The 50,650-nt window shown below is 65.2% G+C and carries 61 protein-coding genes and 1 rRNA gene (2 of these 62 only partly in view); 30 read left to right on the top strand and 32 right to left on the bottom strand.

The window, feature by feature from the left end; all coding sequences use genetic code 11:
• From GH660_RS06920 to rsxA, 22 genes are all read right to left on the bottom strand, one after another.
• Positions 1–1,430: ribosomal RNA gene (locus GH660_RS06920) — 16S ribosomal RNA — on the bottom strand (it extends 106 nt beyond the left edge of the window).
• Between the two features lie 416 nt (positions 1,431–1,846).
• Positions 1,847–3,055 carry a cysteine desulfurase NifS gene (gene nifS / locus GH660_RS06915; RefSeq protein ID WP_153145913.1) on the bottom strand — a complete coding sequence of 403 codons (1,209 nt, stop codon included), beginning with the start codon at positions 3,053–3,055 and terminating at the stop codon, positions 1,847–1,849.
• A gap of 43 nt (positions 3,056–3,098) precedes the next feature.
• Complete coding sequence (gene nifU / locus GH660_RS06910) at positions 3,099–3,995, bottom strand: Fe-S cluster assembly protein NifU (protein ID WP_153145912.1); 897 nt, start codon at positions 3,993–3,995, stop codon at positions 3,099–3,101.
• A 12-nt stretch (positions 3,996–4,007) separates the two neighbouring features.
• On the bottom strand, positions 4,008–4,331 hold the full coding sequence (locus tag GH660_RS06905) for an iron-sulfur cluster assembly accessory protein (RefSeq protein ID WP_153145911.1): 324 nt from the start codon (positions 4,329–4,331) through the stop codon (positions 4,008–4,010).
• 121 nt (positions 4,332–4,452) lie between these two features.
• The gene (locus GH660_RS06900; RefSeq protein ID WP_153145910.1) at positions 4,453–4,869 is read right to left on the bottom strand and encodes a hypothetical protein; all 417 of its coding nucleotides are present in this window, start codon (positions 4,867–4,869) and stop codon (positions 4,453–4,455) included.
• A 3-nt stretch (positions 4,870–4,872) separates the two neighbouring features.
• Positions 4,873–5,229 carry a hypothetical protein gene (locus GH660_RS06895; RefSeq protein WP_153145909.1) on the bottom strand — a complete coding sequence of 119 codons (357 nt, stop codon included), beginning with the start codon at positions 5,227–5,229 and terminating at the stop codon, positions 4,873–4,875.
• Between the two features lie 3 nt (positions 5,230–5,232).
• Complete coding sequence (gene fdxB, locus GH660_RS06890; protein ID WP_153145908.1) at positions 5,233–5,502, bottom strand: ferredoxin III, nif-specific; 270 nt, start codon at positions 5,500–5,502, stop codon at positions 5,233–5,235.
• Positions 5,499–5,717: a CCE_0567 family metalloprotein gene (locus GH660_RS06885; protein WP_153145907.1), complete on the bottom strand. Its 219-nt coding sequence runs from the start codon at positions 5,715–5,717 to the stop codon at positions 5,499–5,501. The genes fdxB and GH660_RS06885 overlap by 4 nt, the downstream gene beginning before the upstream one ends.
• A 12-nt stretch (positions 5,718–5,729) precedes the next feature.
• A complete protein-coding gene (locus GH660_RS06880) occupies positions 5,730–6,194 on the bottom strand; it encodes a NifX-associated nitrogen fixation protein (protein WP_153145906.1) in 465 nt (154 codons plus the stop codon).
• A gap of 4 nt (positions 6,195–6,198) precedes the next feature.
• Positions 6,199–6,654: a SoxR reducing system RseC family protein gene (locus GH660_RS06875; protein ID WP_153145905.1), complete on the bottom strand. Its 456-nt coding sequence runs from the start codon at positions 6,652–6,654 to the stop codon at positions 6,199–6,201.
• The gene (locus GH660_RS06870) at positions 6,651–7,130 is read right to left on the bottom strand and encodes a NifB/NifX family molybdenum-iron cluster-binding protein (protein WP_153145904.1); all 480 of its coding nucleotides are present in this window, start codon (positions 7,128–7,130) and stop codon (positions 6,651–6,653) included. Before GH660_RS06870 ends, GH660_RS06875 begins: the two co-directional genes overlap by 4 nt.
• A complete protein-coding gene (gene nifN, locus GH660_RS06865; protein ID WP_153145903.1) occupies positions 7,093–8,490 on the bottom strand; it encodes a nitrogenase iron-molybdenum cofactor biosynthesis protein NifN in 1,398 nt (465 codons plus the stop codon). The genes GH660_RS06870 and nifN overlap by 38 nt, the downstream gene beginning before the upstream one ends.
• Before the next feature lie 10 nt (positions 8,491–8,500).
• On the bottom strand, positions 8,501–9,901 hold the full coding sequence (gene nifE / locus GH660_RS06860) for a nitrogenase iron-molybdenum cofactor biosynthesis protein NifE (protein WP_153145902.1): 1,401 nt from the start codon (positions 9,899–9,901) through the stop codon (positions 8,501–8,503).
• A gap of 130 nt (positions 9,902–10,031) precedes the next feature.
• A complete protein-coding gene (locus GH660_RS18145; RefSeq protein WP_194266245.1) occupies positions 10,032–11,156 on the bottom strand; it encodes a helix-hairpin-helix domain-containing protein in 1,125 nt (374 codons plus the stop codon).
• Positions 11,157–11,343: 187 nt separating this feature from the next.
• Positions 11,344–12,669, bottom strand: coding sequence for a citrate transporter (locus tag GH660_RS06850; protein WP_228276392.1), 1,326 nt, complete (start codon positions 12,667–12,669; stop codon positions 11,344–11,346).
• 25 nt (positions 12,670–12,694) lie between these two features.
• Complete coding sequence (locus GH660_RS06845) at positions 12,695–12,967, bottom strand: RnfH family protein (protein ID WP_153145901.1); 273 nt, start codon at positions 12,965–12,967, stop codon at positions 12,695–12,697.
• 11 nt (positions 12,968–12,978) lie between these two features.
• Entirely contained in the window at positions 12,979–13,650 is a 672-nt protein-coding gene (locus GH660_RS06840) for an electron transport complex subunit E (protein ID WP_153145900.1), read from the bottom strand.
• A complete protein-coding gene (locus GH660_RS06835) occupies positions 13,647–14,261 on the bottom strand; it encodes an RnfABCDGE type electron transport complex subunit G (protein WP_153145899.1) in 615 nt (204 codons plus the stop codon). The genes GH660_RS06840 and GH660_RS06835 overlap by 4 nt, the downstream gene beginning before the upstream one ends.
• A gap of 1 nt (position 14,262) precedes the next feature.
• Positions 14,263–15,360 carry an RnfABCDGE type electron transport complex subunit D gene (locus tag GH660_RS06830; RefSeq protein ID WP_153145898.1) on the bottom strand — a complete coding sequence of 366 codons (1,098 nt, stop codon included), beginning with the start codon at positions 15,358–15,360 and terminating at the stop codon, positions 14,263–14,265.
• Between the two features lie 643 nt (positions 15,361–16,003).
• The gene (rsxC, locus tag GH660_RS06825; protein ID WP_153145897.1) at positions 16,004–17,527 is read right to left on the bottom strand and encodes an electron transport complex subunit RsxC; all 1,524 of its coding nucleotides are present in this window, start codon (positions 17,525–17,527) and stop codon (positions 16,004–16,006) included.
• Between the two features lie 23 nt (positions 17,528–17,550).
• Entirely contained in the window at positions 17,551–18,078 is a 528-nt protein-coding gene (locus tag GH660_RS06820) for an RnfABCDGE type electron transport complex subunit B (protein ID WP_153145896.1), read from the bottom strand.
• Positions 18,079–18,093: 15 nt separating this feature from the next.
• Positions 18,094–18,672, bottom strand: coding sequence for an electron transport complex subunit RsxA (gene rsxA, locus GH660_RS06815; protein ID WP_153145895.1), 579 nt, complete (start codon positions 18,670–18,672; stop codon positions 18,094–18,096).
• A gap of 290 nt (positions 18,673–18,962) precedes the next feature.
• On the opposite strand from rsxA, the gene nifL reads away from it, so the two are divergent.
• The gene (gene nifL, locus GH660_RS06810; protein WP_153145894.1) at positions 18,963–20,492 is read left to right on the top strand and encodes a nitrogen fixation negative regulator NifL; all 1,530 of its coding nucleotides are present in this window, start codon (positions 18,963–18,965) and stop codon (positions 20,490–20,492) included.
• A 23-nt stretch (positions 20,493–20,515) separates the two neighbouring features.
• Positions 20,516–22,138, top strand: coding sequence for a nif-specific transcriptional activator NifA (nifA, locus tag GH660_RS06805; RefSeq protein WP_153145893.1), 1,623 nt, complete (start codon positions 20,516–20,518; stop codon positions 22,136–22,138).
• A gap of 236 nt (positions 22,139–22,374) precedes the next feature.
• On the opposite strand, the gene GH660_RS06800 is transcribed toward nifA, so the two are convergent.
• From GH660_RS06800 to GH660_RS06785, 4 genes are all read right to left on the bottom strand, one after another.
• Positions 22,375–23,664, bottom strand: coding sequence for an AarF/ABC1/UbiB kinase family protein (locus tag GH660_RS06800; protein ID WP_228276391.1), 1,290 nt, complete (start codon positions 23,662–23,664; stop codon positions 22,375–22,377).
• Between the two features lie 88 nt (positions 23,665–23,752).
• Entirely contained in the window at positions 23,753–24,115 is a 363-nt protein-coding gene (locus tag GH660_RS06795; RefSeq protein ID WP_153145892.1) for a hypothetical protein, read from the bottom strand.
• 27 nt (positions 24,116–24,142) lie between these two features.
• Positions 24,143–24,601, bottom strand: a complete 459-nt coding sequence (locus tag GH660_RS06790) for a DUF3429 domain-containing protein (RefSeq protein WP_153145891.1) — start codon at positions 24,599–24,601, stop codon at positions 24,143–24,145.
• 8 nt (positions 24,602–24,609) lie between these two features.
• Positions 24,610–25,350, bottom strand: coding sequence for an SDR family NAD(P)-dependent oxidoreductase (locus GH660_RS06785; protein WP_153145890.1), 741 nt, complete (start codon positions 25,348–25,350; stop codon positions 24,610–24,612).
• Between the two features lie 166 nt (positions 25,351–25,516).
• On the opposite strand from GH660_RS06785, the gene GH660_RS06780 reads away from it, so the two are divergent.
• The 3 genes from GH660_RS06780 to GH660_RS06770 are packed head-to-tail and all read left to right on the top strand — an operon-like array spanning position 25,517 to position 27,756.
• Complete coding sequence (locus tag GH660_RS06780; RefSeq protein WP_153145889.1) at positions 25,517–26,062, top strand: lipocalin family protein; 546 nt, start codon at positions 25,517–25,519, stop codon at positions 26,060–26,062.
• An 18-nt stretch (positions 26,063–26,080) separates the two neighbouring features.
• Positions 26,081–26,230, top strand: coding sequence for a DUF2256 domain-containing protein (locus GH660_RS06775; protein WP_153145888.1), 150 nt, complete (start codon positions 26,081–26,083; stop codon positions 26,228–26,230).
• Entirely contained in the window at positions 26,227–27,756 is a 1,530-nt protein-coding gene (locus GH660_RS06770) for a cryptochrome/photolyase family protein (RefSeq protein WP_153145887.1), read from the top strand. Before GH660_RS06775 ends, GH660_RS06770 begins: the two co-directional genes overlap by 4 nt.
• A gap of 13 nt (positions 27,757–27,769) precedes the next feature.
• Here GH660_RS06770 and GH660_RS06765 read toward each other — a convergent pair whose 3' ends face one another.
• Entirely contained in the window at positions 27,770–29,014 is a 1,245-nt protein-coding gene (locus tag GH660_RS06765) for a polyhydroxyalkanoate depolymerase (RefSeq protein ID WP_153145886.1), read from the bottom strand.
• A 145-nt stretch (positions 29,015–29,159) separates the two neighbouring features.
• Here GH660_RS06765 and GH660_RS06760 point away from each other — a divergent pair, with 145 nt between their 5' ends.
• From GH660_RS06760 to GH660_RS06740, 6 genes are all read left to right on the top strand, one after another.
• Positions 29,160–29,816, top strand: coding sequence for a glutathione S-transferase family protein (locus tag GH660_RS06760; protein WP_153145885.1), 657 nt, complete (start codon positions 29,160–29,162; stop codon positions 29,814–29,816).
• 228 nt (positions 29,817–30,044) lie between these two features.
• The gene (locus GH660_RS06755; protein ID WP_153145884.1) at positions 30,045–30,374 is read left to right on the top strand and encodes a ferredoxin; all 330 of its coding nucleotides are present in this window, start codon (positions 30,045–30,047) and stop codon (positions 30,372–30,374) included.
• Between the two features lie 4 nt (positions 30,375–30,378).
• Complete coding sequence (locus tag GH660_RS06750) at positions 30,379–30,648, top strand: nitrogen fixation protein NifZ (RefSeq protein WP_153145883.1); 270 nt, start codon at positions 30,379–30,381, stop codon at positions 30,646–30,648.
• Positions 30,649–30,651: 3 nt separating this feature from the next.
• On the top strand, positions 30,652–31,185 hold the full coding sequence (locus GH660_RS06745; RefSeq protein WP_153145882.1) for a flavodoxin: 534 nt from the start codon (positions 30,652–30,654) through the stop codon (positions 31,183–31,185).
• Positions 31,182–31,487 (top strand): hypothetical protein, encoded by a 306-nt coding sequence (locus GH660_RS17860; RefSeq protein ID WP_194266244.1) that lies wholly within the window; start codon positions 31,182–31,184, stop codon positions 31,485–31,487. The genes GH660_RS06745 and GH660_RS17860 overlap by 4 nt, the downstream gene beginning before the upstream one ends.
• A 124-nt stretch (positions 31,488–31,611) precedes the next feature.
• The gene (locus tag GH660_RS06740; RefSeq protein ID WP_194266243.1) at positions 31,612–32,157 is read left to right on the top strand and encodes a DUF2478 domain-containing protein; all 546 of its coding nucleotides are present in this window, start codon (positions 31,612–31,614) and stop codon (positions 32,155–32,157) included.
• 13 nt (positions 32,158–32,170) lie between these two features.
• On the opposite strand, the gene GH660_RS06735 is transcribed toward GH660_RS06740, so the two are convergent.
• Positions 32,171–32,599: a molybdopterin-binding protein gene (locus GH660_RS06735; RefSeq protein WP_153145880.1), complete on the bottom strand. Its 429-nt coding sequence runs from the start codon at positions 32,597–32,599 to the stop codon at positions 32,171–32,173.
• A gap of 202 nt (positions 32,600–32,801) precedes the next feature.
• On the opposite strand from GH660_RS06735, the gene GH660_RS06730 reads away from it, so the two are divergent.
• The 8 genes from GH660_RS06730 to GH660_RS06695 all read left to right on the top strand — a co-directional run bounded on the left by GH660_RS06730 (position 32,802) and on the right by GH660_RS06695 (position 38,940).
• Entirely contained in the window at positions 32,802–33,620 is an 819-nt protein-coding gene (locus tag GH660_RS06730) for a TOBE domain-containing protein (RefSeq protein ID WP_153145879.1), read from the top strand.
• Positions 33,621–33,634: 14 nt separating this feature from the next.
• Positions 33,635–34,387 (top strand): molybdate ABC transporter substrate-binding protein, encoded by a 753-nt coding sequence (gene modA, locus GH660_RS06725; RefSeq protein WP_153145878.1) that lies wholly within the window; start codon positions 33,635–33,637, stop codon positions 34,385–34,387.
• Positions 34,384–34,776, top strand: coding sequence for a hypothetical protein (locus tag GH660_RS06720; RefSeq protein ID WP_153145877.1), 393 nt, complete (start codon positions 34,384–34,386; stop codon positions 34,774–34,776). The genes modA and GH660_RS06720 overlap by 4 nt, the downstream gene beginning before the upstream one ends.
• 5 nt (positions 34,777–34,781) lie before the next feature.
• On the top strand, positions 34,782–35,651 hold the full coding sequence (gene modD / locus GH660_RS06715) for a ModD protein (protein ID WP_153145876.1): 870 nt from the start codon (positions 34,782–34,784) through the stop codon (positions 35,649–35,651).
• On the top strand, positions 35,648–36,040 hold the full coding sequence (locus GH660_RS06710; RefSeq protein WP_153145875.1) for a hypothetical protein: 393 nt from the start codon (positions 35,648–35,650) through the stop codon (positions 36,038–36,040). The genes modD and GH660_RS06710 overlap by 4 nt, the downstream gene beginning before the upstream one ends.
• A 6-nt stretch (positions 36,041–36,046) precedes the next feature.
• The gene (modB, locus tag GH660_RS06705) at positions 36,047–36,721 is read left to right on the top strand and encodes a molybdate ABC transporter permease subunit (RefSeq protein WP_153145874.1); all 675 of its coding nucleotides are present in this window, start codon (positions 36,047–36,049) and stop codon (positions 36,719–36,721) included.
• On the top strand, positions 36,718–37,797 hold the full coding sequence (gene modC / locus GH660_RS06700) for a molybdenum ABC transporter ATP-binding protein (RefSeq protein WP_153145873.1): 1,080 nt from the start codon (positions 36,718–36,720) through the stop codon (positions 37,795–37,797). The genes modB and modC overlap by 4 nt, the downstream gene beginning before the upstream one ends.
• A 168-nt stretch (positions 37,798–37,965) precedes the next feature.
• Complete coding sequence (locus tag GH660_RS06695; RefSeq protein ID WP_153145872.1) at positions 37,966–38,940, top strand: hypothetical protein; 975 nt, start codon at positions 37,966–37,968, stop codon at positions 38,938–38,940.
• A 3-nt stretch (positions 38,941–38,943) separates the two neighbouring features.
• On the opposite strand, the gene GH660_RS06690 is transcribed toward GH660_RS06695, so the two are convergent.
• Positions 38,944–40,284 carry a (Fe-S)-binding protein gene (locus GH660_RS06690; protein WP_153145871.1) on the bottom strand — a complete coding sequence of 447 codons (1,341 nt, stop codon included), beginning with the start codon at positions 40,282–40,284 and terminating at the stop codon, positions 38,944–38,946.
• Between the two features lie 198 nt (positions 40,285–40,482).
• On the opposite strand from GH660_RS06690, the gene GH660_RS06685 reads away from it, so the two are divergent.
• Complete coding sequence (locus GH660_RS06685) at positions 40,483–41,169, top strand: 2-phosphosulfolactate phosphatase (protein ID WP_153145870.1); 687 nt, start codon at positions 40,483–40,485, stop codon at positions 41,167–41,169.
• A gap of 280 nt (positions 41,170–41,449) precedes the next feature.
• On the opposite strand, the gene GH660_RS06680 is transcribed toward GH660_RS06685, so the two are convergent.
• Positions 41,450–42,352 carry a LysR family transcriptional regulator ArgP gene (locus tag GH660_RS06680; protein ID WP_153145869.1) on the bottom strand — a complete coding sequence of 301 codons (903 nt, stop codon included), beginning with the start codon at positions 42,350–42,352 and terminating at the stop codon, positions 41,450–41,452.
• A gap of 97 nt (positions 42,353–42,449) precedes the next feature.
• Between GH660_RS06680 and GH660_RS06675 the strand changes: the two genes are divergently transcribed.
• Positions 42,450–43,073, top strand: coding sequence for a LysE/ArgO family amino acid transporter (locus GH660_RS06675; protein ID WP_153145868.1), 624 nt, complete (start codon positions 42,450–42,452; stop codon positions 43,071–43,073).
• Positions 43,074–43,083: 10 nt separating this feature from the next.
• Complete coding sequence (locus GH660_RS06670; RefSeq protein ID WP_153145867.1) at positions 43,084–43,734, top strand: FMN-binding negative transcriptional regulator; 651 nt, start codon at positions 43,084–43,086, stop codon at positions 43,732–43,734.
• A 177-nt stretch (positions 43,735–43,911) separates the two neighbouring features.
• Here GH660_RS06670 and sugE read toward each other — a convergent pair whose 3' ends face one another.
• Positions 43,912–44,229, bottom strand: a complete 318-nt coding sequence (gene sugE, locus GH660_RS06665; RefSeq protein ID WP_153145866.1) for a quaternary ammonium compound efflux SMR transporter SugE — start codon at positions 44,227–44,229, stop codon at positions 43,912–43,914.
• A 453-nt stretch (positions 44,230–44,682) separates the two neighbouring features.
• Here sugE and nifB point away from each other — a divergent pair, with 453 nt between their 5' ends.
• The 8 genes from nifB to draG all read left to right on the top strand — a co-directional run bounded on the left by nifB (position 44,683) and on the right by draG (position 50,461).
• The gene (nifB, locus tag GH660_RS06660; RefSeq protein ID WP_153145865.1) at positions 44,683–46,185 is read left to right on the top strand and encodes a nitrogenase cofactor biosynthesis protein NifB; all 1,503 of its coding nucleotides are present in this window, start codon (positions 44,683–44,685) and stop codon (positions 46,183–46,185) included.
• Positions 46,186–46,464 carry a 4Fe-4S binding protein gene (locus GH660_RS06655; RefSeq protein WP_153145864.1) on the top strand — a complete coding sequence of 93 codons (279 nt, stop codon included), beginning with the start codon at positions 46,186–46,188 and terminating at the stop codon, positions 46,462–46,464.
• Position 46,465: 1 nt separating this feature from the next.
• Positions 46,466–46,945: an ArsC/Spx/MgsR family protein gene (locus GH660_RS06650; RefSeq protein ID WP_153145863.1), complete on the top strand. Its 480-nt coding sequence runs from the start codon at positions 46,466–46,468 to the stop codon at positions 46,943–46,945.
• Positions 46,923–48,194, top strand: coding sequence for an FprA family A-type flavoprotein (locus tag GH660_RS06645; protein ID WP_153145862.1), 1,272 nt, complete (start codon positions 46,923–46,925; stop codon positions 48,192–48,194). Before GH660_RS06650 ends, GH660_RS06645 begins: the two co-directional genes overlap by 23 nt.
• Positions 48,195–48,210: 16 nt before the next feature.
• Entirely contained in the window at positions 48,211–48,498 is a 288-nt protein-coding gene (locus GH660_RS06640) for a 2Fe-2S iron-sulfur cluster-binding protein (RefSeq protein WP_153145861.1), read from the top strand.
• A gap of 88 nt (positions 48,499–48,586) precedes the next feature.
• A complete protein-coding gene (locus tag GH660_RS06635) occupies positions 48,587–48,949 on the top strand; it encodes a 2Fe-2S iron-sulfur cluster-binding protein (protein ID WP_153145860.1) in 363 nt (120 codons plus the stop codon).
• 7 nt (positions 48,950–48,956) lie between these two features.
• The gene (locus GH660_RS06630; protein WP_153145859.1) at positions 48,957–49,529 is read left to right on the top strand and encodes a nitrogen fixation protein NifQ; all 573 of its coding nucleotides are present in this window, start codon (positions 48,957–48,959) and stop codon (positions 49,527–49,529) included.
• Positions 49,508–50,461: an ADP-ribosyl-[dinitrogen reductase] hydrolase gene (gene draG / locus GH660_RS06625; protein ID WP_153145858.1), complete on the top strand. Its 954-nt coding sequence runs from the start codon at positions 49,508–49,510 to the stop codon at positions 50,459–50,461. Before GH660_RS06630 ends, draG begins: the two co-directional genes overlap by 22 nt.
• Positions 50,462–50,467: 6 nt before the next feature.
• On the opposite strand, the gene GH660_RS06620 is transcribed toward draG, so the two are convergent.
• Positions 50,468–50,650: the final stretch of a Rieske 2Fe-2S domain-containing protein gene (locus tag GH660_RS06620; RefSeq protein WP_153145857.1), read on the bottom strand. It continues 192 nt past the right edge of the window; only the last 183 of its 375 coding nucleotides appear in the window; its start codon lies beyond the right edge, outside the window — the gene reads right to left on this strand; the stop codon is at positions 50,468–50,470.

The following is a 50,650-nucleotide window of genomic DNA, read 5'->3' as shown; positions in this document are numbered from 1 at the left end:
ACTTCTGGCGGAACCCGCTCCCATGGTGTGACGGGCGGTGTGTACAAGACCCGGGAACGTATTCACCGCGACATGCTGATCCGCGATTACTAGCGATTCCGACTTCATGCAGGCGAGTTGCAGCCTGCAATCCGGACTACGATCGGCTTTCTGGGATTGGCTCCACCTCGCGGCTTGGCAACCCTCTGTACCGACCATTGTATGACGTGTGAAGCCCTACCCATAAGGGCCATGAGGACTTGACGTCATCCCCACCTTCCTCCGGTTTGTCACCGGCAGTCTCGTTAAAGTGCCCAACTAAATGATGGCAATTAACGACAAGGGTTGCGCTCGTTGCGGGACTTAACCCAACATCTCACGACACGAGCTGACGACAGCCATGCAGCACCTGTGTTCCGGCTCCCTTTCGGGCACTCCCAAATCTCTTCGGGATTCCAGACATGTCAAGGGTAGGTAAGGTTTTTCGCGTTGCATCGAATTAATCCACATCATCCACCGCTTGTGCGGGTCCCCGTCAATTCCTTTGAGTTTTAACCTTGCGGCCGTACTCCCCAGGCGGTCAACTTCACGCGTTAGCTACGGTACTAAATGGTTTTACCCACCCAACACCTAGTTGACATCGTTTAGGGCGTGGACTACCAGGGTATCTAATCCTGTTTGCTACCCACGCTTTCGTGCATGAGCGTCAGTATCGACCCAGGGGGCTGCCTTCGCCATTGGTGTTCCTCCACATCTCTACGCATTTCACTGCTACACGTGGAATTCCACCCCCCTCTGCCGTACTCTAGCCTTGCAGTCACAAGCGCAGTTCCCAGGTTGAGCCCGGGGATTTCACGCCTGTCTTACAAAACCGCCTGCGCACGCTTTACGCCCAGTAATTCCGATTAACGCTCGCACCCTACGTATTACCGCGGCTGCTGGCACGTAGTTAGCCGGTGCTTCTTATGCCGGTACCGTCATCCGCACAGGGTATTAGCCCATGCGATTTCTTCCCGGCCGAAAGAGCTTTACAACCCGAAGGCCTTCTTCACTCACGCGGCATGGCTGGATCAGGGTTGCCCCCATTGTCCAAAATTCCCCACTGCTGCCTCCCGTAGGAGTCTGGACCGTGTCTCAGTTCCAGTGTGGCGGATCATCCTCTCAGACCCGCTACAGATCGTCGCCTTGGTAGGCCTTTACCCCACCAACTAGCTAATCTGATATCGGCCGCTCAATCAGCGCAAGGTCTTGCGATCCCCTGCTTTCCTGCGCACAGAATATGCGGTATTAGCGCAACTTTCGCTACGTTATCCCCCACTGAAAGGTACGTTCCGATACATTACTCACCCGTTCGCCACTCGCCGGCACCCGAAGGTCCGCTGCCGTTCGACTTGCATGTGTAAGGCATGCCGCCAGCGTTCAATCTGAGCCAGGATCAAACTCTTCAGTTCAATCCAACTTAACTCGCAATTCACTGACGGTAGATTTCTCTACCTCGATGGATCTCTCCATCCGTGTGATTGCCTTAATACTTTGTTGCGACCGAAGTCGCTTCACATCAAGGCACCCACACCTATCGGTTGTTCAAGTTTTTAAAGATCGTTTGCCGCGCCGTTTCGTTTGATTCGTCAGCAGCAGAGAAGCGAAATTATGAAGCACTCTCTACATCTCGTCAAGCACTTCGTACAACATTTTTTCCGCCCCCCTCTCCGCCGCACCCGCCAAAAACCCCGGCACCGCAGAGAGGTGCGCATTATATACACATCAAAAAAGACGTCAACAGACTTATCGGATTTTCGACAAAAAATGACCCCGGAATTTCTTCCGGGGTCCAACCGAGGTTGCTACAGAGAGAGACGGATTGCCGTCAGGCGTAAGTCGGGGCGAAGGCGGCTTCGGGATTGGCGACCGGCCCCTTCTCGCTCCAATAGGGAGAAAGCTTGCGCAACTGGGCGACGATGGGCGGCACTGCCGCGATCACCCGGTCCACTTCCGCTTCGGTGTTATAGCGGGACAGCGAGAAGCGGATGGTGCCGTGAGCGGCCGTATAGGGAATGCCCATCGCGCGCATCACATGCGAAGGTTCGAGCGACCCCGAGGTACAGGCCGAGCCCGAGCTGCCGGCGATGCCCATCTTGTTCAACAGCAACAGGATGGCTTCGCCTTCTATATATTCGAAGGCAATGTTGCTGGTGTTGGGCAAGCGGTTGCCAGTGTCGCCGGTCGGGAAGCAATGGGTGATCTGGCTGAGGATGCCTTTTTCCAGCTTGTCGCGCAGACGCCGGACCGTGGTGTTCTCCTCTTCCATGTGCTGCATGGCCAGTTCGCAGGCAACGCCGAGGCCGACGATGGATGCCGAGTTCTCGGTGCCGGCCCGCCGCCCCCGTTCCTGGTGGCCGCCGCGCAGCAGCGGGCGGAAGCGGCAGCCGCGGCGCAGGTAGAGGACGCCGATGCCCTTGGGCGCGTGCAGTTTGTGGCCGGAAAGCGAAAGCATGTCGATCCTGGTGTTCTTGAGATCGATGGGAATCTTGCCGACCGCCTGCACCGCGTCGGTGTGGAACATGATGCCCTTTTCGGACGCCAGCGCAGCCATTTCCTCGACCGGGAAGATGGTGCCGGTCTCGTTGTTGGCCCACATCGCCGAGACGATGGCGACGCGGTCGTTCAACAGGGACTTGTATTCGTCCATGTCGATGCGGCCCTTCTTGTCCACCTTCAGCTTGTGGACGATGTAGCCTTCCTTTTCCAGCCATTCGCACAGCGTCAGGATGGCCGGATGCTCGACGACGGTGGTGATCACCGTATTGCGGTCCGGCTGCGCCTTGAGCGCGGAGAGGATGGCCGTCGAATCGGACTCTGTGCCGCAGGAGGTGAAGATGATTTCCGAGTCGTGCTCGGCGCCGAGCAGCGCTTGCACCTGGCCGCGGGCCTTCTTCAGCGCCTTGCCGACTTCGCTGCCGAAGGCGTGGATCGACGAGGCGTTGCCGAAATGCTCGGTGAAGAAGGGAAGCATGGCTTCGACCACGGCGGGATCGCAGCGCGTGGTGGCGTTGTTGTCCAGATAGATCGGTTCCATGGCGCTGTCCTTTGCAATTTCTGTTGGAGTTTGTGTGTAGTGCTCAGGCTTCGACCGGCATGTGCGACGACGGCAGCACCTGCACCAGTTCGCCGAGCGTTTCGATCATCTTCTGCTGGATGCCGCCCAGGGTGGCCGCTTCCATCATGCAGCCGGAGCAGGCGCCCTTCAGGTGCACGTAGATCTTCTTGCCCTGGACGTCGGCCAGCTCGACATCGCCGTGGTCGCGCTGCAGCATCGGACGGACCGATTCCAGCACTTCCTCGATCTTCTTGATCTTCTCGACGATCGACAGCTTCTTGCTCGGCGGCTTGGGCGCTTCCGGCGTCGCCGGGCAGGCCGGCGGCGGCGACACTTCGCCGGGGCCGGCGCGTTCGGCCTTGATCTTGGCGAGGATTTCCTCGATGCCTTCATGGCAGGCCGCGCAGCCGCCACCGGCCTTGGTGTAGAAGGTCACTTCCTCTACGGTATTCAGGTCATTGGCCTTGACCACGTCCTCGATCATGACGGCGTCGATGGCGAAGCACTTGCAGATCAGGGCGCCCTCCTCGTGGTCGTCAGACCATTCCTCGCCGCGGTAGTTGGCGATGGCGGCCTGCAGGGCTTCGCGGCCCATCACCGAGCAGTGCATCTTTTCCGGCGGCAGGCCGTCGAGATAGTCGGCGATGTCCTGGTTGGAAACCTTCAGGGCATCGTCCAGCGTCATGCCCTTGATGATCTCGGTCAGCGCCGACGAGGAAGCGATCGCCGAACCGCAGCCGAAGGTCTGGAAATGCGCGTCCTGGATGATCTCGGTTTCCGGTTCGACCTTCAGCATCAGGCGCAGCGCGTCGCCGCACTGGATGGAACCGACATCGCCGATGCCGTTGGCTTCTTCCAGCGGACCGGAGTTGCGCGGATTGAAGAAATGTTCGCGGACCTTGTCAGAGTATTCCCACATGGCGAGCGCTCCTTAGACCGAGAAAGAGGAACCGCAGGAGCACTGCGAGCTGGCGTTCGGGTTGTCGAACTTGAAACCGGTATGGGTGAGGGTGTCGACGAAATCAATATTGACGTTGTCGATCATCGGGAAGGTCATCGGATCGACCAGCAGCTTGACGCCTTCGACCTCGAGTTCCCAGTCGTCGTCGGCCTTCTCGGCTTCGAGTTTCATGCCGTACTGGAGGCCGGAGCAGCCACCGCCCGAAATCACCAGGCGCAGGCCGATGACCGGCGTTTCGGAACCGCGGATAAAGCGTTGGACAGCCTTGATGGCAGCGGGGGTCAGATTGATCATGGCGATTCTCCCAGAGTAGATGGGCTGTTCATTGCAAGCCCTGTGCCATCCCGCAAAACCACTACAACCAATTGAATTCATTGAATTGTTCGCCGAACCGGCGTTGTCGCATTTGCGACAATCAACCGAGGACGTGTTCGTAGGCGCGCCGCAGCAGGTTGCGCTCGACTTCGCTCAGGAGACGCGATTCGGTGATCGCGATGAAGCGGCTACGGGTCCGCTCGGCCGCCGCGAAGGGTGGATCGATGTCGGCAAAGGCGGCAAGCAGCACCGGCACGTCGCCGGCCGGCGTATCGACCCAGGCGCTGAACTCGGCCACCGGCTCGATGGCGCCTTCGGGCAGGCCGAGGTGGATTTCCGCCTCGCGCACGACGGCAGTCGGATGAAAACGAAGGGTCGGCGAATAGTCCTCGTCGCGCAGCGCCGCGAGGGCCGGCAGGGGGCTGAAGGCGATGACGCCGGCGCTGAAGCAGAGAAAGCGGACGCGCCCGCTGGTCCTGTGTTTGTGCATCAGGATGAGGCGGGGCAGAACGCTCATCGCCTACTTCAGGTAGTCGGCGATCACGGCCTCGCCGCGCAGTTGCTGCGGTCGACCCCAGATTTGCACCGAATCCACATAGCTGTCCCCGTTGGCCGGATGTGGCAGCAGTACCTGGTATTCGGCGAAGACGCGGCCGTCGGGAAAGAAGGTCGCCTTGCCGAAGCGCTGGCCGCCACGCCAGTAGGCGACGACGCTGACCTCCTGCGAGAACGGATCGGTCGTTTCCTCGAATGTCGCAGCGGCCCAGACCGGCTCGTCGCCGATCGATAACCCAAGTTTTTCCACCTGGCCGCGCAGGGCGCTGCACACCGCCTCGCCCTGCGCGGCCATGGCGGAAACTTCGGAAAGCCGCGGCATGCCTCAGGCCGGCGCGTAGGTGTAGCAGTCCTTCGGACAGACACGCCCGCAGGAGCCGCAGCCGATGCAGTCCATGGGATTGGCGAGCGACATCACCATCATGTTGTCGTCGTCATCGTCATCGTCGTCATCGAGTTCGCGCTCGACCAGGTCGAGCACGTTGCGCGGACAGACCTTGTAGCAGCGGCCGCAGCCGATGCACTTGGACTGGTCGAGATGAGTGGCGAATTGCGGCGTCCATTCGACGCCGCCGCGGGTGAGTCCGGTAATCATGCGGGTTGTCCTTTCTGGGCGGCGGCCAGGCGGGCGTTGGCATCGGCCCAGGCCTGGCAGGCCTCGAAGGTGGATTGGGCGATGCCGGGAATCTCCTGGTAGGCCGCCGGCAGGCGATCCTCCACGAGGTCGTGCATCTGCGAGGCCCACTCGGAAGCGATGCGCTTCAGCTTCTTCACTTCCTTGTCGAGGGCGGCGATTTCTTCATCGCTCATCACTGCCTCCGCTTACAGGCCGGCGACGGCCGGATACTGGCCGATGCGCTCGAGGGCGACGCCGAGGATCTTGTCGGCCTCGTCCTTCATCTTGGACAGGCTGGCGAAACCGAAGCGATGCACGTCGCGCAGGGTGCGGTCGACGGCGACCAGCTTGCCGACGGTGATCAGGGCGCGGCCGAAGCCTTCGTGCGTCAGATGCACCAGCGGCACGGCGAGCAGCTTGCACTCCTTCTCGATAAGCACGGCGATGGCGTTGTAGAAGGCCTTGACGCGGGCGATGGTGACGTCGTCCGGATCACCGACGAGCGGAATCTCGGCCTTGCGCTCCTTGGTCAGCACGTAGGGATCGAGGATCTTCTCGACGCTCCAGCCCTGGTAGGTGCCGTAGGTGTCGAGGGCGCGCATCTGGCGGGCCATCTCCTTGATGAAATCGGTGTCGAGGATGGGGTCGCGTTCGAGTATGGCTTCGCTCATGGTCTTACTCCTTGGGGAATGCGTTGGAATGGTTGGAAAGCGGAATCAGCTGCGGCGCCGGCAGCAGGCCGGGCGCCAGCCCGATGACGAGGCGGGCGATGGCCAGCGCGACCAGGAAGCCGGCGATGGCCCCGAGCGCCGTGGCGCCATCGGAACCTTCGAGCAGCGAGCCGAGCCAGGCGCCGAACAGCATGGCGAAGGCCGGAAACAGGTAGCCGAGCAGCGCCGACAGCGTCAGCTTGCTCTCGGGCAGGCCGATCAGCACGAGGTCGCCGGCCTTGACGTCGCCGCCGACCGGCAGGGTGAGCAGGGTCGCCGGCCGGCCGCCGGCCATCTTGCCGATGCCGCAGCTGCTGCCCTGCCCGCAGGACGAGCAGCCCGCCGTCTCCATGGCGACGATGGCCTTGCCGCCCTCGACGCGCTGGACGATGCCGCGGTGTTCGATCATTTTGGCGCTCATCCCTCCCACCCCTCTTCTTCCATGCTGGCGAAGCGGTCGGCATCGCCGGCCCTGGTCTGGGCGGCGATGGCGCGGTCGATCCAGGTGACGCCGCCGGCGCTCATGGCCCGGGAAATCTCGCCCAGGAGATCGTCGACCGCATCGACCTCGTCGACGCGGATCGGCTGGATGCCCTTGGCCATCAGCTTCTTGATCGCCGAGGCGCCGATCGCCATCACGTACACCGCGGCGCAGCCGGCGAGGAAATCGACCTTGGCGCCCAGCTTGTCCTCGTTGCCGTCCATCGCCTCCTCGGCGAACTCGGCGACGCCGACCAGGGTCGCCTTGTCCGGCGTCACTTCGTAGACCACGAAGCCCTCGGCGGCGCCGAAGTGCTGGTTGACCCGGGTCCGGTCGGTGGAGGCGAAGGCGACCTTGAGCACGGCTTCCGGCTCCTGCTTAATGGACCAGACCAGCTGCAGACGTCGAGAGGACATGGCGCTCACCGGGGCGGGAATCGGCCCAGTAGATTGATCGATAGGGTTCGAGTTCATGGTGTTGTCCCAGCATGAGATTGGCGAGATCGAACAGGGCCTGCCGCGTGCCGCGGTAGCCCACCCAGGTGCGGGCATAGCCGCCCACGTGGTCGTATTGCGGAAAGCCGGCGCGCAGCAGCGGCAGGCCCAAGCGGCTCGCCGTTTCGGCGGCATGGGAGTTGGCCATGATGAATTGCGCGGCGCCCTCCCTGGCCTGCTTTTCCATGTCTTCGAGGTCGCCGATGATGACCTTTCCAATCGGCAGGCCGGCCAGGCTGTCGTGCTTGTGCGGGCTGACGGCGGCGACGATCTCGGCGCCCATGCCGGTCAGGAAGCGCACCTGCATGCCGAGCAGGTCGGGGTCGGCGGCCAGCGCGACGCGGGCAAAGCCGATCATGAAGTGGCAGTCGACCATCGCATCCTGCAACTGGGCGCGCTGGCGCTCCAGCCTTTCCGGCACCGGCTTGCCGGAAATCTCCGCCAGCGCCTGCGTGAATTCGTCGCAATCGTCGAGGCCGAGCAGGCCGGCGAAGCGGTAATCGGGCACCCCGGTACGTTTCTTCAGGATGTCGGCCGCCTTGTTCAGCGACGGCCCGACCACGAGGGTTGCGGTCGACTCGCCCATGATGCCGATTTCCGAACGCGGCGTACCGCCGAGGGTCAGCGACGATGTTTCCGCCTCGACCAGGTGGCCGTCGAGCGAATCGCCGATGTCCGGCACGACGATGGCGCGCAAGCCGAAGGCCTCGATCCACTCCCTGATCGCCTCGATGTCACCCGGCGTCAGCATCGCCGAAGCCAGCACATTGACCTGCTTCGGCCGCTTGCCGGCGCTCTGGCCTTCCGGCACCAGCGTTTCGATCAGCGATTCGATGGCCAGTGCGTAGCCGCTTTCCAGGCAGCCGACGTAATCCGGCGTATTCACCGGGACCACGGCGACGTGGGCGAACTCCGGGTGCGCGGTGCGGAAGTCGCGCAATGCCCGCCGGATGTCGGTGCCCTGGGTTTCCGAGAGGCCGGTGGTGACCAGCCCGATGATGTCCGGCTTGCTCTTGTCGGACAGCACGCGCAGCGCCTCGACGATGTTCTCGTCAGCGCCCATGATGGTCGATACCTGATCCATCGCCGTCGTCTGCAGCGGAATCGGCTCGCGGAAGTGGCGCACGAAGAAGACCTTGCCGAAGGCGGTGCACCCCTGCGAGCCGTGCATCAGCGGCAGGCTGCGGGCGAGGCCGAGGAAGGCCAGCGAGGCGCCGACCGGCTGGCTGACCTTGAGCGGATTGACCGCCAGCGCCTTCTTGGAATGGACGATTTCTGCCATGTCGCGCTCCTCAGGCCGCCAGCACGGTGCCGGGACCGCTCTGCCGGGCCCACGGCGCCGGCTTGCGCACCGCCTGCCAGACCGGGCTTTCCATCGACAGCGCCAATTGCCGCGCCAGTTCGACCATGCCGGTGTAGCCGGCGTAGCCGAACTCGCGTTCCTGGTTGATGTCGAGGAAGGGAATCCGCGCCTTGAGCGCCGTGTAGAGGTTGCGGCCGCCGGCGATCAGGATGTCGGCCTTGTACTCGTGGTAGGTGGACAGCAGCGCCTTCGGACTGCCGTCGTCGATCATCTTGGTGTCCTCGCCCATCAGTTCGCGGATGCGCGCCTTGTCCTCTTCCGTGGACTTCTTGGTGCCGGTGGCGACGACCTTCATGCCGAGATCCTGCAGCGCCGAGACGATGGACCACGACTTGACGCCGCCGGTGTAGAGCAGCACGCGCTTGCCGGTCAGGCGCTCGCGCCACGGTTCGAGGGTGGCCTTCGACTTCGCTTCCTCGCGGGCGATCACCGCCTCGGTACGCGCCGTCAGGTCGGGATCGCCGAGCATCCGGGCGAAATCGCGCAGCGCGTTGGACATGTCCTGGACGCCGTAGAAGCTGCCCTCGAAGAACGGGATGCCGAAGTTGTCTTCCATCTTGCGCGCCACGTTGAGCAGCGCCTTGGCGCACACCACCATGTTCACCCGGGCGCGGTGCATGGTCTGCACCTCGTGGAAGCGCGAGTCGCCCGACAGGGTGCACAGGATGCGCAGGCCGAGTTCGTCGAACAGCGGCGCGACATGCCAGAACTCGCCGGCGATGTTGTATTCGCCGATCAGGTTGACGTCGTAGGTCGGCAGCCCGTCGGCGCGCGGCGCGGCGGGCACCGGCTCGCGGGTGCCGATGACGTGCTTGAACATCGCCTCGCCGGCCAGCCGGTTGCCGAGGTTCTTGGTGCCATAGAAGCCGGCGGCATCGACCGGCACGACCGGAATGCCGGCGCGCTCGCTGGCCGCCTTGCAGACGGCGTCGACATCGTCGCCGATCAGCGCGGTGACGCAGGTGTTATAGACGAAGACCGCCTGCGGCGAATAGCTGTCGACCGCCTGCTTGATGGCATGGAACAGCCGCTTCTCGCCGCGGCCCATGACGACGTCGGTCTCCGACAGGTCGGTGGTCATGCCGATGCGGTAGAGCGTGGCGCCCGAGGAACGCGTGCCGCGGTTGTCCCACGACGAACCGGCGCAGGCGATCGGCCCGTGCACGATGTGGGCGACGTCGGCGATCGGCAGCAGCGCGATCTGTGCGCCGTCGAAGGAACAGCCGCCGGCGGTCGCGCCCGGTTTGGGCTTGGCGCAACCCGACTTTTCCTTCTTGTTGTGGCTACAGGCCGGCTCGTCGAGCAGGGCCTGGATTTCGCTGGCTTTCATGCTGTTCTCCAGAGGTCCGGACAGCATTTAGCAAGACGGGTGCCACCTTCAATTCATTGTTTTACAAAGGTTTTCAAGGCACGGGGATTGTCACGAATGCGACAATCCCCGGCCGGCGCGACAAATCGCCTTACAGGGCGAGCTGGTCGCGCAGCCTGGCCAGCAGCTTGGGCCCCATGCCCTTGGCCTTGCACACTTCGTCGAGGGTGGCATACGGCCGGGCAGCGACGATGGCGCGGGCGACGGCGGGCGGCAATCCCTTGACGGCACTCAATTCGGCCTCGCTGGCGGTGTTGACCGAAACCGCCTTGCCGCTTGCCGGCTTGGCGGCGCCCACCTTGCCGGCCGGCTGCGCGGCAGGCTTTTCGGTCCTGGCAGCCGGCGCCTTGGCGATCTCGGCGGGCTTTGCCGCAACTGCCGGCCTCGCCGCGGCAGCGGGTTTCGCTTTAACGAGCGTCGCGGCAGCAGCAGCCGTGCCCGTGACCGCCGGTTTGGCTGCGGTCGCCGGCTTCGCCACGACGGCCTTTTCAACCGTGGCCGGTGCGGCGGCGAAATTGCGGTAATCGCGCGTCACGTAGCCGGCCGGCGTCCATTCGCGCAGCATCACGGTCAGCGCGGCACCCGCCGCCGGCATGGCGCCGGACAGGGTGAACCGGTTGGCGGACCACTCGCCGCTACCGCCCAGCACGCCGAGGACGAGGCTGGCCACCGGGCTGCCCGACCAGCTGCCACCGGCATAAGGCGCATCCAGCGCCCAGACTTCGAGGACAAGCGTGCCGCTCAGGTTGTCGGCCGCGCGCGGATTGGCGATGGTCTCGATCGCCAGTTCGACGGCGCCATCGGCCACCTTGCAGTCGACCTCGCCGACCAGGCGCGGCTGCAGGAAGCTTTCACCGGCCGGATAGACCGCCAGATCGCGGACCTGCGGCCGGCCGTCGGCGGCGCGGGCGACCAGCGCCAGGGCGAGCGACTGGCTGGCCGGGCCGGCCGGCGGCATGGCGCTGCAGTAGCCGCTGGCCCAAAAACGGCCGGGCAGCGGCTGGATCGGCAATTCGGCGACCTTGACGCCGGCCGGCTCGGCGCCGGCAAATCCGCGGTCGCTGGCCCACAGCTGCAGCGCCCAGGATTGCGCCGCCGTCAGTTCGGCGTCGGAAAAATCGATCTCGGCGTTGAGGTGGACGAAATCGCCGTCGAAGCGGTAGCCATGCGTTTCGCCGAGGCGGGTGGCGGTGTCGGGGGAGGAAATCGGGGTCATGAACGCAACCTGTTCTTGCTTTGAAAGGGCGCGCATTATAGGTGCTAAATATTGTTCTTTTTCATGCAGTTACATTAAATTTTCAGGGCACCGACATGGTGCAGGAAATGCTCGTTTTTTGTCGCAAACACGACATGAAAAAAGGGGCTCCGCAGAGCCCCTCCTGATCCTTGCCGGCCGACAAGGATCAGTGACCTGGCGCTTCGAGCGGGACGGCCGGCGGTGCCGCCTTGTGCGGGGCTTCCGGATGCCAGCCGAGAACGGCGAGCAGCACGGCGAAGCCGACGACGTAGGCGAGCATCACATGCCAGCCCTGGCGCACCCAGTTCACCGCCGACTTGGCTTCCGGATACATGTTGGAGAGGGCGACGCCGGCCGACGAGCCGAACCACAGCATCGACCCGCCGAAGCCGACGGCATAGGCCAGGACGCCCCAGTCGTAGCCGCCCTGGCGCAGGGCCAGCGCGGTCAGCGGGATGTTGTCGAAGAGCGCGGAAATGAAGCCGAGCGTCAGCGCCGACTGCCAGGAGGCGGCCGGTAGCTCCTCGACCGGCATCATCGAGGCGCAAAGCACCAACGAGAGGAGGAAGATCGAGCCCTTGACGGTTTCCGGCAGCACTTCCCAGTCGTGGCGACGGACCGGGATGGTCAGGATGATGGCGGCCCAGACGGCGACGCCGATGAAGGGAAAATGCTCGGCCAGTTCCGGAACGCGCAGATTGATCGTGACATTGGTCGCCACGGCGAAAACCAGCATCAGGCCGACGATGAAGATGCGCCCCCAGTCGACGTGGGTGTGGGCATGGGAGTGTCTGATGATCGGCGAGTAGGCATGCTGCTGGCGGGCGGCGAAGTAGCCGACGATGAGCAGCGCGACGCCGGCCGCGACGTAGGCGTCGAGCACGGTGAGCGGGCTGACGCCGTCGATCCACATCATGGTCGTCGTCGTGTCGCCGACCACCGAGCCGGAACCGCCGGCGTTGGATGCCGCGACGATCGCCGCCAGGTAGCCGATGTGGACCTTCGCCTTGAACAGCTGGTGCGCCATCGCCCCGCCGATCAGCGCCGCGGCGATGTTGTCGAGGAAGCCGGAGATCACGAAGACCATGACCAGCAGCACGAAGCCGCCCTTCCAGTCATCCGGCAGGAACTTCGGCAGGATCACCGGTACGTGGCTCTTCTCGAAATGGCGGGCGAGCAGCGCGAAGCCGGTGAGCAGGCAGAACAGGTTGGTCAGCGTCACCCATTCATGCCCGAGATGGCCGACGAAGCCGGCCACCCCGGCGCCGGTCTTGAAGCCGGTGAAGAGGATCTTGTACAGGCTGATCGTCGCCAGCCCGGTCAGCGCCACGTAGAGCGTCGCATTGTGGAACAGCGCGACGCCGAGCAGGGTCAGCGCGAACAGGATGAAATCCACCGGGATGCCGGCCAGCGTCGGCAGGTTGCCGGCGGCGTGGGCGGTTGCGGGGAAGATCGAGAAACAGAGGACGAGCAGGGGCAACGAGCGAAACATGCGGGACTTTCGGAAGGTTTGGAAACTAATCTTCGTCGGCCATGTCCTTGCGGGGCACGGTCGCCGGGTCGGCAATGATAGCGCGGTAGATCTCGATGCGATCGCCCGCCTTCAGGGCGGCGTCGAGCTTGACCAGGCGCCCGAAGACACCGACCTTCTGGGTCGCCAGGTCGATGTGCGGGAACTGCTTGAGGATGCCCGAACGTTCGATCGCGTCGGTTACGGTCGACTCGTCCGGCACCTCGATATTCAGCCAGATCTGCTGGCCGGGTTCGGAATAGGCAACGCCAATCTGCATCTTCGTTCTCCTCAGGCGGCGACCGGCTCGGCCCGTGCCGCCGCGCGTTGTTCAAGGCGCCTCTCCATGACCCGCTTGCCGGCGAGCAGAAAGCCGAGGATGGCGAAGCCGCCCGGCGGCAGGATCATCAGCAGGGCGCCGCCGTAGCCCGGCAGCTTCATTTCGAGGAAGGCGAAGGACGGCCCGAGCAGGTTGGAGGCCTGCGCGAACAGCGTGCCGGCGCCGAGGAATTCGCGGATCAGGCCGATCACCGTCAGGGCGCCGGTGAAGCCCAGCCCCATCGCCAGCCCGTCGACCGCCGACGCGACGACGCCGTTCTTGACGGCGAAGGCTTCGGCGCGCCCGAGGATGGCGCAATTGACGACGATCAGCGCGATGAACAGGCCAAGCACCTTGTAGAGGTCGTGCAGCCAGGCGTTCATCGCCATGTCGACGATTGTCACCAGCGTCGCGATCAGCACTACGAAGACCGGGATGCGCACCTGCGAGCTGACCGTATGGCGGATCAGCGAGACCAGGATGTTGGAGACGACCAGCACCGCCGTCGTCGCCAGCCCCATCCCGAGGCCGTTGGTGCCGCTGGTCGTCACCGCCATGGTCGGGCACATGGCCAGCAGTTGCGCGAACACCACGTTCTGCCCCCACAGCCCTTCCTTCATGATGCTGCCGTAGTTGTCGCTCATAATTGGCCTCCGAGAATTTCCTTGCGGTGTTCAGCGTAGAACTCCAGCCCGCCCTTGACCGCCTTGACCACGGCGCGCGGCGTGATGGTCGCACCGGCGAACTGGTCGAAGATGCCGCTATCCTTCTTGACCGCCCATTTTTCCGGACTCGGGTCGCCCAGCGAGCGACCGTCGAAGCCCTTCACCCACGGATCCTTCTTGACCTCGATCTTGTCGCCGAGGCCCGGCGTTTCGCTGTGCTTGAGGACGCGCACGCCGAGCGTCCGGCCGTCGCTGTCGACCGCCATCAGCACCTGGATGTCGCCCGCGTAGCCGCGCTCGGCGACCTTGAACAGCGCCGCCCTGACCTCGCCGCCCGAGCGGGCGCGGTAGATGGTCACGGTTTTGCCGCCTTTTTCGAGGTCGACCGTATCCGTCAGGAAATCGTTGTCGGCCATGCCCTGCGGCAGGACTTCCGACAGCGAGTCGCGCAGGTCCTTGGCCTCGGCGGCGGCAATCGCCTCGCCGGTCGCCGCCGAGGCCCAGGCCAGCGCCCCGCTGGCGAGCAGCGCGAAGGCGCCGAGCAGTAGCGGCTGGTAGCCCATCTTCTCGCGGAAGGCTTCGAAGTTCATCTCAGTTCCCCCTGCTTTCCGGAATATCGAGCGGCTTGCCCTTGCGGTCGCGGCCGAGGATGCGCGGCTTGACGAAGCGGTCGATGACCGGCGTCAGCGCGTTCATCAGCAGCACGGCGAAGGCCATGCCCTCGGGGTAGCCGCCGTAGCTGCGGATGACCCAGGTCAGCAGGCCGATACCGAGGCCGAAGACGATCTGCCCGGCCGCGGTGTTGGGCGAGGTCACGTAATCGGTGGCGATGAAGAAGGCGCCAAGCATCGCCGCCCCCGACAGCAAGTGGGCTGAAACGCTCAGGTAATGCGTCGGATCGACGGCGTGGCCGATGGCGGCGGGAATCGCCAGGCCGGCCAGCACGGCGACCGGCGTATGCCAGGTGATGACGCCGGCGAGCAGCAGGTAGAGCCCGCCGCCGAGGATCAGCAGCGACGCCGATTCGCCGAAGCTGCCGGCGCGCGTGCCGAGCCACGACAGCGCCGGGGCGCCGCCGCCGGCCAGCGAATGCAGCAGGTCGATGCCGCGCGACATCTCGGTCTTGGTGTAGCCGAGCAGCGAGGCGCTGGCCATCGCGTCCGGCTGCGGCAGGCTGGTCAGGAAAATGCGCAGGCCATCGATGAAGTCGGGCGCCGCCAGCGAGGTCAGCGGCAGCGGATGGACCCACTGCGTCAGCGGCACCGGGAAGGAGACGAGCAGCGCGACGCGCGCCACCATCGCCGGGTTGAAGACGTTCTGCCCGACGCCGCCGAAAACCTGCTTGCCGATAACGATGGCGATGAAGCTGCCGACCACCGCTACCCACCACGGCGCCCACGGCGGCAGCGTCAGCGCCAGCAGCCAGCCGGTGAGCGCCGCTGAGCCGTCGAACAGCGTGCGCCGGATGCGGGTGACGCCCATCAGCTTCAGCGACAGCGCCTCGAAACCGAGGCAGGAGAGGATGGTCAGAAGCCACAGGAAGAAGGACGGCCAGCCGAACAGCCAGAAGCCGTAGAGCGTGGCCGGCGCCAGCGCCAGCTGGACGCGCAGCATGGTGCGGATCACCGAGTTGCCGCCGTGGGCGTGGGGGGAGGCGACCGGCTGGGCGGTCAGGGTGGCCGGGGTCATGCGGTGGCTCCTTTCGGGGTTGGCTGAACCGCAGGGTTTTGGGCAAGCGCTGGCTTCCGCGCCTGACGCGCGGGAGGTCTTTTCTGATGCGTCGGGTTCCGCCGTTGATCGGCGGGCGTACTTTCTTTTGTGTGGCCAAAAAAAAGTAGCCAAAGAAAAAGCCCCCCCTGGGTCGGTGCCCGGCTGCGCCGGGTTCCCTGCGCTACTCGACGCTGGCGGGGGCTGCGGAACTCGCCCCTGCGGGGCTCAGACAGTCCTCGCCCTTTATCCGCCAGCGCCTGCGTTGCTCGGCACCTCTCAAGGGGCCCGAAGAACCGGAGGGAGTGTTGCGGTCGACGGGCAAAAATGGCCGTTTTTCTGGGTCGACCGCAGCAGGCAGAGCGGTTGTGCCGCGACGCCTTTCCGGGTCCCCATGTGGAGCGCCGAGCAACGCAGACGGGCCGGGGGTAGTCGGCGAGGACTGTCTGAGGGGCAACGCCCCGAGTTCCGCAGCCGCCCGGCCCGTCGAGTAGCGCAGGGGAGTCGGCAACGCCGACCGCGCAACCTGGGGTCGCCTTTTCTTTGGCTACTTTCTTTTGGCGAAGCAAAAGAAAGTACGCCCGCCGGCAGGCGGAAAGCCGCGCATCAAAAGAAGTCAATACCCTCATGCCACCTCCCCAGCCGAAGCAGGCGCCGCAGAAGCCGCCGCCTTGGCCGCTGCCGCTGCCTCCCGCTCGGCCTTCCGCCTGGCCGCCGCCTCGGCCTTCTCCCGCGCCTCGCGCTCCAGCCTTTCCTGCCGCTGCAACGCGAGCTTCTTGGTCGCCTCGGTGCGCAATTTGGCGCGGTCCTGCGCTGCCAGTTCGCCCTTGGCATGGACGAAATACTGGACCAGCGGAATCTTCGACGGGCAGACGTAGGCGCAGCAGCCGCAGGCAATGCAGTCCTTGAGCCCGATGTCGATGGCTTCGCCGTAGGCCTCGTTGCGGATGCGCGCGCTCATTTCCAGCGGCAGCAGTCCCATCGGGCAGGCCTTGACGCAGGAACCGCAGCGGATGCAGGGGTTCGGCTCCTGCTCGGCCACTTCCGCCGTATCGAAGGCAAGGATGCCGCTGGTGCCCTTGACCACCGGCACGCGCCAGTGGGGAATCTGCAGGCCCATCATCGGGCCGCCCATGACCCGGCGGGCGAGGCCGATGCCATCGCCCTTGAGGCCACCGGCGAAGGCGATGACTTCCTCGGCCAGGGTGCCGACGCGCACCTCGATGTTGCCCGGCGCGGCGGCGCAATTACCGTTGACCGTGACCAGCCGCGCGATCAGCGGCTTGCCCTCGCGGATCGCCGCGCGTACGGCGAGCGCCGTACCGACGTTGTGGACCACCACGCCGACATCGAAGGCCCGTCCGTCGGCCGGCACTTCGTGCCCGGTCAACACCTGGATCAGCTGCTTCTCGGAACCCATCGGGTAACGCGCCGGCACCGGCCGGATCTGCACGGTGTCGCAGCCGGCGACGGCCGCCTGCATGGCGGCGATGGCTTCCGGCTTGTTGTCCTCGATGCCGACCAGCGCCACGCCGGCGCCGGTGGCGTGCAACATGATGCGGATGCCGTCGACGATGTCGGCCGCGCGGTCGCGCATCAGGCGGTCGTCGCAGGAGAGATAGGGTTCGCACTCGCCGCCGTTGATGACCAGCGTCGTCACCTTGGCCTTGGCCGCGCCGTTCAGCTTGACTGCCGAGGGAAATGCCGCGCCGCCGAGGCCGACGACGCCGGCAGCCGCAACCCGCAGGCCGACCTCGGCCGGCGCCAGCGCGAAGGGATCGTCGCAGCCGTACAGTTCGCACCACTCGTCGGCGCCGTCGGCGTCGAGGATGATCGCCGGCAGCGTGAGGCCGGAGGGATGCGGCGCAGTGATTTCGGTGACGGCGGCAATCGTGCCCGAGGTCGGCGCGTGGATGGGCGCCGAGACCATGCCCTGCGCCTCGGCGATCAGCTCGCCCTTCCTGACCTTCTGGCCGACCAGCACGACGGCCCGCGCCGGGCCGCCGAGATGCTGCTGCAACGGCAGGTAGAGCCGGGCCGGCACCGGCATGACACGCACCGGCTGATCGGCGGCCGGCCGCTTGCGGTCGTCCGGATGTACCCCCCAGTCGTCGGCCAGGAAGTGTTTGAAGAGGTTCATGAATCCCATGTCTTATCCTCGTCTGCCCAGGGTCACGCCAACGCCGGCCTGGGCATGACCCAGTGCTGCAGGGTGACCGGCACCGGCTTCATGACCAGCGCCTCGGTCGGGCATTTTTCGACGCAGCTCGAACAGCCGGTGCAGGCCTCGCGAAAGACGTTATGCACCTGCTTGGCGGCACCGATGATGGCGTCGGTCGGGCACACCTTGCTGCAGCGGCAGCAGCCGATGCACAGCTCCTCGGCGACGACGGCGATCTTCGGGCCGTCGTCGGCCATCGCCGAGAGATCGACGGTCAGGCCGAGCTTGGCGGCGATCGCCGCGGCCAGCGTCTTGCCGCCCGGCGGGCAGCAGGTCGGCGCCGCGCTGCCGTCGGCAATCGCGCTCGCCGCGCCCGAGCAACCGGGGAAGCCGCACTGCCCGCAGTTGGAGCCGGGCATCATGGCGATCAGTTCGTCGACCAGCGGATTGCCCTCGACCGCGAGGAACTTGTTGGCGACGCCGAGGATGATGCCGAGGGCGGCACCGAGGAGGGTCAGGCTGAGGATGGCAGCGATCATTGGTCGTGTTCTCCCTTAAACGTTCAGACCGGAAAAGCCCATGAAGGCCAGGGCCAGCAGGCTGATGGTGACGAAGGCAACCGGCGCCCCGGCGAAGGCGGCCGGCACGCGGGCCAGCGCGACGCGCTCGCGCAGCCCGGCGAAGATCAGCAGCACGATGGTGAAGCCGAGCGCCGAGCCGAAACCGTAGAGCAGGCTCTTGAACAGGCTGAACTTCTGCTCGACGTTGAGCAGCGCGACGCCGAGCACGGCGCAGTTGGTGGTGATCAGCGGCAGGTAGATGCCGAGCGACTGGTAGAGGCCGGGGCTGGATTTCTTGATGAACATCTCGGTGAATTGCACCACCGCGGCGATGACCAGGATGAAGGTCAGGATGCGCAGGTAGCCCAGGCCGAGCGGCTGCAGCAGCCAGTTGTCGAGCATCCACGAGGCGCCGGCCGCCAGCGTGATGACGAAGGTGGTCGCCAGCCCCATGCCGAAAGCGCTGTCGACGCTCTTCGACACCCCCATCACCGGGCACAGGCCGAGGAACTTGATCAGCACCACGTTGTTGACCAGGGCGGTGGAGAGTAGCAGGAGGATGAATTCGCTCATGGCTGTCGGATTCCAGTTTTTCCGACAGCTGCGATGCACAAGCCGTGCCAAAACCGGCAATCGCCCGCAATCCCGCGCCGATGCACGCTTCTGCGGTCGACGCACCAAAACAGGGCAAAACTGCGCCGCTGCGAATGTCGCAAACCCGACAGGATTTTCGTCGCATTTGCCGCGCCAGCCTGACATCTGGCCGCCAAGCCGCGGCCCGCGGCGCAAAGGCACGGAAGCTGCTAGAACTAGTTAATTCGCACTAACCCGAATCAACCCGACGCATTCGCCAGGAGCCCACCATGCCGGCTGCAACCCGTGCCCAACAGCCCCCCGTTCAGCAGAAGACGGAACTGCCGCCCGAGGTCTATCGCCAGGCGGTCGACCAGGCCGACCTGGCCATTTCGATCACCGATCCCAAGGCCAACATCCTGTTCGCCAACGACGCCTTCACCCGCGTCACCGGCTACGCGCAGGGCGAAATCGTCGGCCGCAACGAGTCGACCCTGTCCAACCACACGACGCCGCCCGCGCTCTACCAGGAAATGTGGACCGAGCTGGCGGCGCAGCGGCCGTGGCACGGCAGGCTGCTCAACCGGCGCAAGGACGGCGAGCTCTACCTGGCCGAACTGACCATCTCGCCGGTCGTCGACGCGGCGGGGCGGACGACGCATTTCCTCGGCATGCACCGCGACATCACCGAGCTCCACCGCCTGGAGCGCCAGGTGCGCAACCAGAAGATGCTGATCGAATCGGTGATCGACGCCGCGCCGGTGGCCTTCGCCCTGCTCGACCAGAGCGGCCGCGTGATCCTCGACAACCAGGAATACAAGAAGCTGGTCAGCGACCTGCACGCCAAGGAGCCGGCCCACACGCTGCTCGACAGCCTGTCGCCGCACTGGCGCCAGGCGCTCGCCGAAGACCCCGAACGCTGCAGCTTCGCCAGCCGCGAATCGCGCATCGACCGCGCCGCCGGTCGCCCGCGCTGGCTGTCGGTCAGCGCCTCGGCGATCGACATGCACAGCGACTGCGCCGACAGCTATTTCTGCGCCGCCGGCCAGCCCGGGTTGCTGCTGGTGATCACCGACGTCAGTTCGCTGCGCGAGGAACAGGAGCGCGCGCGCGCTGCCGCCCTGCAGGCCGTGCTGGCTGACGAGGAGCGCACCGCCGCCATCCGCGAGGGCCTCTCGGCGGCCATCTTCCGCCTCGAGGAGCCGATGAACGTCATGGCCTCGGCCGCTTCGGTGCTGCAGCGGCGCGACCCGGCCAGCGCCGGCGTCCTGCAGCAGGCGCTGGCGGCCAGCCGCGAGCACATGGAATCGCTGCGCCAGGTGATCCCGCAGAGCCCGCAGGAGATCGTCGTCCGCATCAACCTCAACGAAATCCTGCGCGACGTGCTGGAAATCTGCACGCCACGCCTGCTCGCCGCCGGCGTCGTCGTCGACTGGCAACCGGCCGCCACGCTGCCGCCGATCATCGGCCGCCCGCTGCAACTGCGCATGCTGTTCAAGGCGCTGGTCGACAACGCCATCGAGGCGATGAACGTCAAGGGCTGGAAGCGCCGCGAACTGAGCCTGACCAGCATCGTCGACCACGACTGCATCGTGGTTGCGGTCGTCGACTCCGGCCCCGGCATCCCGCCCGAATGGCGGCACAAGGCCTTCGAGCCTTTCTTCACGGCCAAGAACGGCAGCGGCCGCCACATCGGCACCGGCCTGTCGCGCGCCCAGCAGGTGGTCGCCGACCACGGCGGCATCATCGACCTGGAGGAAAGCCCGAGCGGCGGCTGCGCGGCGATCGTCGAATTCCGTCTCGACGGCGACCCGATCTGAGGCCAGGCGCACCCGAGAACAGCATGCACGAACACATCATCCATTCCGCCGACGACTGTCCGCCCCCCGGCGGCTACTGCCGGACGCACGAACTCAACCTCCTGCTGCTCGCCGCGCTCTACGCGGTCAGCCGTGTCCTCAGCCGCTCGCTCGACTTCAACGGCACGCTGCGCGACGTCCTGCGCGTGCTGCACGACGAGGCCGGCCTGACACGCGGCCTGATCGCCGTCGTCGACGCCGAGAGCGGCAAGCTCAACATCCACACCATCTACACCCCGGACGGCCCGATCCAGGACGACGCCCAGTACGGCCCCGGCGAAGGCGTCATCGGCCTGGTCCTGGAAAAGCCGCGCACCATCAAGCTGGAACGCGCCGCCGACGAGCCGCGCTTCCTCAACCGGCAACAGGTCTATGATCCCGAACTGCCCTTCGTCGCGGTGCCGATCAAGGTCGGCGGCGACCTCAAGGGCGTCCTCGCCGTCCAGCCCGAAGCGCCCGAGGACGGCCTGCTCGAGGAGCGTGCCCAGTTCGTCGAGATGGTCGCCAACCTGATCGGCCAGAGCCTGCGCCTGTCGATGGAAGTCGCGCAGGAGAAGTCGTCGCTGCTCGAGGAACGCGACCTGCTGCGGCGCACCGTCCGCCACCAGTTCGGCTTCGACAGCATGGTCGGGCGCTCGGCGGTGATGCGCCGCGTCTTCGAGCAGGCGCGTCTGGTCGCCAAGTGGAACACCACCGTGCTGATCCGCGGCGAAACCGGCACCGGCAAGGAACTGATCGCCAACGCCATCCACTACAATTCGCCGCGCGCGCGCAACGCGATGGTGCGCCTCAACTGCGCGGCATTGCCCGAGAACCTGCTCGAATCCGAACTCTTCGGCCACGAGCGCGGCGCCTTCACCGGCGCCGTCGAATCGCGCAAGGGCCGCTTCGAGCAGGCGCACGGCGGCACGCTGTTCCTCGACGAAATCGGCGAAGTGTCGGCGCCCTTCCAGGCCAAGCTGCTGCGTATCCTGCAGGAAGGCGAATTCGAGCGCGTCGGCGGCAGCAAGACGATCAAGGTCGACGTCCGCATCATCGCCGCCACCCACCGCGACCTCGAAACCGCCGTCGACATGGGCGATTTCCGCGAGGATCTCTTCTACCGCCTGAACGTCATGCCGCTCTTCCTGCCGCCGCTGCGCGAGCGGATCGAGGACATTCCGGAAATCGCCCGCCACCTGCTGACCAAGATCGGCAACGACCAGAAACGCAAGCTGAGCCTGACCGACATGGCGCAGCGCCGACTGGCCAGTCACGACTGGCCGGGCAACGTGCGCGAGCTGGAAAACTGCCTCGAACGCGCCGCCGTACTGTCCGAGGATGGCAAGATCGACGTCGACCTGATCCGCTTCCCGAGCAGCCGCGAACGCACCCCGCCGCGCCCGCAGCGCGGCCTGGCGGCACCGGTTGCGGTCAACCCCGTTTCCGGGCCGATTTCCGAGGCGGTCGATATCGACGACCCCAACCTCTCGGAAAAGGAGCGCGTCATCGCCGCGCTCGAGCAGGCCGGCTGGGTCCAGGCCAAGGCCGCCCGCATCCTCGGCATGACCCCGCGCCAGATCGCCTACCGCATCCAGACGCTGAATATCGAGGTCAAGCAGTTCTGAACAGCGTGGCCAATTTTGGCCGATGGGACAACCGTGGGTTTTTCCGAACCGCAGGCTAATCAAGGCGTCCTGTCGGGATTGGAGAATGCAGTCGGGCAGCGACTCTTGGATCTAACCCGCGCTCGGCTGCTTCGATTTTTGATCCATTAGGCCGGCAAGTTCAACGGAAAGGCTGTCAAAGGGGAAAGTTTGACCAACTGAGCGGATTTGAAATCACGGCAGCCATGGGCGTGATTTCAATTTTGGCCGTTTTTCCCGGCTGACCGCAGCAAGCAGCCCTCAGCTTCGGTGACCGTCGTTTCCAGTCCGAGCAGGCTTTCCGCCAAGCCGTTCATATTCAACCGTGCCTTTAGTTTCGCTGCCAGCAAATAAAGCCCGCCCAGCTTGCGATGCAGGAAGAGCGCGTCGGCCGGCGGCGTGTGCCAGAAGTCGCGATCCATGCCGAGTACCATACCGGCGTCGCGGATACGTACGCCGAGGTCGGATGTCCCAAAATCGTATTCGCCCATGTGGCCGAGGGGTTCGCAAGCCAGCGCAAAAATGTCGAGGACGGCCTCGCGCTGGCCTTCCTTGATGTCCTGCTGAAAATAGCCGATGGCCATGGCTGCCTCGTTCATGCCCAGCCGGTCGTGACGCATGGCGCAGTTCATCAGTCGCCGATAACTGTCGACCATCGCCACCGGATAGGCGCGGGTAGCGCCGAAGTCGAGCAGGATGATCTGTTGTGATTCTGCCGCATAGCGATAGTTGGCAAAGTTCGGGTCGGTCTGGATCAGCCGGAATTCGAAGATTTCGCGAAACAGCAGGCGAAATAGCAGGCTCACAATGCGATCGCGTTCGCCCTGGGGCAGGTGAATCAAGGTCTCTACCGCATCGCCGTCTAGGCGGGTCATGACCAGGATGTTTTCCGTCGTCAGATCGTCGTGCATTTCCGGCACCATGAACTCGCCGGCATCGGCCAGCAGGCTGGAGAACTGCATCATGCAGGCCCCTTCGCGGCGGTAGTCGGCCTCGTCGTGGAGCTGCTTTTTCGCTTCGTCGAGCAGCGGCTTGATGTCCAGAGACTTCGGTAGCAAGCCGGAAACGCGGAGCAAGGTAGCAACGTTGTCGACATCGCTGTCGATGCTGCGGCGGATGCCGGGGTACTGGATTTTGACGGCGACTTTTCGTCCATCCTTGCGTTGCCCAAAATGCACCTGGCCAATCGAGGCCGCCGCCATCGGGGTAAAGGAGAAACGCTCGAAATGCCGATCCCAGCCTTCTCCCCAGTTGGCGTTGAGGGTGCTGACAACCTGGCTCATCGGCATCGGGATGGCATCGGCGCGCAGTCGGGAGAGGATTTCGGCCAGTTCCGGGGGCAACAGTTCGCCGGCATCCATCGACAGCAACTGCCCGACTTTCATCGCCGCCCCGCGCAATTGCGCCAGTTGGTCGGCCAAGCGGCGGGCGTTGGCCGGCGTGAGCAGCAGTTGATGCATTTGCGGCCGCTTGCCCCGGGCAAACTGCCGCGCCCCTTCGGCCAGCATGCTGCCGGCCACCCCGCCGGCCAGCGAACCCAGCCGGGCCAGGCGCGACCAGCGACCGTCGGGAACGGCCGACGACTTGGTTACCCGCTCAACGGCCATGTGGCTTTTCATTTGCCGGCTTCCATTTTTGTGCTTCATCCAGCGTTTCCGCTTCGTTCAGCGGATAGGCGTCGGCGACATAGGCCGGTCCTTTCATCATCATGATGATGAAGGCGGCAATGCCGACGGTGAATACAACCGTCCAGTGCAGGATGACCAGACTGATGACATAAATGTCCGTAGTGGTGACCGCCAGCGCTTCATCCGTGCCGGCGAGCAGCCGGACCAGTAGCGACGGGATGGCGAGCAGCAGCGAGCCGAGCAGGAATGCCCGGGGGAGTCGGCGGAGGACGACACGTTCCTTCCCGGCCGGTGTGCGGGTAAAACCGGGCAGGCGATTGAACAGGTTCATGGCGCGACCTCCATGCAAATCACGAAGTTAAACGCAGGATGCAAAAACACCGGCCACCAGACAGATGACGGCGACGCTGCTCAGGCGCAGGCGGAGCGGCAGGTACCAGCCCGGCAGTCTCGCCTGCCGGGCCAGCCGCAGGTCTTGCAGGTAGTGGGCGATAAAGCCGAAGACCAGCAGTGGCGCGGCCAGCGGTGGCGATAAGAGGACGGCCGGCCAGGCGATCAGGGCCGGCACGACGCTCCACGTGAACCACGCCGAGCGCTGGCGTTCGCTCAGTTCGGGCAGGCTCATCGCCAGTCCCCAGTGCAGGGCGCCGATGAAACTGAGGATGATCGCTCCGTAGGCGTAGAGCGCATCGCTCCATACCGCGCCATGGTGGTAGTCGAGCAGGCTGGCCGGCGCCAGCGCCAGAAAGGGGAGCAGGCCGCCGTAGCCGAGCCAGGCGACGGTGCGGGGCAGCGCGACAGGATTTTCTTCAGCCATGATGCACCTCACTTGACCAGGGGGCGGATGCTGGAAAAACCGCCATCGAGCGACCAGACCTGTCCGGTGACGCGGGCGGCCGCGTCGGAAAGCAGCCAGACCATCAGCTCGGCCAGTTCGTCCGGCGAGCCGATGCCCGGCAGCGGGTACTGGCGGGCGGCACCTTCGCGGGCGGCGGGGCTGGCAATGACCCCCGCCGAGGCCGGCGTTTCCATGATGCCGGGCGCCACAGCATTGATCCGGATGGCGTTGGCGGCATAGGTTGCGGCAGCGCCGCGGACCATGCCTTCCAGCCCGGCCTTGGCGGCGGCGACGGCTTCGTGGTTGGGGGTGCCGATGCGCGCAGCGGCGGATGAGACCAGCACGGCGGCACCGGGGCTGCGGGCCTCGCGCAGGGCGCCGACGAAGGCGGCCAGCGTGTGGAAGGTGCTGATCAGATTGGCGCTCAGGCAATCGTTGAAATCCGCTTCGCTCATGCGGTGCATGGCGCCCAGGCGAATATTGCCGACGCAATGGGCCAGCGCGGTGGGCTGCATCCGGTGATCCCTGGCCGCCTGCAGAATCTGGCGGGCGCCGGCCGGCGTCGAGCAATCGGCGACCACCTGCAGGTGCTGGTCACCGAAGGCTGCCGCCAGGTGCTCTGCCCGGCGGCTGGTGACGATCAGTTGCCAACCCCGGGCAGCAAGTCGAGCCACCATGGCCCGCCCGACACCGCCCGAGGCGCCGGTGACGATTGCCGATCTGGTCATGTCGTTTCCTCGGTTACTTTCATTTCGTCCAGAACGAAATTCATCTGGTTGAACATTTAAGGGCTGATGAGCAAATTATTGTGGTTGCTTTCCATTTTTGTCTAGGACAAAATAAAGTCAATCCAGTTCTCAAAAATTCCCCGAGTCGCGTTCCGAAAGCCTGCCCATGTCGTCTCTTCGCCCTGCCCTCCTCGCCCTGCTCTTCGCCCTGACCCTGGCCGCCTGCGCGACTGCGCCTCCTGACGGCGTGCGGCCGGTCACGTCGTTCGACATCAATCGCTACCTCGGCCAGTGGTACGAAATCGCCCGGCTCGACCATTCGTTCGAGCGCGGCATGAGCGACGTCAATGCCACCTACCAGTTGCAGGGAGACGGCAGCGTCAAGGTCATCAACCGCGGTTACGACACGCAGCGCCAGGCGTGGAAGGAAGCCGTCGGCCGCGCGGTGTTCATCGGCGACAGCAATACCGCGTCGCTGAAGGTGTCATTCTTCGGCCCGTTCTACGGTGGTTATCACGTCATTGCGCTCGATCAACAGAACTATCGCTGGTCGCTCGTCGCCGGTCCGGACCGCGACTATTTGTGGATTCTCGCCCGTGACAGGACGCTGCCGGCCGAGGTTCGCGAACAGCTGCTCGCTCAGGCGCAGGCGCTTGGCTTTGCCACCGACAAGCTGATCTGGGTCGAGCACAAGCGGAACGACACGAATTGACCCGGCCGGTATTCCTGAATGCGCGCCCGGAAAAAATGCGATCTGCCGAGCAAAATCTGCCTTTGCTGCGGTCGACCGTATTTTTGGTGCAAAAAATGGGCGACGGTTTGGGCAGAAGTTAAGTATTGCTCCGAGCGCTGCCGGCGCAATCGCCAGGAAAAGTCATGACCACGCTGCGCCTGATCCTCGGCGACCAGCTCAATCCGGAACACAGCTGGTTTGCGGCGCCCGACGACGCGGTGCTCTACGTGCTGATGGAGATCCGCCAGGAAACCGATTACGTCCTGCACCACGCCCAGAAAATCATCGCCATCTTCGCCGCCATGCGCGACTTCGCCCGACAGCTACGCCTTGCGGGCCATCGTGTGCATTACTTGGCGATTGACGACCCGGCCAACCGCCAATCGCTGGCGGCCAATCTGGATGCGCTGATCGCCGACTATTCGGCCAATGCCTTCGAGTACCAGGCGCCCGACGAATGGCGGCTCGACCAGCAACTCGCCGAGTACACCCGCCAGCTCGGCATCCCCGGCCGGATGGCCGATAGCGAGCACTTCTACAGCCGCCGCGACGAAGCTGCACAGCTTTTTGCCGGGCGCCAGCAATGGCTGATGGAGCATTTCTACCGCCAGATGCGCATGCGCCACGGCGTGCTGATGGCCGGCCCGGGCAAGCCGCTGGGCGGCCAGTGGAATTTCGATCACGACAACCGCAAGCCCTGGCCCGGCCTGCCGCGCGAACCGGCCGACTGGCGTGGTGAACACGATCATTCGGCGCTCTGGCAGAGCATCCAGCTGGCCGGTGTGGCCAGTTTCGGCGAGCCGAGTGCGCAGCATTTTCGCTGGCCGCTGAACCGGGCCGAAGCCTTGCAGCAGCTGGACGATTTCATCGCCGAAGCGCTACCGCATTTCGGCGATTTCCAGGACGCGCTGACCTTTCGCGCCTGGCGGCTTTTCTATTCGCTGCTCTCCTTCGCGTTGAACACGAAGATGCTCAATCCGCGCGAGGTCGTTGCCAAGGCGGCCGCGGATTATGAATCCGGGCGCGTACCGCTGGCGGCGGCGGAAGGTTTCATCCGACAGATACTCGGCTGGCGCGAGTACGTGCGCGGTGTCTATTGGGCCAACATGCCCGGCTACGAAATGCAGAATCATTTCGATCACCAGCGGCCGCTGCCCGCCTGGTTCTGGACCGGCCAAACCAGAATGCGGTGCCTGGCGCACGCCATCGGCCAATCGCTGGAACATGCCTACGCCCACCATATCCAGCGCCTGATGGTCATCGGCAATTTCGCGCTGCTCGCCGGACTGAATCCGGCCGCCGTGCATGGCTGGTATCTCGGCGTTTATATCGACGCCTTCGAATGGGTCGAGCTGCCCAACACCGTCGGCATGAGCCAGTTCGCCGACGGCGGCAAGCTGGCGACCAAGCCCTACGTGTCGAGCGCTGCCTACATCGACCGCATGAGCGATTACTGCAAGGGCTGTCATTACGACAAAAAGGCGCGTGTCGGCGAGCGCGCCTGCCCTTTCAATGCGCTGTACTGGGATTTTTTCGCCCGCAACAGCCAACGTTTGTCGAGCAACCCAAGGCTGGGCATGGTCTATCGTCAACTCGCCGGAATGAGTCCGGCAGCCCTGGATGTCACGCAGGCCAGAGCGGATGAAATTCGGGCCGGAATCGAGGATTTGTAGGGGCGCTTCACCCTCACTCGTCGAACGCATGAATGAAATCCCGCAGCCGCGGGTAGATCTGGCGCTGCCAGCGCTTGCCGTTGAACACGCCGTAATGGCCGACGGTGGCCTGCAGGTGGTGCTGCTTGCGGTATGGCGCCAGCTTGCTGCACAGATCGTGGGCGGCGAGGGTCTGGCCGATCGAGCAAATATCGTCGCGCTCGCCTTCGACGGTGAATAGCGCGGTGCGGCGGATCAGTTCCGGGCGCACCAGGCGGCCCTTATATTCGAGCTTGCCCTTCGGCAGGTGGTATTCCTGGAAGACCTTGCGCACCGTCTGCAGGTAGAACTCGGCGGGCAGGTCCATCATCGCCAGGTATTCGTCGTAGAACTCCTTGATGCCGACCGCGCTCGCCGTCTCGCCGGCTGCATAGTGCGCGTACATCTTGCGGAACGATTCCTTGTGGCGGTCGAGGTTCATGCTCATGAAGGCCGAAATCTGCAGGAAGCCGGGGTAGACCTTGCGCAGGGCGCCCTTGTAGCGCAGCGGGACGGTGCCGATCAGGTTCTTCTCGAACCATTCGATGGGCTTGTCGGTGGCCAGGCGGTTGACCTCGGTCGGGTTGATCCGGCAGTCGATCGGCCCGGCCATCAGCGTCATGCTGCGCGGCTGGTGCGGGTGATTCTCCTCGGCCATCACCGCGACCGCGGCCAGGGTCGGCACCGTCGGCTGGCAGACGGCGACCAGATGGGTATGCGGGCCGAGCCAGTCGACGAAGGCGATGATGTGCCCAATGAAGGCATCGAGGTCGAAAGGGCCGGCGGAAAGCGGTATGTCGCGCACGTTGTGCCAGTCGGTGACGTAGACATCGTGGTCGCGCAGCAGGGTTTCCACCGTGCCGCGCAGCAGCGTCGCGAAGTGGCCGGAAGCCGGCGCCACCAGCAGCACCTTGGGTTCGCCTTCGGGTGCGTTTTCCTTGCGGAAGCGTTGCAGGGTGCAGAAGGGCGTCGCGTACACCGCCTCCTCGCTCACCGCCACGATGCCGTTTTCGGTTTCCACCTTGTCGATGCCGAAGGGCGGGCGGGCGTGGGTCAGCCCGGCCAGCGCCAGCACCTCGCAGGCGGCGGCGGCCTTGCGCAGGCCCTTGCTCTCGGGGAACCAGAACAGGCTGTGATGCAGCCACGGCGCCAGGTGGCGGGCCACCGTGCGCATCGGCGTCGTGAGGTCTGCCAGGGCCTGGTAGGCCTGGTAATGCAATGCAGGGCTGAACGCGGTCATGGTCATGTTTCCGGCAAGTGGGCGACAGCCGATACAAGCAAAGCGCATGCCGCCGGCGGCCAGTCCACTGGCATGTGCCTTGCTAAGAAACAGCCACGCAGCGCGCCCTCGCAGCGCCTTTCCCTTTTTGTGGAGACCGAATCCGATGCCCGTCGCAACCCTTACCCTGAGCAGCAAGAATTACTCGTCCTGGTCGCTGCGCGGCTGGCTGATGGCCCGCCTGGCCGGCATCGACTTCGTCGAGGAAATGGTCGAAGCCGACGACGCCAGCGCCCGCGCCGAACTGCTGCTGCTCGCCCCCTCGGTGCGCGTGCCGCGCCTGACGCACGGCGACATTTCGGTGTGGGACACCCTGGCGATCGGCGAATATCTCAACGAAATCAAGCCCAAGGCCGGGCTGCTGCCGGCCGATGCCGCCGCCCGCGCACACTGCCGCTCGGTGTGCGGCGAGATGCATTCCGGCTTCAGCGCCCTGCGCTCGGCGCTGCCGATGAACCTCAAGGCGCGCTTCCCCAAATTCACCGTCTGGTCGCGCGCCAAGGGCGACATCGAGCGCGTCGCCGAGATCTGGAACGACTGCCTGCAGCGCTACGGCGGCCCGTTCCTGTTCGGCAAGAAACCTACCCTGGCCGACGCCATGTACGCGCCGGTCGCCACTCGCTTCGTGACCTACGACGTCGCCCTCGACGAAGCCTGTGCCGCCTATTGCCAGACCATCATGGCGCTGCCGGCAATGCAGGAATGGATAGACGCCGCCAAGGGCGAGCCGGACGACATCGAGGAACTGGAAATGGAGTTCTGAGGCACCGACGGCACCCGGAAAGTCGCACCATGTTGAAGCGGCGTGCTCGCCACCGGTGCATGGCGGCGACGCTGCCCGCGGGCTTCCTGCGAGACATGCGGCGAACGCCAGGGCAAACCCCGGTTGTCGCATAGCCGACAATGCCTCAATCGGACAAGCCACTGAATTCATTGAATTAACACCTGGCACTACCCTTGCAACAGGCTAGCCATCGACAAGGAGAACAGCATGCCAAGACCGAAGAAACACGTACTCGTCTGCGTCCAGGGCCGCCCCCAGGGCCACCCGCGCGGTTCCTGCCAGGAAAAGGGCTGCGGCCAGACCTGGCAAGCGTTTTCGGACGAATTCACCACCCGCAACCTGTGGGCGTCCGGCTTCCAGCTCACCAACACCGGCTGCCTCGGCCCCTGCCACCTCGGCCCGAGCGTGCTGGTGTACCCGGAAGGCGTCATGTACACCGGCGTCAAGCCGGAAGACGTGGCGACGATCATTGACGAGCACCTGCTCTTCGACCAACCGGTCGAGCGCCTCAAGGCGCCGGCCGACGTCTGGGTCTGAGATCATGGAAACCGTCAGATACGAGATCGGCGACATGGTCTTCGCCGCCGAGGACATCCTCAACGATGGCGGCATGCCCGGCATCGAGGATGAGGAAGGCCTGATCGCCGCCGCCGGCACGCGCGGGGTGATCGTCCATTACGGCGTCGCCGAGATGGACGAAAGCCGGGAAATCTACTTGGTGCAGTTCGAGAATGGCCCCGACGGCAGCCTTGGCCACCCGGTCGGCTGCCTGCCGGAAGAGCTGACCCAGGATGTTGCGGTCGACGCCTGAAAAATGGCAAAAATCGGCATCTTCTTCGGCACCGACACCGGCCGCACGCGGCTGGTCGCCAAGCAGATCGCCAGGAAACTGGGTGATGCTGCCGACGCTCCGGTCAATATCGGCCGCGCCACGCTCGAGCAGTTCCTTGCCTATGAGGCCCTGATCCTCGGCAGCCCGACACTCGGCGACGGCGAACTGCCGGGGCAGTCGACCGGTCTGGCCCAGCCGAGCTGGGAGGAATTCCTGCCGCAGCTGGCCGCCGTCGACCTTTCCGGCAAGGTCGTCGCCATCTTCGGCCTCGGCGACCAGAAGAAATACCCGGACGAATTCGTCGACGCCATCGGCATCATCCACTACGCCCTGGTTGCGCGTGGCGCCCGCCCGATCGGCTACTGGCCGACCGCCGGCTACGAATTCAACGCCTCGCAAGCCGTCGACGGCGAGCTCTTCCTCGGCCTCGCCCTCGACCAGATCAACCAGCCGGTATTGACCGAAGAACGGCTCGACGCCTGGCTGGCGCAAATCCGACCGGAGCTGATGCCATGAACGCCAACCCCTGGGCCGCCCCCAAATCCCGCGAAATCCGCCGCGTCCTCGTATCGCTCGACGAGCGCATCGCCCAGGCCTGCGACATCGTGCCCGACGACGGTGCCGACCCGCATATCGTCACGTTGCGCCACGCCGAGCTCGACAAGCTGCGCGCCCATGTCTACCTGCACGGGCAGCGCACCGGCACCTACGGCATCTTCTACGAATACCCGCATCCGGTGCCCGGCATCCTCGAGTCCGAGGAAAACCTGCCGCTGCCGCAGGTGCTGGCCAGCCTGGCCATGCATTTCGACGCCTGAGGCGCACGCCCGCCCGCTACATGCCGCAACCGCGCGCCAAGCGGCCGAGCGCCCGAATGTCATTGAGGCGCGGCGCCGTTTGCCGCACTATAGCGGGCATCGAACCGCCGCCCGTGAGCCCGCCGTGAACCCGATCACCGCCCCTTCGCCACCAACGATCATCGCCGCCGTGCGCGGCGGTGCCGGTGTCGACGACCTCGTCGCCGGTTTCGCCCTCGCGCTGATCGAACGCGGCTGGCGCGTGCGCGGCCTGATCCAGGAAATGCGCCAGACCGGCAACGGCTGCAGCGTCTCGCTGGTGGACCTCGACGACGGCACGCTCTATCCGATCACCCAGGACCTCGGCAGCTGCTCCGAGTCGTGCCGCGTCGACCCCGCCGGCATCGCCGACGCCACCGCCGTCATGCGGCGCATCGCCACCGAAGGCGCCGACCTCGCCATCTTCAACCGCTTCGCCGGCCTCGAGGCGATCGGCCAGGGCTTCGCCGCCGAAATGCTCGGCATCATGGCCCTCGGCATCCCGGTCCTTACCACCGTTCCCGAAAAGCACGCCGACGCCTGGCAAACCTTCACCGGCGGACTGTTCACCGAACTGGAGCCGAAGCTGGAAGCGCTCGAGAACTGGTTCGTCGAGGCCCGCCGGGCGCTGCCGGCGGACCGCGACCGCTAGGCGCCCGGGCGCTTCAGGCCGGCACCCCGAGAATCACGTTGCTGGCCTTGATCAAGGCGCTGGCCGGGGCGCCTGCCTTGAGGCCGAGTTCGAGCACCGCCTCGTTGGTGACCACCGCATGCACCATGGTGCCGCCGGGCAGCGTGATTGCCACCTCGGTATTGACCGCCCCCTTGCGAATCTCGCTGACGGTGCCGGCGAGCTGGTTGCGGGCGGAAAATTTCACGTCCGCCGTACCGGAAAGCAGCATCACCCAGGGCGCCTTGACGTAGGCGACGGCTTCCTTGCCGACGGCGAGGCCGAGCGCCTTGACGCTGCCTTCCGTCACGATTGCGACAATTTTGTCGCCGCCGGGCAGGGTGAGTTCGATTTCGGCGTTGACCGCGCCATCGACCAATGTGGTGATTTTGCCCTTGAATACGTTGCGTGCGCTGACCTTCATGCTGTTCTCCTTGTCGGGTTGAGGTGCCTGGCCCGGTTCTCGCTATATACAAAACTAAGTAACGAATTATTGTCGGGTTGCCCACAATCTAACGCCAACCGTCTGGTCAATTCAACCATAACGCCTTAGAAAATCTTGAATATTCGCCCACGCCCAACCTAGGTTATAGTCATCGCTATATAAATAAACATATCACGAAGCCATGGATACGAGCCTGCACCGCCTGCGCGGCAAACTTGAAGTCGATAGCGAGTTCGGCACCTTTCTCGGTGACACCCGCATCCGCCTGCTGGAGGCGATCGAGGCGCATGGTTCAATCTCGCGGGCAGCAAAAGCCGTGCCGCTGTCCTACAAGGCGGCCTGGGATGCGGTCGATGCGATGAACAACCTGGCCGACCAGCCGCTGGTGTTGCGCTCGACCGGGGGCCGCAACGGCGGCGGCACGCAGCTCACCGAACACGGGCGCAAGGTCGTCGCGCTCTACCGGGCACTCGAAGCCGAATACCAGGCCGCGCTCGACCGCCTGATGGACAGCATGAACGACGGCCAGGCCAGCGATTTCCGCCAGTTCCAGCAGCTGCTCAGGCGCATGTCGATGAAGACCAGCGCGCGCAACCAGTTCGCCGGCCACATCGTCGGCCTGCGCGAAGGGCACGTCGATTACGAGGTGCGCATCCGGCTCGACGACGAGAACGAGATCGTCGCCGTCATCACCATCGATTCGGCCGAAAACCTGGGGCTGACCATCGGCATGGAGATCAACGCGCTGGTCAAGTCGTCGTCGGTGCTGCTGCTCGACGACCCGACGGTGAGAACCAGCGCGCGCAACCAGCTGTGGGGCGAGATCACGCGCATCCACGACGGCCCGGTCAATGCCGAAATCACGCTGAGCCTGAAGAGCGGCAAGTCGGTCTGCGCCGTCGTCACCCACGACAGCGTCGAGCGCCTCGGACTGGCGGTCGGCGGGCAGGCCTGCGCCGTGTTCAAGGCCTCGGCCGTCATCCTTTGCAAATACGCCTGAGCGGAGTCCCCAGCATGAAAAAAGCCCTGATTTGCCTGTTGACCGCAACCGTCGCCACGCTGACCCACGCCGACGAGGTACAGGTCGCCGTCGCCGCCAACTTCACCGGCCCGATGCAGGTCATCGCCCCGCTCTTCGAACGCGATACCGGGCACAAGGCCGTCCTGTCCTACGGCGCCACCGGCAAGTTCTACGCGCAGGTGGTCAACGGCGCGCCCTTCGAAGTCCTGCTCGCCGCCGACGACGAGACGCCGGCGCGGCTGGTCAGGGAGGGCCACGGCGTCGCCGGCAGCGCCTTCACCTACGCCATCGGCACGCTGGTGCTGTGGTCGGCCAATCCCGACCTGGTCGACGCCCGGGGCGAGATCCTGAAAAAAGGCGGCTTCCGGCACCTGGCCATCGCCAACCCGAAGACCGCCCCCTACGGTGCCGCCGCGCTGCAGGCGATGGGCAAGCTCGGCGTCGCCGAGAGCCTGAAGCCGCTGTTCGTCCAGGGCGAGAACATTTCGCAGACCCAGCAATTCGTCGCCACCGGCGCCGCTGAACTGGGCTTCATCGCCTACTCGCAGGTCATCAAGAACGGCCGGATCGGCACAGGTTCGGGCTGGATCGTGCCGGGCCAGCTGCACGAGCCGATCCGCCAGGATGCGGTGATCCTCGCCAAAGGCAGGGACAAGGTGGCGGCGCTGGCGCTGATGGCCTACCTGAAGGGCGACAAGGCGAAGGGCGTCATCCGGTCGTTCGGCTACGAATTGCCGCAACCATGAGCCCGCGGTCCCACCTCCACCCCGGCCGCACCCCGCCGCGGGCGGCGGCCAGCCCGGTCGACTGGCGCCGCCACTTGCCCGCGCGCTGGGCCGCCATGGTCGTCGAAGCGCTGGACTTCACCCGCCACGTCGAATACGAGATGCCGGCCTGGCGCGTCCTCGGCCGCGATGCCGACGGGGCGCTGTGCTTCTACGCCCACGATTACGTGCTGACCGAGGGGCGCTCCGACAACGACGAGGATTTCTACACCGTCGTCACCGCTGGCGAAGCGGTGCGCGGCTGGCGGTTGTGCGACGACCGCTGGCTGATCTATCGCCAGCTGCGCGGCGACGACGAACGCATCCCGACCCGCCCGTTCTACAGCCTTTCCGACCGTCCGCCCCGCTGACCGCCATGAATCCCTACCGCCTGCCCGACCCCGACCTCGAAGCCCTGCTCGCCGACGACGCGCCGTTCGGCGACGCGACGACCTGCGCCCTCGGCATCGGCGGGCAGGCGGGGCACATGGTTTTCCGGGCGCGCCATGCCATGGTGCTGTGCGGTGTCGAAGAGGCGCTGCGCATGGGCGAACTGCGCGGCCTGCCCGGCGCCGGGCCGGTCCGCGCCAGCGGCGAGCGGCTGGCCGCCGGTGCGGAAATCCTGACCCTGGCCGGCGATGCCGCCGCCCTGCACCAGGTCTGGAAGACGGCGCAGACGCTGATGGAATACCTCGCCGGCATCGCCACGGCGACCGCCGACATCGTCGCCGCCGCCCGCCGCGGCCACCCGGAAATCGCCGTCGCCTGCACGCGCAAGAACTTTCCCGGCACCAAGGCGGCGGCGATCAAGGCCGTGCTGTGCGGCGGCGCCAGCCCGCACCGCCTGAGCCTGTCGGAAACCCTGCTCGTCTTCGCCGAGCATCGCTGCTTTCTCGGCGCCGAAGCGCCGGCCGCCACGGTGCGCCGCCTGCGCCGGCAATGGCCGGAGCGCGCCGTCGTCGTCGAGGTCGGCGACGAGGCCGAGGCGCTGCGCTGGCAACAGGCCGGCGCCGACATCGTGCAGCTCGAAAAACTGCCGCCGGAAGCCGTCGACCGCATCCGCCGGCAATTTCCCACAGGCACCCGGACGCGCATCGCCGCGGCGGGCGGCATAAATTCTGCTAATGCGGAAGCGTACGCGCGGGCCGGGGCCGACATTCTCGTCACTTCGGCCCCCTACTTCGCACCGCCGCGCGACGTGGCGGTAACCCTGACCGCTCTCCAGACAAGGCCCAGCACCCCATGAAGATCGCCATCGCCACCAAGGATTTCACCGAAGTCAGCGGCCACGCCGGGCAAGCCCGCGAATGGCTGCTTTACGACCTTTCCGCCCACCAGTCCAACCAGCTGCTGCCCGCCCCGCGGCGCATCGACCTGGCGAAGGATGAAGTACTGCACGTTTTCGCCGACGACCGGGCGCACCCGCTCGACGGCGTCGACATCGTCGTCGCCCACAGCGCCGGCGACGGCTTCGTCCGCCACATGAAGAAGCGTGGCACCGAGGTGTTGCTGACCGGCGAACACGACCCGGCGGTCGCCATCACCCGCATCCTGGCCGGCGAGGCACTGGCCGACCCGCGCTTCGACATCACGACCAGCCTGTGTAAGATTCGCGACCTGTTCTCGAGACACTGATCGTTCATGGAAGCCCCGGACCTCGCCGCCGTCTGGCTGACGCTCAAGCTGGCCACGGTGGTCACCGTGCTGCTGCTGCTCGTCGGCACCCCCATCGCCTGGTGGCTGGCACGCACGCGTTCGCGGCTCAAGGGCGTGGTCGGCGCCGTCGTCGCGCTGCCGCTGGTATTGCCGCCGACTGTCCTCGGCTTCTACCTGCTCGTCACCATGGGGCCGAACGGGCCGATCGGCCAGCTGACCCAGGCGATCGGCCTCGGCCTGCTGCCTTTCACCTTTCCCGGCCTGGTCATCGCCTCGACCTTCTACTCGCTGCCCTTCGTCGTCCAGCCGATCCAGAATGCCTTCGAGGCGATCGGCGAGCGCCCGCTGGAAGTCGCCGCGACGCTGCGCGCCAGCCCGTGGGACGCCTTCTGGTCGGTCGCCGTGCCGCTCGCCCGACCCGGTTTCCTGTCCGGCGCCATCCTCGGCTTCGCCCACACGGTCGGGGAATTCGGCATCGTGCTGATGATCGGCGGCAACATTCCGGGCAGGACGCGCGTCGTCTCGGTGCAGATCTACGACCACGTCGAGGCGCTCGAATACACGCAAGCCCACTGGCTGGCCGGCGGCATGGTGCTGTTCAGCTTCGTCGTGTTGCTGGCGCTGTACACCTTCAACCCGGCGCGGCGCAAGGCGGCATGAGCGGCGAAATCCGTGCCCGCTTCCGGGTCGACCGCGGCGAGTTCACGCTCGACGTCGACCTGGCCCTGCCCGGGCGCGGCGTCAGCGCGCTGTTCGGCCATTCCGGCTCGGGCAAGACGACCTGCCTGCGCGCCCTTGCCGGACTCGAACGCGCCGCCGCCGGTTATGTCGCCGTCGGCGACGAGGTCTGGCAGGACGAAAGCCGTGGCCTGTTCGTGCCGCCGCACCGCCGGGCGCTCGGCGTCGTCTTCCAGGAAGCCAGCCTGTTCCCGCACCTTTCGGTGCGCGGCAACATGGAATTCGGGCAAAAACGGGCGTCGACCGCAACCAACGGCTTCCGGCTGCCCGCAATCGCCGAACTGCTCGGCATCGCCCATCTGCTCGACCGCGCCCCGAGCCAGCTCTCCGGCGGCGAGCGCCAGCGCGTCGCGATCGCCCGCGCCCTGCTCGCCGCGCCGCGCATCCTGTTGATGGACGAGCCGCTGGCCGCCCTCGACCTCAAGCGCAAGCTGGAGATCCTGCCCTACCTGGAGCGCCTGCACCGCGAGCTGGCGATCCCGGTCATCTACGTCAGCCACGCGCCTGACGAGGTGGCGCGCCTGGCCGACCACCTCGTGCTGCTCGACGCCGGCCGCGTCGTCGCCAGCGGCCCGCTCAAGGAGGTACTCGGCCGCATCGACCTGCCGGCCGCCTTCGCCGACGACGCCGGGGTCGTCATCGAAGCGAAGGTCGCGGCGCACGAGGCCGACGACCTGACGCGCCTCGAATTCCCCGGCGGCGCCATCTTCGTCTCGCGCCGCGGCGAGCCGCCCGGCACCCCGCTGCGCTGCCGCATCCACGCCCGCGACGTCAGCCTGGCGCTCGTCCCGCAGGTGCACACCAGCATCCTCAACTGCGTCGACGCCACCGTCGTAGACCTGGCGCCGACCGACACGCCGGGCCACGTGCTGGTCCGCCTCGACGTCGGCGGCGACCCGCTGCTCGCCCGCATCACCCGGCGCTCGGCCGACAAGCTGGCGATCCGCCCCGGCCTCGCGCTGCGGGCGCAGATCAAGGCCGTCGCCCTGCTCGCCTGACACATTCGCCCGCTTCGGGCGCATAATGCACCTCCCTGAAGCATCCGCGGACCGGGGCGCCCGGGTAAGGCGCCGGTTTCCCGCATAAAATCAGTGCATTACGGAAGCCGAAGTTTTCCGCATGTTTTTTGCTTGATGTTCATTCCCGCTCACCGGCAGCAGTTCACCATGTTCAACGTGCACCAACTGGAACTTCCCTCCGAGACCGACAGCCGTCCGCCGGAGGGCACCCGCCGCATGATCGACGGCGCCGAGCGCGTGTTCTACGACGGCTACTGGATCAAGACCTACCCGGTGCCGGCCGACACCCTGGAAGCCAAGAAGCGCCTGATCGAGGGGCTGACGCGGCGGCTGTTCAACCATACCGAGCACGGTCTCAACATTCCCGGCACCCGCCTCAACGAGGCCAAGGCCGCCCACGCCGCGGAAACCGACCCGGCGCGCAAGCGCGTCAAGGCGGCCATGCTGGCCGGCGCCTATTTCAACCGCGCAACCGACATCTTTCGCAAGCTCGTCGAACTGCAGGCCGACGGCATCGAGATCCGCAGCGACGACGCGCTGATGCGCGAATGCGGCCAATGCCTGCTCGACGCCATGGAACTCGGCCGCTTCGTGCTCCACCGCAGCGGCGAGGAAGGCATCGACGAACTGTGGGGAGAACCCTTCCGCGCCTTCTCGATCCCGCTCGAGGACTTCTACGAAAGCCGCTACATCAAGATCGGCCAGACGATGCGCGACATCGATCGCATCGCCGACGCCATGGTCGAAAACTTCACGCAGGTTCCCGCCTTCGCCTCGGTCGCCGGCCTGATCCGCGACTTCGCCGAGACCGCCAAGGTCAAGGCCGAGAACCTGCGCACCGACCACGACATCTTCGAGGTCTGGGCGCAGCTGGTCACCGCCGCCGAGCGCCTGGCCAACTTCACCCCGCTGCCGCAGACGATCGACAACGACAGGGCCGACCCGCACGGCCACCGCGTTTCCGACGGCCTGCTGCTGCTGCGCCAGGGCCGCGACCTGATCTTCTACATCGCCCGTGCGCGCACGCCGATGCCCAAGAGCACCCGCGAATACATCGAGCGCTGCGCCGTCTACCTCGCCACCGGGCGCCTCCCGCTGGCCCCGGCCCCGCTGCCGGCCTGAACCTCAGGCCAGCGCGCGGGCGAGCAGCACGGCGACGTGCACGGCGTCGCGCCCCGTGCCGTCCCGGATCTGGTGCCGGCAGGAAAAGCCGTCGGCGACGATCGCCGCATCAGCAGGCGCCGCCCGTACCGCCGGCAACAGGGCCAGTTCGCCCATCTTCACCGACGCCTCGTAATGCTCTACCTCCAGCCCGAAGCTGCCCGACATGCCGCAGCAGCTGGCATCGACGATGTCGAACTCGAATTCCGGAATCCAGCCGAGCACCTTCTTCACCGCCTTCATGGCGCCGAAGGCCTTCTGGTGACAATGGCCATGCACCACCGCGCGGCCGCCGGGCAGCGGCCTGAGATCCAGCTTCAGGCCCTTGTTGCCCTCGCGCATCAGGAATTCCTCGAACAGGAAGGCCTGCTTGCCGAGCTGCGCCACGCCGGGGCCGAGTGACAGGCTGTAGAACTCGTCGCGCAGCGCCAGCAGGCACGAAGGTTCGAGGCCGACGATCGGCGTTCCCGCCGCCAGGGCCGGGGCGAGCGCTGCCATCATGCGCCGGCCCTCCAGCTTCGCCGCGTCGACCATGCCCTGCGACAGGTAAGTCCGGCCGCAGCACAGCGGGCGCCCGGGTTCGGCGTCGTCGGCCGCCGGCTGCAGCACCTCGACCGCATAACCGGCGGCGCGCAGCACGGCGCTGGCTGCCGCCGCCACTTCCGGCGTGTAGTAGTGGGTGAAGGTATCGACAAAAAGCACCACTTTTCCGCGTCGACCGCAGCTGTCGGTTTTTTCCGGCCTGAAAGGCCAAGCGGCCGGCGCCGGGATCGGCCGCGCCGGTGCGATGCCCAGCCAGCGTCCGGCGAGCCGCGCCAGCAGCGGCGAGGCGTTGCGCCAGCCGACCAGCAGCGCCAACGTCCGCCGCCGGCCGTGCAGCCAGGCCGGCAGGCCGCCGAAGAGCCGGGCGCGGCGCGGCAGGCCGGACTGCTCGTTGCGCTGGGCGAGGTACTCGGTCTTGATCAGCGTCATGTCGACGGCACTCGGGCACTCCTTCTTGCACCCCTTGCACGAGACGCAGAGATCCATCGCCGCCGCGAGGCCGGGATGCGTGAACGGCCGCTCGCCCAGCTCGCCATTGAGCGCCGCCTTGAAAGCCTTGACCCGGGCGCCGGTCGAGTGCGCCGGATCGTGCGTGATGCGGTAGCTCGGGCACATGACGCCCTTGCCGTCGCGTTGGCACTGGTGATTGTTCATGCAGACGGCCACCGCCTTGGCGTAGTCGCCGCCGGTGGCCGGAATGCCGGCGTAGGCGTCGCCGACGCCGTAGGTGTCGTAGGCCGACCAGTCGAGATGGGTCTTCATGCCGGAGACCAAGCAAGAGCGACGCCATCGGCCAAGCCATTGAATTCAAAGGCAGGAAAAATCGGCTTGTGGTCAACGCGACAAGCGCCGCGGCACTTTTTGCCAGGCATGCCCCGGCTGCCGGGGCGGGAGATTTTTGCGCACTCCGCATAACGGCAGCTATGCTGAAAGCAGCGAATCCCGCGTTACTCATCGGCCATGAAATTCTCCCGCCTCTTCCTCAACCGCCTGCAGAACCTGCAGCACTCGGAAGACACGGTCGTCGTGATCGACGTGCTGCGCTCGTTCACGACCGCGGCGGTGGCGCTGGCCAGAGGCGCGGCGGCGGTCTATCCGGTCGACGGGATCGCCGCAGCCAGCGCGCTGCGCGACCGGATCGCGAATTCCGTGTCGGTCGGCGCGGTGCGCGGCGGCGACCCGGTGCCCGGATTCGACTTCGGCAACTCACCCGCCCGGCTGATGCAGGCCGACCTGGCAGGGAAACACATCGTGCTCAGCACGGCGGCCGGCGTCCAGGGCCTGCAGCGCTTCCGCCAGGCGCGCCATCTCTATGCCGCCAGCCTCGTCTGCGCGCAGGCGACGGCGACGGCGATCCGCGCCTCTGGCGCCCAGGAAATCTGCTTCGTCATCACCGGCGAATGGATCGACCGCGACGGCGACGAGGACATCGCCTGCGCCGACTACATCGAGTCCCTGTTGCGCGGCGAACCGGCCGCCCCCGCCCCCTTCGTCCGCCGGGTACGCGACTCCGATTTCGGCCGGCGCTTTGCCGCCGGCACCTGGCCCAACCTGCCGCACGACGACCTGGAACTGGCTGCGAGCGCTGACCTGTTCGCGTTCGCCATGCCGGTGCGGCGCGCCGGGGCGCATCTGGTCATTAGCTGAAACGCCGTACCGCGCAAGCGGGTGTGGGAACCCGCCATTCTTGGCAATGAATGGCCGCTTCCGAAAAACTTGGACTCACCTTATCGACCCAATCCGGCCAGTCGGCCTTCTCCTGAGCGGCCATTCAGCCAAAAGCAGTTTCTGCGAACTGGAGTGCTACAAAGTGGCCGCTGGTGGCCTCTCGCTATCGGCCAACTGCAGTCGGTCGCCAATTCCAGAAAGCGGCCCTTTAGAAGTCCGCTATCTATCGAATCTGGCCCTTCGGTAAATAGGCGGCTCTTCAGGAATTCGGCTGTATCAACGCAGCACGCCCGGCAGCCAGAATTACCTTGCTCAATCCATCCAACAGCGTGGATGATGCACGCGCCTGCTGCCAGTACAACGGTACATCCAACGGTTTATCAGGCAGCAGTTCTACCAACGCACCCGTCTTCAAGTAAGGTTCAATAAGCGACATTGGATGCATCCCCCAACCCATGCCTGCCAGCGAAGCGGTGACAAACGCCTGGGGAGAGGGCAAGGTATGGCGTGGCAACTCCACGTGCCGATGACACAAGCGATGCGCCCAGCGTGTCTGCAGTTCATCTTTACTGTTAAAGACTAGACTCGGCGCACGGACCAATGTCCCAGCACCCACCCCGTCACTGAAATACCGTTCCATAAAGGACGGGCTTGCTGCTGCCAAATAGCGCATCGCACCCAAGACTTGGCTGTTACAGCCCACTGTCGGCCGGGATGAACCGGTGACAGCTGCCAGGACAACACCGCTGCGCAGCCATTCTGCCGTGTGATCTTGATCATCGACAGCAACGTCGATCAGTACAGGGCTTTCTGCAGCAAAGGCGGCCGCCGAGGGTGCAAACCATGTGGCGAGGCTGTCGGCATTGACGGCAATTGGCAATCGGACGCGGACGGTCCCCTCTGTCGCCAGTGTCGGCAAAGCGTCGTGCAGTTCCTGTTCCAACAGGCGCACACGGTCAATGTGCTGGCACAGTCGCCGCCCCATTTCCGTAGCCTGGCAAGGCTGGCCCCGTATCACCAAGGCGGAACCGATGCGTTCCTCCAGCAACCGAATCCGCTGTGACACCGCCGACGGGGTGACATTGAGCGAGCGTGCAGCACGATCAAAGCTACCCTCCCGGATCACGGCGGCCAGAGCAAACAAGGAATCGTAATCGAGCACTCGTTAGATTTGTTAATGTGACTGCATTAAAGATAGTTTGCCTTCATTTGATGCGTTAGGCAATCTGTACGCCATCACAGCTGCAGGAACGGCACGGATGTTTTTATCGGTCTTCATTCAAGGTCTGGCATTGAGCTTCGGGCTGATCGTCGCCATCGGCGCACAGAACGCCTTCGTCTTGCGCCAAGGCTTGCGCCGCGAGCATGTGGGTAGTGTGGTGGCGTTTTGTGCGCTGGCCGATGCCATATTGATTACTGCGGGCGTTATGGGCATGGCGCAGGCATTGGGGGAAAGCCCAAATCTCGCTCGCGCACTATCGCTCGGTGGTGCTGTCTTTCTGGCGTATTACGGTGTTCAGGCGTTGCGCCGAGCGGGAAATTCACACCAACTCAATGCAACGACGGGTGGTGAAGGGCTGAGCCAGCGAGCAGCGATCGCCCAGGCGGCCGCCTTCACGTTGCTTAATCCACACGTTTATCTGGATACCGTATTGCTGGTTGGCAGCATTGGCGCACAGCACGAGGCGGCCTTGCGCGGGTGGTTTGTCATGGGTGCCAGTACGGCCAGCATGGTCTGGTTTGGCCTGCTGGGGTTCGGCGCACGTTGGTTAGCGCCGGTTTTTGTACGACCACGGGCATGGCAGGTCATGGACGGACTGATCGGATTGACCATGTGGGTGATGGCTGCGATGCTGGTACGCCACGTTCTGAATGGCTTTTGAGAGAGTAACCATGTACATACCGAGGTATCACCAACAGAACGACCAAGAAGCCATTGCGGGACTCATCGAAGAGTACCCCCTTGGGGCATGGGTAGTTGCTGGTCCGAATGGACTGATCGCCAATCACGTGCCGTTTTATCTTGAACGGAGTAAGGGAGAGTTAGGCACACTCATTGGGCATGTGTCGCGGGCTAACCCGGTGTGGCGTGAGTTGGAAGCCGGAATCGCTTCGGTGGTGATGTTTCAGGGGCCGCAGACCTACATTACGCCGAACTGGTATCCAAGCAAAGCCGAGCATGGGAAGGTGGTACCGACATGGAACTATGCTGTCACGCATGTGCATGGCATCGCTCGTGCGATAGAAGACCGCGAATGGCTGCTAGCGATGCTGAATCAACTCACCGGGGCGAGCGAAGCGAATCAGCCTACTCCGTGGCGGGTGAATGATGCGCCACCCGAGTACATTGACAAGCTGCTACGCGCCATCGTGGGTATCGAAATTCCTATCGATCGCTTGGAGGGCAAGCTCAAGGTCAGTCGCGATGAGCATATGCAGGATCGACTGGGAACGGTCGCGGGCTTGCGGAAAGTCTCTGGCGATATGGCGGGGGCCATGGCAACGCTTGTATCAAATGCAATTGATGAGGGTACTAAGGTCTGATTCGTCCGACTGCTAACTATCCTTTTCCGCCGTTAGGTTTCAGACGATGTGACCGCCTCCTTCGGGTCGGCTTGCGTCAGTCAGTTCTTCGAATTCATTGCCGGAAAGCGGTCACTGGAACTCCGCTTCCCGGAAACGGCCAGTCGCCACGGGGTACACCCGACCCAAAGCGGACTGTCAGGATGCTGAGAGCTTTAGGCCAACGATGCCGATAAAAATGAGAAGAAGGCTGAGTAATCTCATTGTGGTCGCCGACTCTCCAAACAAGAGCATTCCCATTACTACGGTTCCGATAGCGCCAATCCCAACCCAAACCGCATAGGCGGTACCGACTGGCAGCGACTTCATCGCGACACCGAGCAAGCCAACGCTTAAAAGCATGGACAGAACTGTCCACACGGTTGGCCAGAGCCGGGTGAAACCTTCGGTGTATTTGAGACCAATTGCCCAGCCGACTTCCAGCAGTCCGGCTGCAAAAAGAATTATCCAGTTCATAAACGGCTCCTCAAAAAAGAGGGGCCGTCCCCGGATGAACTGGAGAGGTGAGGTCGTCCTCACTTCCTACTAGCGGTGATGATAATAACACGGTCCTTGTCCGCTTTTGGCCAGGTTGAGCCAGTTCGGGTTCCAATTTCGGCGCCGTAAAGCAGCTGTTTGCTTCCACTCAACGTGACGAATTCAAACGTAACAGCCAACGGCAGGTGATGGCCGATTGTGATAATTGAGCACTAGGTTCAATTAGCTGACCTCGACCGCCTTCCCTGAAAACTCCGCCACACTGCGTCTCCAGCCATCCCGGCAGCCATCGCCCGCCCTCTGTCGCATTCCCGACAAGACGGCCGACACGGCCTTGCCGAAAATCCGGCAACCAACTGATTTTGAATAACTAAATCAACTGGCACAGCGATTGCTGAAAAGGCTCCGCACAGCATTCGAGGAGCTTTCATCGTGGAACTTCCAGTCATCAGCAACAACGCGCCGGCAGCGGAAGGCGGCGGCTGTTCTTCCAGCGGCTGCGGCACCGCGCCCGACGCCCTGGGCCACCTGCCCGACCACATCCGCGCCAAGGTGCAGGACCACCCCTGTTATTCGGAAGAAGCGCATCACTACTTCGCCCGCATGCACGTCGCCGTCGCCCCGGCCTGCAACATCCAGTGCAACTACTGCAACCGCAAGTACGACTGCTCGAACGAGTCGCGTCCGGGTGTCGTTTCCGAGCTGCTGACGCCCGACCAGGCGATCAAGAAGGTACTCGCCGTTGCCGCCGAGATCCCGCAGATGACGGTGCTCGGCATCGCCGGACCGGGAGACCCCCTCGCCAACCCGGGCCGCACCTTTGAAACCTTCGAACAGCTGTCCGCGCGCGCCCCGGACATCAAGCTGTGCGTGTCGACCAACGGCCTCAGCCTGCCGCAATACGTCGACGAAATCGCCAAACACAACATCGACCATGTGACGATCACCATCAACTGCGTCGATCCGGAAGTCGGCGCCAAGATCTACCCGTGGATTTATTGGGAAAACAAGCGCATCACCGGCGTCGAAGGCGCGCGCATCCTGATCGAGCAGCAGCAAAAGGGTCTGCAGATGCTGACCGACCGCGGCATCCTGGTGAAGGTCAATTCCGTGCTGATCCCCGGCGTCAATGACGAGCATCTCAAGGAAGTCTCGAAGATCGTCAAGGCCAAGGGCGCCTTCCTGCACAACGTCATGCCGCTGATCGCCGAACCCGAGCACGGCACCTACTACGGCATCATGGAACAGCCGGAACCGACGCCGGAACAGCTCCAGGAGTTGCAGGACGCCTGTGCCGGCGACATGGCGATGATGCGCCACTGCCGCCAGTGCCGCGCCGATGCGGTCGGCCTGTTGGGCGAAGACCGCGGCGACGAGTTCACGCTCGACAAGATCGACGTCATGGATGTCGATTACGAAGCCGCCATGGTCCGCCGCAAGGTTGTCCACGACGAGATCATCGAGAAGCTGGACGCCAAGCGCGGCATCGTCAAGCCGAAAGCCGAGGGCATTCCCGAAGGTTCGCGCCCGGTGCTGATGGCGGTGGCCGGCAAGAACGGCGTCGTCGCCGAGCACTTCGGCCACGCCAAGGAATTCCTGATCTACGAAGCCTCGCCGGAAGGCGTCCGCTTCATCAGCCACCGCAAGACCGAGCTTTACTGCGGCGGCATGGACTCCTGCGGCGATGGTGACGTGGTCGAAGCCGGGGCGACAGAATCGCTGCTCGACCGCAACATCCGCGTGCTCGCCGGCTGCGAGGTCGTCCTCTGTTCCAAGGTCGGCTACGAGCCCTGGGCCAAGCTGGAAGCTGCCGGCATCGCGCCGAACGGCGAACATGCGATGGAGCCGATCGAGGACGCCGTGATGGCGGTGTACAAGGAAATCGCGGCGACCGGGAAACTGCTTCCCGCCGCAGAAAGCCTGAAGGTGGCGTAAATGGCCCTGCAAATCACCCAATCCTGCGTCAATTGCTGGGCCTGCGTCGATGTCTGCCCGAACGACGCGATCTACCAGGACACCCCGCACTTCCTGATCGACGACGGCAAGTGCACCGAGTGCCTGGGCGACCACGCCGATCCGCAGTGCGCCGCGATCTGCCCGATCGAGATGGCCATCGTCAACGAACTGGGCGAGTTCCTGAACCCGCCCGGCTCGCTGACCGGCATCCCCATCGAGAAGCTGAAGGAATTCGGCCTCTGGCGCGAGGCGGCCTAGCGTGGCGGTCGTCACCTTCTACGAGAAGCCGGGCTGCAAGGGCAATCTGCGCCAGAAGACCCTGCTCGCCGCCGCCGGCCACACCGTCCAGGCCAAAAGTCTCAAGACCGAGGCGTGGACGGCCGACCGGCTGCTCGCCTTTCTCGGCCGGCTGCCGATCGGCCAGTGGTTCAACCCGAGCGCGCCGGCCGTCAAGTCGGGCGAGATCGTGCCGGAGAACATCGGGTTCGAGCATGCCCTGCAACTGCTGCTCGCCAATCCGCTGCTGATTCGCCGGCCGCTGATGGAGGTCGGCGACGAGCGGCGGGTCGGTTTCGACATCGCTGCGGTCGACGCCTGGATCGGGCTGAAAAACGTCGAGCTGCCGGAAGGCGACATCGAAGCCTGCGTGCATGGCCCGGCCGGGCACGGCAGCTGCGGCAGCCATGCTCACGATGATGAGGCAGAGGAAAGCAGCCATGGTTGCTGCGGCACTCACTGACGGCGCCGTAGAAATCGCACCGGGCGTCCACTGGGTGGGCGCCCTCGACCCGCATCTGCGGAATTTCGACATCATCCTCAAAACCGCCAACGGCACCAGTTACAACGCCTACGTCGTGCGCGGCGAGAACGGCGTGGCGATCGTCGATACGGTGAAGGAAAACTTCGCCGACGATTTCTTCCGCCGCCTCGAAACGGTGGCCAGGTACGAGGAAATCACCACCATCGTCCTCAACCACCTCGAGCCCGATCACAGCGGCGCCCTGCCCGAACTGCTCAAGCGCGCGCCGCAGGCCAAGGTCTATCTGTCGAGCCGCGCCCAGATGATGCTCAAGGCGCTGCTCAAGCCGACCGGCGAGAAGGCACCCGAGTACATCCCGGTCACCACCGACGACGAGGTCGACCTCGGCGGCCGCACCCTGCGCTTCCTGCACACGCCCTACCTGCACTGGCCGGATACGCAGTGCACCTATCTCGTCGAGGACGGCGTGCTGTTCACCGGCGACATCTTCGGCTGCCATTTCTGCGACGCCCGCCTGTTCAACGATTCGGTCGGCGACTTCCGCTTTTCGTTCGAGTACTACTACGCGCACATCATGCGGCCGTTCCGCGAGTACGTGCTCGACGCGGTGGCGCTGATCGAACCGCTCGACCTCGACCTGATCGCCCCGGCGCATGGCCCGATCCTGCGCCACCAGCCGCGCGACTACGTGCACCGCTACCGCGAGCTGGCGACACCGCGCCTGTTCAACGAGGCGCGCAGCGAGAAGACGCTGGTCGTCTTCTACATCTCGGCCTACGGCAACACCAGGCGCATGGCCGAGGCGCTTGCCGCCGGCGCCGAATCGATCGGCGGCGTGCGCGTCTCGCTGTACGACCTCGAAGGCGGCGAGTCGGGCATCTTCACTGACCTGATCGAGGAAGCCGACGGCCTCGCCTTCGGCAGCCCGACGATCAACGCCGATGCGGTCAAGCCGATCTGGGACGTGCTCTCGTCGCTGACCACGGTCAACGTCAAGGGCAAGCTGGGCGCCGCCTTCGGCTCCTACGGCTGGAGCGGCGAGGCGGTGCGCCTGATCGAGGACCGCCTGCGCGGCCTCAAGATGCGCGTCCCGGTCGAGGGGCTGCGCATCAAGCTAGTGCCCGACGCCGGCGAACTCGAACAATGCCGCGACCTCGGTGAAAGCCTGGCCCGCCACCTGACCGGCAAGGTCGAGCACCGCGAAATAGACATGGCCGCACTGGCCTGATTACAGGGAGAAAACAATGCCAAAAGCCAAAGTCACCTTTCAGGATATCGGCGTCTCGGTCACCGTGCCGGCCGGCACCCGCCTCATCGAAGTCTCCGAGAAAGTCGGCGCCGGCATCACCTACGGCTGCCGCGAAGGCGAGTGCTGCACCTGCCTGACCAAGATCGTCTCGGGCGGCGAAAACCTCGCCCCGCCGAGCATTCTCGAAGACCAGGTGCTCAAGGACAACATGGCGCCGCGCGGCCACCGCCTGGCCTGCCAGGCGCAGATCCTTTCCGGCGACATCGTCGTCAAGCCGGCCTGAGCGCCGCTACCGAACAAGATTAAAAGCAATCGCCCAACCCGAAAAACAGAGAAATCCAAATCAACCCGCTTACCAGGAGAACCAAACAATGGCCCTCATCACCTTCAGCAGTCCCATGCACAAGGACAAGACGGTCTACGCCGTCGCCGGCAGCCACACCCAGACCATCCTCGCGCTGGCCAAGGAACACCACATCCCGATCGACTTCGGCTGCCAGGAAGGCAACTGCGGCACCTGTCTGGTCAAGGTCTCGTCGGTCGACGGCAAGCGCGCCCCGATGGGTGGCCCGCTCAATGTCCGTGAAGTCGCCGCGCTGACCGAACTCGGCCACATCACCAAGGCGCAGATCGAGCAGATGTACGTCGACGACATCCCGCCGACCCAGTGGCGCCTCGCCTGCCAGATGATCATCCGCGACGAGGACATCCTGGTCGAGTACCCCAGCAAGTGACGACGCCATGAACGGTCCGGATCGCCTGCCCTACCGCGCGCTGGTGCTCGCCGAGTTGCTGGCGACGCCGGCCGCGGCGGCGGCCGCCGGCGATCCGAACCGTTCCCTGCTGGCCAGCATGCTGGCCGGCCAGGCTGCCGACAGCGGCTGCCTGCCGGCCCGCCTCGGCCTCGCCGAGGACTGCTACCGGCAGCTCGTCGCCGACTACTTCCCCGGTTTCGAAGCACCCGCAACATTCCACCAGCCCGAAGCGATCCCGGAATGGAGCGACCTGCAGAAACTGCTGCTCGACCACCGCGCCGGCGCGCGCCACTCCGAACTGTGGATCGCCGACATCGTCGCCACCGCCTGCGCCGGCCGCGACCATCTGTGGCAGGATCTCGGCCTGAGCTGCCGCGACGAACTGAGCCGGCTGATGCTGCTGAATTTTCCCGAACTCGCCCGTGCCAACACCGGCGACATGAAGTGGAAGAAATTCCTCTATCGCCAGTTCTGCTCGCGCGAGGGCATCTACGTCTGCCCGGCCCCCTCCTGCGGCGAATGCAAGGATTACGCGAAATGTTTTGGACCGGAGAACTGATCGCCCGCAATGCCCCGATCCGCCGCCGGGCCAGCCCGCCGCCGTGGGAGTTGCCACACTTGGCCAAAGGTACCGCCGCCTACCTCGGCCTCGCCATCGGCGACGCCCTCGGCGCCACCGTCGAATTCCTGACCCCCGGCGAGATCCGCCACCAGCACGGCTCGCACCGCGAGATCAGCGGTGGTGGCTGGCTCCGCCTGAAGGCCGGCCAGGTCACCGACGACACGACGATGTCGCTGGCGCTCGGTGAATCCATCCTCGCCAAAGGTTGCGTTGACGCGACGGCTGCCGCCGAGGCCTTCGATGCCTGGATGCGCGGCAAGCCGGTCGACATCGGCAACACCGTGCGCCGCAACCTGATCCAGTTCCGCAAGACCGGCAACCCGGAAGCACCCGCTTCCGAGCACGATGCCGGCAACGGCGCGGCGATGCGCGTCCTGCCCGTGGCGCTCGCCTGCTACGGTCGACCGCCTGAAACGGCCGTTTTTGCCAGCCGCGCCCAGGCCCACGTCACCCACCACAACGCGCTCTCGGACGCCGCCTGCGAGACGCTGGTCTTCATGGTGACCGACTTCCTCGCCGGCCGCGACGCCGACGCCGTGCAGCGCGAGCGGGCCGCCGAACTGGTCCGCCGTCACCCGGTTTTCGCCTACGACCGGAAGCGTCGCGACAACCCGAGCGGCTATGTCGTCGAAACCATCCAGGCGGTGTTCCAGGCCTTCTTCGCCAACGCCTCGTTCGAGGACTGCCTGGTCGACGTCGTCAACCGCGGCGGCGACGCCGACACCACCGGCGCCATCGCCGGCATGCTGGCCGGCGCCCGCTACGGCCTCGACGCCATCCCGCGGCGCTGGCTGCGCGCCCTCGACCCGGCAACGCACCAGGCCTGCGAACGGCAGGCCGCCGCCCTGCTGCAACTGGCCGGGGGCTGAGCCGATCTAATTGCCGGCAGCGGCAACCCGGAAGTCGGCGATGCCGACCTCCCCTTCCTCCTCATAGGCACCGACGCTGCGCAGGCGCTCGCCCTCGCACATGGCGCTGAGCGAGGCGCCAGTCTGCGGCTGGTAGACGATGCCGTGCATCGAGCAGCGCAAATGGCGCCCCGTCGCGTCGAAAATCCG

This window comes from Dechloromonas sp. H13 (assembly GCF_009469615.1).
Lineage (GTDB): Bacteria > Pseudomonadota > Gammaproteobacteria > Burkholderiales > Rhodocyclaceae > Azonexus.
The sequence above is the reverse complement of the archived record's forward strand: the minus strand, read 5'-3'. Positions and strand labels throughout refer to the sequence as shown.

Bases quoted from the DNA above. Each gene is read 5' to 3' on its own strand.
- GH660_RS06795 (WP_153145892.1), bottom strand. From the start codon at position 24,115: ATGAACCTGTTCAATCGCCTGCCCGGTTTTACCCGCACACCGGCCGGG.
- GH660_RS06630 (WP_153145859.1), top strand. From the start codon at position 48,957: ATGAACGGTCCGGATCGCCTGCCCTACCGCGCGCTGGTGCTCGCCGAG.
- GH660_RS06895 (WP_153145909.1), bottom strand. From the start codon at position 5,229: ATGCCGCGGCTTTCCGAAGTTTCCGCCATGGCCGCGCAGGGCGAGGCG.
- GH660_RS06790 (WP_153145891.1), bottom strand. From the start codon at position 24,601: ATGGCTGAAGAAAATCCTGTCGCGCTGCCCCGCACCGTCGCCTGGCTC.
- modC (WP_153145873.1), top strand. From the start codon at position 36,718: ATGAGCGGCGAAATCCGTGCCCGCTTCCGGGTCGACCGCGGCGAGTTC.
- GH660_RS06845 (WP_153145901.1), bottom strand. From the start codon at position 12,967: ATGCAGATTGGCGTTGCCTATTCCGAACCCGGCCAGCAGATCTGGCTG.
- GH660_RS06870 (WP_153145904.1), bottom strand. From the start codon at position 7,130: ATGTCCTCTCGACGTCTGCAGCTGGTCTGGTCCATTAAGCAGGAGCCG.
- GH660_RS06675 (WP_153145868.1), top strand. From the start codon at position 42,450: ATGTTTTTATCGGTCTTCATTCAAGGTCTGGCATTGAGCTTCGGGCTG.
- GH660_RS17860 (WP_194266244.1), top strand. From the start codon at position 31,182: ATGAACGCCAACCCCTGGGCCGCCCCCAAATCCCGCGAAATCCGCCGC.
- nifE (WP_153145902.1), bottom strand. From the start codon at position 9,901: ATGAAAGCCAGCGAAATCCAGGCCCTGCTCGACGAGCCGGCCTGTAGC.
- GH660_RS06750 (WP_153145883.1), top strand. From the start codon at position 30,379: ATGGAAACCGTCAGATACGAGATCGGCGACATGGTCTTCGCCGCCGAG.
- GH660_RS06655 (WP_153145864.1), top strand. From the start codon at position 46,186: ATGGCCCTGCAAATCACCCAATCCTGCGTCAATTGCTGGGCCTGCGTC.
- GH660_RS06765 (WP_153145886.1), bottom strand. From the start codon at position 29,014: ATGACCGCGTTCAGCCCTGCATTGCATTACCAGGCCTACCAGGCCCTG.
- nifA (WP_153145893.1), top strand. From the start codon at position 20,516: ATGCACGAACACATCATCCATTCCGCCGACGACTGTCCGCCCCCCGGC.
- GH660_RS06850 (WP_228276392.1), bottom strand. From the start codon at position 12,669: ATGTTTCGCTCGTTGCCCCTGCTCGTCCTCTGTTTCTCGATCTTCCCC.
- GH660_RS06635 (WP_153145860.1), top strand. From the start codon at position 48,587: ATGGCCCTCATCACCTTCAGCAGTCCCATGCACAAGGACAAGACGGTC.
- GH660_RS06670 (WP_153145867.1), top strand. From the start codon at position 43,084: ATGTACATACCGAGGTATCACCAACAGAACGACCAAGAAGCCATTGCG.
- GH660_RS06770 (WP_153145887.1), top strand. From the start codon at position 26,227: ATGACCACGCTGCGCCTGATCCTCGGCGACCAGCTCAATCCGGAACAC.
- GH660_RS06685 (WP_153145870.1), top strand. From the start codon at position 40,483: ATGAAATTCTCCCGCCTCTTCCTCAACCGCCTGCAGAACCTGCAGCAC.
- modD (WP_153145876.1), top strand. From the start codon at position 34,782: ATGAATCCCTACCGCCTGCCCGACCCCGACCTCGAAGCCCTGCTCGCC.
- GH660_RS06760 (WP_153145885.1), top strand. From the start codon at position 29,160: ATGCCCGTCGCAACCCTTACCCTGAGCAGCAAGAATTACTCGTCCTGG.
- GH660_RS06730 (WP_153145879.1), top strand. From the start codon at position 32,802: ATGGATACGAGCCTGCACCGCCTGCGCGGCAAACTTGAAGTCGATAGC.
- GH660_RS06720 (WP_153145877.1), top strand. From the start codon at position 34,384: ATGAGCCCGCGGTCCCACCTCCACCCCGGCCGCACCCCGCCGCGGGCG.
- draG (WP_153145858.1), top strand. From the start codon at position 49,508: ATGTTTTGGACCGGAGAACTGATCGCCCGCAATGCCCCGATCCGCCGC.
- GH660_RS06695 (WP_153145872.1), top strand. From the start codon at position 37,966: ATGTTCAACGTGCACCAACTGGAACTTCCCTCCGAGACCGACAGCCGT.
- GH660_RS06640 (WP_153145861.1), top strand. From the start codon at position 48,211: ATGCCAAAAGCCAAAGTCACCTTTCAGGATATCGGCGTCTCGGTCACC.
- GH660_RS06820 (WP_153145896.1), bottom strand. From the start codon at position 18,078: ATGATCGCTGCCATCCTCAGCCTGACCCTCCTCGGTGCCGCCCTCGGC.
- GH660_RS06645 (WP_153145862.1), top strand. From the start codon at position 46,923: ATGGTTGCTGCGGCACTCACTGACGGCGCCGTAGAAATCGCACCGGGC.
- nifN (WP_153145903.1), bottom strand. From the start codon at position 8,490: ATGGCAGAAATCGTCCATTCCAAGAAGGCGCTGGCGGTCAATCCGCTC.
- modB (WP_153145874.1), top strand. From the start codon at position 36,047: ATGGAAGCCCCGGACCTCGCCGCCGTCTGGCTGACGCTCAAGCTGGCC.
- GH660_RS06835 (WP_153145899.1), bottom strand. From the start codon at position 14,261: ATGAACTTCGAAGCCTTCCGCGAGAAGATGGGCTACCAGCCGCTACTG.
- GH660_RS06690 (WP_153145871.1), bottom strand. From the start codon at position 40,284: ATGAAGACCCATCTCGACTGGTCGGCCTACGACACCTACGGCGTCGGC.
- GH660_RS06785 (WP_153145890.1), bottom strand. From the start codon at position 25,350: ATGACCAGATCGGCAATCGTCACCGGCGCCTCGGGCGGTGTCGGGCGG.
- GH660_RS06755 (WP_153145884.1), top strand. From the start codon at position 30,045: ATGCCAAGACCGAAGAAACACGTACTCGTCTGCGTCCAGGGCCGCCCC.
- nifU (WP_153145912.1), bottom strand. From the start codon at position 3,995: ATGTGGGAATACTCTGACAAGGTCCGCGAACATTTCTTCAATCCGCGC.
- fdxB (WP_153145908.1), bottom strand. From the start codon at position 5,502: ATGATTACCGGACTCACCCGCGGCGGCGTCGAATGGACGCCGCAATTC.
- nifL (WP_153145894.1), top strand. From the start codon at position 18,963: ATGCCGGCTGCAACCCGTGCCCAACAGCCCCCCGTTCAGCAGAAGACG.
- GH660_RS06710 (WP_153145875.1), top strand. From the start codon at position 35,648: ATGAAGATCGCCATCGCCACCAAGGATTTCACCGAAGTCAGCGGCCAC.
- GH660_RS06905 (WP_153145911.1), bottom strand. From the start codon at position 4,331: ATGATCAATCTGACCCCCGCTGCCATCAAGGCTGTCCAACGCTTTATC.
- nifS (WP_153145913.1), bottom strand. From the start codon at position 3,055: ATGGAACCGATCTATCTGGACAACAACGCCACCACGCGCTGCGATCCC.
- GH660_RS06885 (WP_153145907.1), bottom strand. From the start codon at position 5,717: ATGAGCGATGAAGAAATCGCCGCCCTCGACAAGGAAGTGAAGAAGCTG.
- rsxC (WP_153145897.1), bottom strand. From the start codon at position 17,527: ATGGGATTCATGAACCTCTTCAAACACTTCCTGGCCGACGACTGGGGG.
- GH660_RS06735 (WP_153145880.1), bottom strand. From the start codon at position 32,599: ATGAAGGTCAGCGCACGCAACGTATTCAAGGGCAAAATCACCACATTG.
- rsxA (WP_153145895.1), bottom strand. From the start codon at position 18,672: ATGAGCGAATTCATCCTCCTGCTACTCTCCACCGCCCTGGTCAACAAC.
- sugE (WP_153145866.1), bottom strand. From the start codon at position 44,229: ATGAACTGGATAATTCTTTTTGCAGCCGGACTGCTGGAAGTCGGCTGG.
- GH660_RS06840 (WP_153145900.1), bottom strand. From the start codon at position 13,650: ATGAGCGACAACTACGGCAGCATCATGAAGGAAGGGCTGTGGGGGCAG.
- GH660_RS06830 (WP_153145898.1), bottom strand. From the start codon at position 15,360: ATGACCCCGGCCACCCTGACCGCCCAGCCGGTCGCCTCCCCCCACGCC.
- GH660_RS06900 (WP_153145910.1), bottom strand. From the start codon at position 4,869: ATGAGCGTTCTGCCCCGCCTCATCCTGATGCACAAACACAGGACCAGC.
- GH660_RS06780 (WP_153145889.1), top strand. From the start codon at position 25,517: ATGTCGTCTCTTCGCCCTGCCCTCCTCGCCCTGCTCTTCGCCCTGACC.
- GH660_RS06745 (WP_153145882.1), top strand. From the start codon at position 30,652: ATGGCAAAAATCGGCATCTTCTTCGGCACCGACACCGGCCGCACGCGG.
- GH660_RS18145 (WP_194266245.1), bottom strand. From the start codon at position 11,156: ATGACCCCGATTTCCTCCCCCGACACCGCCACCCGCCTCGGCGAAACG.
- GH660_RS06775 (WP_153145888.1), top strand. From the start codon at position 26,081: ATGCGCGCCCGGAAAAAATGCGATCTGCCGAGCAAAATCTGCCTTTGC.
- modA (WP_153145878.1), top strand. From the start codon at position 33,635: ATGAAAAAAGCCCTGATTTGCCTGTTGACCGCAACCGTCGCCACGCTG.
- GH660_RS06880 (WP_153145906.1), bottom strand. From the start codon at position 6,194: ATGAGCGAAGCCATACTCGAACGCGACCCCATCCTCGACACCGATTTC.
- GH660_RS06875 (WP_153145905.1), bottom strand. From the start codon at position 6,654: ATGAGCGCCAAAATGATCGAACACCGCGGCATCGTCCAGCGCGTCGAG.
- GH660_RS06800 (WP_228276391.1), bottom strand. From the start codon at position 23,664: ATGCTGGCCGAAGGGGCGCGGCAGTTTGCCCGGGGCAAGCGGCCGCAA.